This is a genomic window from Paraliobacillus salinarum, assembly GCF_014083865.1.
In the GTDB taxonomy this organism is placed as follows: Bacteria; Bacillota; Bacilli; order Bacillales; family Amphibacillaceae; genus Paraliobacillus; species Paraliobacillus salinarum.
Genome location: NZ_JACEFA010000002.1, coordinates 1 through 57,671 on the forward strand (window position 1 = coordinate 1; position 57,671 = coordinate 57,671).

Sequence of the window (57,671 nt, forward strand, 5' to 3'; positions counted from 1 at the left end):
ATAATTCGCCCATGGAGAACTTTTTTGGTTTACTAAAACAAGAGATGTATTACGGAGAGGCACTGTGCTCGTTTGAAGAATTAAAAAATAAAATTAAGGAACATATCAATTATTATAATAATAAGCGCATAAAGCAAAAATTGGCAGGCATGAGTCCAGTTCAATACCGAATTCACACCAGCCAATTAGCTGCTTAATATAACACTCTAACTTTTTGGGGTCACATCATATTATTCCGGCACTTTTTTTCATAAAATCTTTTCCTATTTATTTCTATTCACCCAATTACCATTTCTATATGCTTTGGTAGTACTTGAATAGTTGATGGTGTTTCACTCTTTCTTTCTCCATCACAATCAATTTTCTGGCTTGGAGTAGTTTCGATTGTAACTCGCTTAGCTTGCAAAGGAATTATCCCCTCCATATTCTGAGTTTGTATGCCAACCTTGGATTGAATCATAGAGAAAAAGGATTGAATAGAAGCTTCCTTAACAATCAATATATCAAATAGTCCATCTTGAATATCTCCGTTAGGAAAAAAAGCTCGAATGCCACCAATATATGTTCCATTTCCGACAATAACCATTACCGCTTCGTCTGTCACTGTCTCAGCTTCTGTCTCCACTTTCACGTTAAACACGTTTGCTTTTCCGATCGATTGAATTGTTTTCAAATAATAAGCTAACCGACCAATATTTTGTTTTGAGTCAGAGTCAACCGTTTCAGACACTTCTGTAATTAAGCCAATGCCCCAAAAATTGAGAAAATAATGATGATCACTTTGCCCAACATCTATCCACTTAGTTTTTTTCACTGAAATCTGATGCGCTGCTTTTAAGGGTTGTTGTACCATACTAATCTCCCTTGAAAAATCATTACTCGTTCCACCTGGGATAATTGCAAATGCCGGTCTTGAATCAAGCGGAGCTAAGGAATTGATTACTTCGTGAACAGTCCCATCTCCACCAGCCGCAATAATTAAGTCTACCGCTTTATACACTTGCCGAACGATTTCAGCGCCATCTCCTGATTTTTTTGTTTGATACATCTTAACTTCTGTAAAAGCCGTTTCTAATATTTCTTTAATTTCTTCTTGTAACTGTGCTAATTTACGATTACCTGATGCTGGATTAAAAATAACAGCAACACGATTCATATAGATTACCTCATTTCCAACACTTTTTTATACACCAACAAATTTAAGTATTGTCTATTGTTTTTTTAAATATAAAGTTTGCTTTATATTTAAACATTCCCTCATCGATCATTAATAAACCATTCGATTATTTCCGGGGAAATAATCGAAAAAACGACAGATATATGAAACAAACAAAAAAACATGTATCGCTATTTCTCACATAGCGATACATGTTAATTCACATCCTTTTACTTAATTGCTCGGGTGTTGTTTCATTTTTTGAAAAAGCTTTTAAACAAAATGAAAAGCGAAAGTCATCAAGTTTTAGTTGATAAGAGTCAAGAACTCCTGGACCACAACTTGCTGATCCTAATCCTTGTTGCTGAAGATCGATATTGTAAGTAATATAATCCTGTTTCACTAAATCATACGTATGTTTTGCTTCTTCTAGTAATTCAGTAGAGTAGTAACTTGCACTAAAATCGAAGACAGGATTTCCAACTGTTATTAGTCCAATACCACCTTCATCCGTGAGGGCTGCCCAACTTACTTCATGTCGATTACCATTCTCTTGAGGTACAACATATTCTGTATGCAATTGATCCACTTTACTTGACCAAACGCCGAAACGATTAGCCAACTTACTATCTGGGTAGGCTTCTCCTGGACCTCTTCCATACCAGTCGACTTGATTCAATGGTGCTTTTAGCTTCCATTGCAAACCGAGTCTTGGCAATGTTTTTGGTCCATTTCCTTGCTTAATTCCTTCAAGACTTATCTGCATTACACCACAACCATCGATACGATACGTAGTTGTCAGATCAATACCCCAATTAAGAATTGGTGGTGCAACACGTGACTTTATGCAAACAGTAACGACATTTTTACTAGGTGATAAATTATACGAAACAGATGTGACTCTTTGTTGCATCTGGTTTAGTCCATACTGTTTCCACTCTTTCTCTTTTTGCGCAGCATCAAATTCTTCTATTCCTAGTTTGTCATTGTCTGTCGGCGCTCTCCAAGTGTTTAATTTAGGTCCCTGCTCTAATAATTCTATTCCTTGATACTTCCATGATTGAAGCATTCCATAGATCGTATTAAAGTTATAGGTAAAGGTTGAACCACTTATTACAAGCTCATGGTTATCTTCTATTATTGATAATGTATGATGCTCTATCGTTTCAACCTTTTTCATTTTTTTAATCTCAACAGGGAGTTTGAACTGAGCCCAAGCAATTTCATGCCCCGCTTTAGCCCATTTTATATCTGTTGCTTGATTAAACTGAATGTTTAACAAGTGTTCTTCACTTAATATTTGATCTTTTAACCATGTAAATGGAAGCTCTATTTCCAAAGTTTCACCTGCTGCTACAGTAGGCATATCAATTACACCACTAGTCTTGATCTCACTACCAGAAACAAGTGACCATGATACAGCCAAGTGATCTAATGTGATAAAATCATAACGATTATGCACTCTGATCATACCTTTTGCTATATCTATTGCTTCAACATAAACAGGTTCAATCACTTTTTTGTATTCCAACAAAGCTGGTGATGGCGTTCGGTCAGGCATAACTAATCCATCAATTACAAAATTACCATCATGAGGCACTTCACCAAAGTCTCCACCATAAGCAAAATACTCTTCACCTTCTTTTGTGTATTGACGAATTCCATGATCTAGCCATTCCCACACAAATCCACCTTGTAGTCTTTTATATTTATAAAATAAATCAAAATACTCTTTAAAACCACCAGGCCCGTTGCCCATCGCATGTGCAAACTCGCATAAAATATGTGGTTGAGTCAGGTCGGTGCGTTTTCCTAGCTGATCCATCAATGCATGCGAGCTGTACATCGTAGAAAACATATCCGCAGCTTCATGAACCCTCGTAGGATTGTTATCCTCTTGATTCATTATAAAACGTGTTTCTCCTTCATAATGAATTAGTCGAGTTGGATCTTTTTGTTTTGACCATTCAGCCATTTTGACGTGATTCTTACCAAAACCAGATTCATTTCCTAATGACCAAATGATGATCGATGGGTGGTTCTTATCTCGCTCTACCATTCTTACCATTCGATCAAGATAAGCATCTTCCCACTCAATATCCTCACTTAGCTGATGAGGATTACCGATAATCTCAAAACCATGGCATTCTAAATCAGCCTCATCAATCACATATAAACCGTATGCATCACACAAATCGTAAAAAGCTGGCGCATTTGGATAATGCGCTGTTCGTACTGCATTGATATTATGTTGCTTCATTAACTCAATATCTTTTTTCATCCAATCTAATGGCACAGCACGCCCTAATTCAGGGTGATGGTCGTGTCGATTTACTCCTTTAAATAAAATCGGTGTTCCATTAATTTGAATCAAACCATCTTTTAATTCTATTTGTCTAAAGCCAACCTTTGTAGGTATGACCTCAATAACCTCACCTTTTTCATTCCTCAACGTCAACACTACACGATACAAGTATGGTGTTTCAGCAGTCCATTTCTCTGGTTTCTCCACTGGTATGCTTGTTTCAATTATCAAACTATCTGATTGCTTACTTTCAAGTAGAACAGTAGATTTAATTCCTTTTAATTCAATATTGTTTGCATCATACAACTGTATACCCAATTGATATGTTGTAGAATGATCTAGTTGCGAATAAATCTCAGCTTGCAATTGTAGTGTAGCATCCCGATACGATTGATCGAATAAAGTCTTTACAAAGAAATCACGAATATGGATTTTAGGCTTACTGACAATATATACATCCCTGAAAATCCCACTTAACCACCACATATCTTGGTCTTCAATATAACTGCCATCTGACCATTGATACACACGAACCGCAATAGAGTTTTTCCCTTCGTTAATAAAAGAAGTGATGTTGAATTCAGAAGTCATGCGACTACCTTGACTATAGCCCACAAATGCTCCATTAATCCAAACTTCAAATGCACTATCGACACCTTCAAAATTAAGGTAAGCTAAATCCTTCATCATTTCGCTTGTTACATAAAAATCTCGTCGATAAGATCCAGTTGGATTTTCAGTTGGCACATGCGGAGGATCTACCGGAAATGGATATTGCACATTAGTATAATGTGGTCTTCCATAACCATGCATTTGCCAGCTTGATGGCACTTGTAAGTCATCCCATCCACTTACATCGTAATCGTTTTCATAAAAAGATTCGGGCGATAATGCTGGACTTTCAGCATAACAAAATTTCCACATTCCATTTAATAATGTAAATCCTTTAGAGAGATCTCTATCAAAATTTAATGCATCTTCTAAATGATTATAGGAAAAGAAATGTGTACGAGCAGCTACCCTATTTCGTTTAAGCATTTTATGATTCTCATAATCTTTAAGTATATTCATGTTAACCTCCTATATAGTAAATTTGGAAAAAGGGACCCCCTAAGGGAATCCCACTTCTATTTTAACGACCTTTTAAATATTCGTGATTCAAATGCTTTAAATATGATTTCTCCATTTACAGTTTGACCTGTTTCCACATCAGTTAAAGGAATGGTTAAATGACCCCTTCTTTCTTCCTCACTGAAATTCTGAAGAAAATAAAATACAATATCGTAAAATAGCCAAGATTCTAGTCTTGGCTATTTCTTTAAACAGATAGTTTACTTTTGTCTTTCACTTTTTCTACTTCTTGATGAATGTATGCCATTTTATCATCTAGTGCTTGAACTGTGTCTGCTGCTTGTTTTAATTCAATTAAAAATTCTTCAGGTATTTCCTGTTCAAATTTATAATATATTTTATGCTCCAGACTTGCCCATGTATCCATTGCAATCGTGCGAATTTGTATTTCAACAGGTACATTTACTGTTCGATTGGCTAAAAATACTGGCACTTGAATAATTAGATGGAAGCTTCGGTATCCGTTCGGTTTCGGGTTCGCGATGTAATCTTTTACCTTTATCACATGAATATCATCCTGTTGGCAAAGCATAGCATGAATTCTATAAATATCAGCGACAAATGAGCACGTAACCCGCACACCAGCAATATCATGAACATAACTCTTTGCATTTTGTATCGTTACATCTAAGCCTTTTCGCTTTAATTTTTTTATAACACTATTAGGTTCTTTTAATCTTGATTTTATATGTTCCATTGGATTATGGTTGTGAATAAACTCGAACTCTTCGCTCAATATATTTAGTTTTGTGTTTATTTCATCCAACGCAAACTTGTATACTAAAAACTCATTTTTCCATTCATGAAATTCCTTTTCAAGTAAATTCATTTCATTCACCCTTCTCATATGGTATATCTACCATGATCTAGTATAGCATGAGCAGGGATTAAATGTTTGGCAGTTTTGTGTAATTCCAGTGAAACATTTTCTTTTCCATTATTCTTTTAATTTACTGTGCTTTAGCTACTTCAAGTGTATCTTGCGTACAAAAAATAACTCCTAACTCGTGGTGTTCTCCTTCATATAGCGCACGTTGCACGAATCTAATTTCCCCACGTTCATCAATAATATCCAACTTACAATATGCTCGATTTAATTGTAAAGCCTCATAAAATCCTTGCTCCGTAGATACATTCGAACCATTTACTTTAACAATTTTCTCTCCCACTTCTAGCCCAATCTCTTCACCAGGCGTACCAGGTATCGTAGCTAAGATTCGAAGTCCATCTTGTTCTGGGCTGAAAAATGGGCGAACTTGACGATCTTTTATTTTAAAACGTATAAAAATCCATTCTCGACCAATTAGTGCTATCACAACACTAATCATTGTTAGTATCGGTAGAAAATATCCTGCAATAGCCGTTCCAATTACAACAAAGCTTAATATTAATAAAGATTGCGATAAGCCATGTAACGCTCTCTTAGGTAACGCTCCTCGTATAACTTGTTCGACTCCAATAATTACCGGAAAAAACATAAGCCCAAATTCTTGACCATCAATTGGGATCACAGGCCACCATGGCACAATTGATATAAGTTCACCTACTGGAAATAATGTCACGATTGGTATAAGAGATGCTTTTTTAAAACGGTGTTGACCAATAAACTTTCCTCGTGTTCCTTGCAGGCGTTCTGGCAATGTCTCATTGTTTCGTACCCTCATTAACAAGAATGATTCATAGATTAACAATATCCCCATAAGGATTGTAAAAGCTACCCACTGATTTGTCGATATTGTCGCATCGATTCGAAAAGGAAGATAATCGATATAGTACGGCGCTAATAAAAGAAGCAAATACGAAAAACCAAATGTATACGCTGCAGACAACCAAGAGAATTTATTAGTAAGTAATAGCAACAGAGTGATTACTGACAGTGCTCCTACCATAATGTAAGAGAAAGATACGCCTAAGCCAACTAATAATAGCGATAGGACCAAACTAAAGAACAGAGACGATTTCCACGTGAATCGAAGCTCATGAAAAACATCAAATATTTTTGAGCCGAACATGTTTCTTTCCTTTTTAATCCGCTTTAACGATGTAAGAAAGACAACAATAATAAAGATATATAAAAGTGGATTGAAAAAAAATCTTCCGAGTCCTTTAGTTATTTCAGTTAACCATATATCCATCTTCATCCACTCGCCTTCTAAATTAATACATACACATACACCACTATATTCGATTTATTTAACACGATTTCCTGCTTATATGACAAGTTAAAACAAATTGATCCACAATGAGTTGTGGATCAACTTAGATTGAATTTTAATCTACTAATGATTGAAGCGCAGCATCTTTTTGAAGATCATCTTCTCCACTACGAATTTTCTCAATCACACTTGTTTGTAGCTTTTCAGCAGTATCACTAGTTAATTCGCCTGATGCTTTTAAGCCATTATCTTTTTGATACTTTATAACGGCTTCTTTTGTTTGTTCACTAAAGTAACCATCTACACGTCCAGGATCATAACCTAATCCTTTCAAAATAACTTGCGCATTTGCAATTGTTTCATCACTATCATTATACTTCAATGTTTCTTCAATTTGTATTGGATTCGCGTAAAAATAGTCTGGCTGCTCTACTTTAATTGTAGGTTCTACTCCTTTTTCATGTATCCAATTTCCATCTGGAGATAACCATTTAAATAGTGTTAACTTAATTGTGCTTCCATCTCCCATTGGAATGGTTTGTTGAACAGTCCCTTTTCCAAAGCTTGTCACTCCAACTACTTCCGCGTTAGCCGCTTCTTTTAATGCAATTGCTAATATTTCAGAAGCGGATGCACTTCCTTCATTAATAAGAACAGAGATTGGGTAGTCTTTTCCTTCTTTAAGGTTTGAGACATGTCGTTCTTTCTTTCCATCTCCATTTTCAATTTGCAAATACGGTTTGTCTTTTGGTACGAAATGCTTCAAAATATCCTCTATTGATGTTAATAAACCACCAGGATTTCCTCTTACATCTATAACAAGTCCTTGAATTCCTTGTTTTTCTAATGACGTTAATTCTTCTTTAAACCGTTCGGCTGTATTTTCAGAGAAAGATGTAATTTCAATTATTCCTTGTTTCTTTCCCTCTACCTCTTTCACGTCACTATAAACTGTCTCTAATGGAATATCGTCTCGAACAAGATCTATAGATAGGGGATTAGATACACCTGGACGATCAATTTCAAGCGTTACAGTCGTCCCTTGTTTACCACGTATTTTTGACACAGCTTCATACAAATCTAAGCCTTCTACACTATTTCCGTCTACTTTTAGAATTTGATCATTCGGTTTTAAACCAGCGCGTTCTGCGGGTGAATCTTTAATCGGTGCAACAATGGTTACTTTACCATCAACCATACTTACTTCTGCACCTATCCCCTCAAACGATGACTCAATTTGTTGATTAAATTCCTCTACTGTTTCTGCATCCATATAAACACTGTAAGGATCTTCTAAAGTATCTAACATTCCTTGAACAGCGCCCTCAATCAATGTATTCTTGTCCACATCTTCCAAATAATTCTCTTGAATTAGACTATATGCTTGCATTACTTTAGATAAACTCGATGAATTACTAGCATCATTAATAATCGCTTCTTTTTCTTCTTCTGACAAATCCGCAAAGTTATTGTTGTCCTGATCTGATTCCTCTACTTGCTCCGGTTCGATCCAAAGCATCGTTAGGTATGTAGTTCCAGCACCGATCAATAATGCTGCAACAATCAACGCTGCGAGGTAACTTTTTTTCATTTGCACGTATTCCACCTCAATTGTCTTTTTTGTCTTTTTATAGTGTATCATATAAATGGCACAAAAAGGCACCACAACGTAACGTGCGATGCCTTTCTTTTTATTATAATATGTTGTTTTTTAAAATTAATGCTTGCTTATGGCAAATAATTCAATGGGTTAATTCCGCCTTTGTAGCTCCATCTACCATTATGCACTTCAAAGTGTAAGTGGCTACCAAATGAATTACCTGTATTACCCATTGCTCCAATTGGTTGCCCTTGGTTTACTGTTTGCATATATGATACACCCAAACTACTCATATGTGCGTAAACAGTAGTTATCTTTAGTGATGGATGATAAATGTATACGACATTACCATAACTGCTTGAGTAGTTTGCACGAGTTACTACACCACTCGCTGCTGCTTTAATTGGTGTGCCTGTACTGTTCGCAATATCAATTCCATAATGGAAACCACCACCATTGAAATCTCTAGGTCCATAACCTGAAGATCTTCTTCCAGTTGTTGGCCAGATCAATGAACCATTGCCTCCACCTGAGCCTGACAAGGAAGAATCATTGCCTCCTGATCCACCAGAAGAACTACCATTACCCGAACTTCCACCATTACTACCATTAGATTGATTGTTTTCCGCTTCAGCTGCAGCTTCCGCTTCCGCCTGTTTCACAGCTTTTTCAATAGCTGCTGCTTGATTTGCTAATGTTTCTTGCTGTTCAGCCAAACTCATTTTATATTCTTCCAAATGGTTGTGTTCTTCTTCTAAATCATCTAATAACTCTTCTTTTTTAGCCATTTGTTTATCCAATTGAGATTGAATAGAATCTAATTCTTGTTTTTGAACAGCTAAATACTCTTTTCTCTCTTCTAAGGATGCTTTATCATCTTTCAATTGTTGTTGCTTCTCTTCTACGGACTCTTTCTTCTTTTGTACATCTTCTTTATCTTTTTTATGTGATTCCATGATACCTTTATCTTGGTCCATAATTTTTGTAACTACTGTAGCACGGTTAATAAAATCTCCAAAACTTTGCGCGCCCATTAAAACAGATAGATAATTAATATCGCCACCATTTTGTTGAATAGAGCGTAAACGGTTTTTTAATAATTCTTCACGTTCTTTAATTTGTTTCTCTAATTCTTTAATCTCTTCCTTGAGTTGTTTTACTTCTTCTTCTGTTTTCTTAATTTCTTGTTCTGTTTCAGCTATCTTGTTATTATTTTTAGAGATTTCTGCTTTTTTGTTATCCAATTTTGCTTGTGTGTCTTCCAATTGAGCAGTGATTCCCTCAATATCATTAGCCATTTCTTCTTGTTGCGCTTCATTTTCAGCAATTTTTTTCTCTGTAGACTTTGCCTTACTTGACGCACTACTCTTATCTTTCTCTACTTCATCTAATCTTTTCTCCAAATCGGCAAGGCTTTCTGCAGTGACAGTTGATAAACTTGATAGTAAAATTCCCATTATGACTGTTAAAATCGTTATGTAAGAAATAACTTTTTTCATAGTTGGAACTCCTCCCCGTTTCAAATGATTTTTTTAGTTTATAACTAGTATGTAAGGGTATAAGTCTTATAGATAAGACTTATACCTTTAAGAATTTACGAACACTCATTACGCTTCCCCAAACACCAATTGCTGCACCAATTAATAAGATTAGTCCTGCTAATTGCCATGCAAATGGGTGGAAGTCTAGTAAAGTCATAAAGCTAAATTGGTCTAATGCGGTTGTACTGTTATCTAAGTAATAGTAGCCTGTTAAAAGGATAATAATTGGTAAGATACTTCCTAATACACCTAATAACAATCCTTCAACAAAGAATGGCCAACGAATGAACCAGTTTGTCGCACCAACTAATTTCATAATTCCAATCTCTTTACTACGCGCCATAATCGTAATTTTTATTGTATTGGAAATTAAGAAAATCGCTGTAAAAACTAATGCAAAGATTAACACCAGCCCTATGTTTCTAGCATACTCGTTAAATTGAAATAGATTTTGTACAACATCTTGTCCATAATTTACTTTTTCCACTTTATCTATTTTTTCTATTTCACCCGCAATTTTCATTGTATCTTGCGGATCAGTTGTTTTTACAATATATGCATTGTTTAGTGGATTGTCTTGTTCATAAAGCTCCCAAGCGCCACCTTCTTCTCCCATACTATCAACTAAGCTTCTCAATTCTTCTTCTTTTGTAGAAAAATCAACTGTGTCAACCTCTGCTATGTCTTTGATCTGTTCACCAACAGCTTCTATCTCCTTATCATCTGCTGTTAGATCTACTAGTACTTTAATTTGAACGTCTTCCTCTAGATTATCTGCCACATGATTTAAGTTAAGCATTAATGCTAGGAAGGCCCCTACTAATAATAGAGTAGTTGTTACCGCACCGATCGATGCGATAGTCATCCAACTATTACGCCATATATTTTTTGATCCTTCACGAAAATGTCGTTTAAATGTTCTAAATTTCATAGCCGTATTCACCTCGATGCTCATCACGCACAATCAAACCATCTTCAATTGCTATAACGCGTTTTTTTATCGTGTTGACAATTTCCTTGCTGTGAGTTGCCATTAAAATTGTTGTTCCTGTTGCATTAATTGATTCTAGCACTCTCATAATTTCCCAAGATGTTTCAGGATCTAAGTTTCCTGTCGGTTCGTCTGCAATTAATAGCTTCGGATGATTAACAATCGCTCGTGCAATAGATACACGTTGCTGTTCCCCACCTGAAAGCTCATCTGGTATGAAGCGCGCTTTATTTTTCAACCCTACTTGGTCTAGCACTTCCATCACGCGTCTTCGAATATTACGTGGTGATTCTTCCAGCACTTCTAATGCAAATGCAATATTTTCATAAACAGTGAATTTAGGTAAAAGTTTGAAATCCTGATAAACTACACCTATATCTCTCCTTAGAAATGGGATATGTTTAGATTTGAGGGTAGTTAGATCTTTATCATTAACCATGATTGATCCTTTTGTAGGTTTTACTTCTTGGAAGATTAATTTTATAAAAGTAGATTTACCTGCGCCACTAGGTCCAACTACATAGACAAATTCTCCCTGGTCAATGTTAACATTAATCCCATTGAGGGCTGTTACACCATTAGCGTAAGTTTTATATATATCTTGCATAACTATCATAATATGATCACCTTTGCTCAAATTAGTATTCTATCTTTTTCAAAAAGTGCTTATTCGATCTTAATCTACAACTTTCATTTACCATATACATTATAACATCTAATTTCATTTTTTTTAGACAAATTTTATTACATTTTTGTTTCAAACTCTGTAAATTTATGGGTTTTACTGCGTATTTTATATAAAGAGGGGTTTTTTAGAAGATAATGTTGCCTTTAGGAGAAAAGTCTTAATTTTCGATTAATAAGTTTTTTGAAAGAATACTTTTTATAAAAAGTGTGATTTCGCTTTATAAAAATGGTTAATCTCCAATTAGATCAAAATTAACGAAGAACTTACATCTTTATAAGATTTTTTCATACAATTCTATTAGGGGTGATGATAATGGCAAGAGTAGCATATACGAGTAAGGACATTGATTTAATCGCTAGGATGATGAGGGCTGAAGCAGAGGGTGAAGGACGCCTTGGGATGCTTATGGTTGGGAATGTCATCATAAATCGAGCAAGAGCTGATTGCCTAGATTTTAAGGACGTTAGGTCCATACGGGATGTTATTTTCCAAGTTCAAGGTGGAAATTATTCATTTGAAGCAGTACAAAAAGGTAATTTATTTTATAATCCAGCAAGAGAAGTAGAGAGAAAATTGGCACGACAAGTTGTTAAGTATTGGAGGGAACATCCTTCTAAGTATGCTCTATGGTATTTTAATCCTTATGCTGCTTGTCCTCCTACATGGTATGGTCAACCTTTAACAGGACAATATAAACAACATTGTTATTATGAACCAATAGCTAATACTTGTGAAAGTGCTTATAGATATTAAAAAGGAACACGCTTGTAATAAATAAAAAAGTAGACACTCTTTTCACATCGAAAAGGGACTACTTTTTTCTATATTGATTATGCTTTTTTAAATCCTTCACCTAATACTTCGCTAGCATTCATAGCAACAACAAATGCGCCTGGGTCGATTCGCTTAACCATCTGTGTTACTTTATTAAATTCATTTTGCGCTACAACACACATAATGATACGTCGGTGCTCGTTCGTATAGCCACCTTCACCATTCCAAACCGTAACCCCTCGATCGACGTCTTGTAATAAAGCATTTTGAACTTGATCAACATATTCCGTTATGATCATTACATTTTTCGATCGATTAAATCCAACTTGAACAAAATCAATCGTACGACTAGTAACAAATAAACCAATTAATGCGTATAACCCTTGCTCAACAGAAAATACGTAAGCAGCAGTTAATACAATCAGCCCGTCAAATAAGGCAACACAAACACCTAATGATAATGGAACAAACTTATGTAATATTTGCGCTGCTAAAGCAATTCCACCGGTCGATCCTTTCCCGCGAAATACGATACCGATCCCAAGTCCAGTACACATTCCACCAAAAATAGAACCTAGTAATGGATCTGCAGTTAGTGGCGCCCAATCTTTTGTAAGAAAAACATAAAACGGCAAAATAATTGTACCAAGTAATGTTTTCGCACCAAATTTTCGACCAAGAATCATTACACCTGCGATAAATAACGGGATATTTAATCCCCATTGTACAAAGGAAGGTTCCCAGTCAAACAAAGCTTTTGTAATCGTACTAATTCCTGAAGCACCACCTGATGCTATTTCATTAGGTAATAAAAATAAATTAAATCCAATTGCAACAAAAAAAGAACCGATTAAAACAAGGGTATATTCTACTGCGAGTATTAGACCTGTTGGAGCAGGTTGTCTTCTATATTTTGCTATCATAACTATACACTCCTACTATTCTTCTGTATCAACCTTAAGGAGTATATCATTATTTGACTCGTTACGACAACCGTGTTTATCACAGTATTGTAATGCAGTGAAAAAGCTTTTACACATTATAAAAACATGCTACCGATCTATATGACCGATAGCACGTTTTAATTAATTTACTAATGAGCGCAAATATGCGTCAATAAATGGATCAAGTTCACCGTCCATTACTGCCTGTGTGTTTCCTGTTTCTTCGTTCGTTCGATGATCTTTAACCATAGAATATGGATGGAAAACATACGAACGAATCTGACTTCCCCAGCCAATTTCTTTTTGTTCGCCCCGTATTTCATCTAACTCTTCACGTTGCTTTTCGATTTCTAATTGATATAGCTTTGCTTTTAACATTTTCATTGCTTGTTCACGGTTTTTTATTTGTGAGCGCTCGGATTGACACGTTACCACAGTATTTGTTGGTAAGTGGGTAATTCGAACAGCTGAATCCGTTGTGTTTACGTGCTGACCACCAGCACCACTCGAACGGTACGTATCAATTTTCAAATCTTCCGTATTGATATCTACATCAATATCATCATCTAATTCTGGCATAACGTCACACGATACAAAGGAGGTATGACGACGTCCTGAAGAATCAAATGGAGAAATTCGCACTAAACGATGTACGCCTTTTTCTGCTTTTAAGTAGCCATATGCATTGTGACCTTTAATCAAAAGGGTTACACTTTTTACACCAGCTTCATCTCCTGGAAGATAGTCTAGAGTTTCTACTTTGAAATTCTTCGACTCAGCCCAGCGCGTGTACATTCTAAGTAGCATGCTTGCCCAATCCTGTGATTCGGTTCCACCTGCTCCTGGATGTAATTCTAATATCGCATTATTTTTATCATAAGGTTCACTGAGCAGCATAAATAGTTCAAATTGGTTCAGCGCTTCAGTTAACTCTTGTACTTCAGGCTCTAGCTCTTCTCGTAGTTCTTGATCGTCCTCTTCTTTCACTAGTTCATAGGATACTTCTAGATTTTCTAACGTTTCTTCGTGTTTATCAAATGTGTGAACTAAATCTTTCAAACCATTCACTTCATTAATAACTTTTTGTGCCGTTTGTTGATCATTCCAGAAATCTGGATCTGTCATTTCTTCTTCTAGTTCAGCAATCCTTGTACGCTTCTCTTCTAAGTCAAAGAGACCCCCTAAAGTCCGCTAATCGGTTAGCCATTTTCTCTAATTCTTGTTTAATCTCTGATAATTCCATTGTTCATTCACCTCAACAGCTGTTATTTTTCATTTGGAAAGACAAGACACTTCTTGTTATAGAAGTGTCTGTTTTCTTAAAATTTATTTACCATGACATTGCTTATATTTTTTTCCACTACCACAAGGGCAAGGATCATTTCTTCCAACATTATCCGCTTTAACAAATGGTTGTTTTTTCTTCTCTTTTTTACTCTCGTCTCCTGAAACAGCTGTGGCATTCTTCGCTACTTCTTGACGTTGTAAATTATCACGAACTTGTGCTTTCATCACATAACGTGCAACCTCTTCGTTAATTGATTCGATCATTGCTTCAAACATGGAGAAGCCTTCCATTTGATACTCACGCAATGGATCATTTTGTCCGTAAGCACGTAGGTGTATACCTTGACGGAGCTGATCCATTTGGTCAATGTGATCCATCCATTTTGTATCTACTGTACGTAAGACAATCACTTTTTCAAACTCACGCATTTGTTCTGGTGTTAAATCTTGTTCTTTTTGATCATACTTCTCACGGACTTTAGTCATAATAAGATCGATGATTTCATCCGGTTCTTTACCCTTCAAATCAGATTCCACCAGATAATTCTCTTCGACTAAGTTCGCGTGGACATATTCAATGATTGCACTTGTATCCCATTTCTCTTGATCATCATCTTGGGTATGCGCATGAATGGTCGTTTCTACAACGGTTTGAATCATCTGTTCAATAATTTCACGTAGATTATCTGAATCAATTACATCGAAACGTTGCTTGTAAATAATCTCACGTTGTTGACGTAATACATCATCATAAGAAAGAATTGTTTTACGTGCATCAAAGTTATTACCTTCCACACGTTTTTGTGCAGATTCTACCGCACGCGAAACTACTTTACTTTCAATTGGTTGGGAATCATCCATACCAAATCGATCCATCATTGCACGCATGTTATCAGAACCAAAACGACGCATTAATTCATCTTCCATGGATAAATAAAACTGTGTCACACCAGGATCTCCTTGACGACCAGAACGACCACGAAGCTGATTATCGATACGACGTGACTCGTGACGCTCCGTACCAATGACAGCTAAACCGCCAAGTTCTTTGACACCTTCCCCAAGTTTAATGTCAGTACCACGACCAGCCATGTTTGTAGCAATTGTCACAGCACCAGGTTGTCCGGCATTTTCAATGATTTCTGCCTCGCGATAGTGATTTTTCGCGTTTAAGACATTATGCTTCACACCAGCTTTTTTGAGTAATTTTGAAATTAACTCAGACGTTTCAACCGCTACCGTACCTACAAGTACAGGCTGCCCAGCTTGGTATCTTTCTTTAATGTCTTCAACAACCGCTTGGAATTTACCATTCATAGATTTGAAAATTAGATCCGCCTTATCATCACGCACAATCGGACGGTTCGTTGGTATAGCTATAACATCCATATTATAAATGTTTCTAAATTCTTCTTCCTCCGTTTTAGCTGTACCCGTCATACCGGCTAGTTTCTCGTACATACGGAAGAAGTTTTGGAACGTGATCGATGCGAGTGTCATACTTTCATTTTGAATTTGCAAGCCTTCTTTTGCTTCAATGGCTTGGTGTAGGCCATCACTGTATCTTCTACCCTTCATTAAACGCCCAGTGAATTGGTCAACAATCACCACTTGAGCTTCTTCAATGACATAATCTGTGTCACGGTGCATTGTTACATGTGCTTTCAATGCCTGATTAATATGGTGGGTTAATGTTACATGATTTAAATCGAACAAGTTTTCAACGCTGAAAAATCGTTCTGCTTTGTTAATACCTTCTTCTGTTAATTGAACGCCTTTTGTTTTTTCATCATACGTATAATCTGTTTCATTTTGTAATGTACGAACAAAGGAATTCGCTTGTTGATATAAACTTGCTGATTTTCTTGCTGATCCAGAAATAATCAATGGTGTTCTCGCTTCATCAATTAAAATCGAGTCCACCTCATCAATGATCGCAAATGGCAATGGACGTTGCACCATTTGTTCTTTATACAGCACCATATTATCACGTAAATAATCGAAACCAAATTCATTATTTGTACCGTACGTAATATCAGCTAAGTATGCATCTCGCTTTTCCTCTTTAGTCATGTCATTACGATTTAAACCAACAGTTATTCCTAAGAATTGATACAGTTTCCCCATTTCCTCTGCATCACGGCTTGCTAAGTATTCGTTTACCGTAATAATGTGTACACCTTTACCTGATATGGCATTTAAATAAGCAGGCATTGTTGAGGCAAGTGTTTTCCCTTCACCAGTTTTCATTTCTGCAATATTACCATCATGCAAAACAACCGCACCTAGTAACTGAACAGAGAAAGGACGCATGTTTAGCACACGCTTTGCACCTTCACGAACAACCGCATAAGCCTCGACAAGTAAGTCATCTAGCTGTTCACCATCTTGGTAACGTTGTTTAAATTCTGCTGTTTTTGCTTTTAAAGCATCGTCAGATAATTTTTCATATTCATTTTCTAATGCTTCTATTTGATCTACAGTTTTTTGAAGTTGATTCAGCTGACGTTGATTTCCATCAAATACTTTTTTTAATAATCCACGCATTTTATAAGCTCCTTATTGATAAAATACATTATTCTTTCATGTTTCTTTTCACGTTTAGACTATCTTTTATCATAACACTAGCATATGGTAAAAACAAGCACAGCGCGTGAATAAACAGTGTCAGTACCAAGAAATTTAATGATGTGGGTTTGAATGTTATTTAGGGAGGTCGCTTGTATATTTTTGTTATGAAATTTATACTAGATGTAAGATAAATAAGAGATGAGGTAGATAAATGCAGGTGTATCGACCAGTGACAAAACCACTAAAATTATTGGAATTAGAAGCACTATTGCCGAGACTGCATCGCGATAGTGAGCACTATGATTATATCGAGGAGTTGTTAAGGAAAGAACATGCTGGCCATCAAGGCGAATTAAACTTAAACTATTTCTTTCATTTAATTGAAATCTCTGAATCTATTTTGCTCAATGGCCTCCGACTCCCCACTTCGAATAATGCCTTCCAACTTGATGCATTATTATTAACTCCAAACGCACACTATCTTATCGAAGCAAAAAACATCAAAGGAACAATTACATTTAATGAAGCAAAGCAATTGATTCGAACAATTGACGGGATTGACGAAGTATTTAAGAATCCACAACTCCAAGTTAACGAACAAGTTATCCACCTGAAAAAATTTCTTCATGAGCATAATTTTCCACAAGTTCCAATTCATCCGATCGTTTGCTTTACACATCCGAAAGCACAACTCCATGTTGATAAAACACATAGCGGTATCGTTACGAGCGAACAACTTCCTAATTTAATAAGGGAACTCTCTCGTCATGCTACCAAGCCCGTTTTGAAGTCTGAGGAGTTGCGAGAATTAGCCCATACTTTGGATAGACATCATACAGATTATCGATTACATTTCACTCAAAAATATCCGTTTGTTAGTGGACACATTCGTAATGGTGTTTGGTGCACAAGTTGTAAAAAAACAATGATGAAGCGCGACCAACGAACCTGGATTTGTAAAGGTTGTGGAGCAAAAGACAAGTTAGCACATAAACAAGCATTAATAGAATACGCGCTCATTTACAAGGATTACATTCGAAATAGTGAAGCACGAGATTTTTTGCGCGTTCAATCCACCTCCACAGTAAAAAGATTATTAACTGGATTAGAGCTTCCCGCAAGTGGGGAAAATAAAGCTAGAGTCTATAGTTTGCGCAAATTATTGCTTGAATGATGAGATTTTGCGGTGTGAGCGCTGATATATTTGATTGAGCGCTGATATATTTGATTGAGCGCTGATATATTTGATTGAGCGCTGATATATTTGATTGAGCGCTGATATATTTGATTGAGCGCTGATATATTTGATTGAGCGCTGATATATTTGATTGAGCGCTGATATATTTGATTGAGCGCTGATATATTTGATTGAGCGCTGATATATTTGATTGAGCGCTGATCATCTCCCAAAACCGGAGATGATCGATTTTTTTCGCAAAAAATCCTCCACCCATTTTATCCATACAAAAGGGTTCCGTACAAGACGGAACCCTACTACTTTATTTTCATGTATTAACTTGGCTCGATTAAGCCATATCTTCCATCACGACGACGGTAGACAACGTTTGTGTCACCAGATTCTGCATTTGTGAACACATAGAATGTATGTCCTAACATATCCATTTGTAAAATTGCTTCCTCTGAATCCATTGGTTTTAAATCAAAACGCTTGGTTCTCACAATTTCAAAATTGTCATCGTCCTCTTCTTCTATTCCGTTTTCACGGATTGCTTCTTTTTCCATTTCCGCAAAGATATGTTTAGGTGCACCTTTTTGGCGTACTTTGCGGTTTACTTTTGTTTTATATTTTCTAATTTGCCTTTCTAATTTATCTACTACTAAATCAATTGCGGCGTATAAATCCGCGTGTTGCTCCTCTGCACGTAGTAATAGATTCGTCATAGGAATTGTGATCTCAATCTGTTGCTCATCATTATAGACACTTAAATTTACATTGACATCTGATGTTGGGGGTGTATCAAAATAACGTTCTAGTTTACCAACCTTTTTCTCGATGTACTGTTTTATTGCCCCTGTAACCTCAACATTTTCGCCTCGAATGTTATATTTCATAAAAGTGTCCTCCTTTCTATATCTATATTTCTATATTACCCTCTCTTATTCCTGCATAAACACACAAAAAAATTGTCGAAATTATAGATATTTGATGTCTATTACATCCTATTCACTAACAATCATAATCATACCAACAGTTTTACCATTTTAATTTAATTAAAAATTCTTTCAAATCAAAATACTTTTTTAAAAAATATCTATCATAAACGAACAATTAACATGTTATAATAAATTAATATGTATTATTTAGCATTTATTGTTATCTAAATATGAACAAATAACCAACTGAAGAAAGGGTGTTTCGATGGACCAACAAAATTATAACCCAACACCTCAAGCTAGTGGAAAAGCAATCGCTTCGCTGGTTTTAGGTATTTTGTCAATCGTTATTCCTTGGATTGGATTTATCTTAGGAATTATTGCGATTGTATTAGCAAATAAAGCATTTAAAGAAATCGCGCAATATCAACTAGCGGGCCGTGGCATGGCAGTTGCAGGACTAACAACTGGTATTGTTGGAACTGCCATTTATGGACTACTGCTTTTATTTTTTATCATTGGAATAGCTGCAATAGACGGTATGTATTATTAAAGGAACGAAACGAGCAAATTCAACCTAGTGTTTGCTCGTCTTTCTTTGCAGTAGAATGTTTTCATTTTCTCAAAAATAAACATCATACATAAAAGGAGAATTATTTTGGAAGAACAACAATTTAAACAAGTACCTCAAACGTGTGGAAAAGCGACCGCTTCAATGGTTTTAGGTATCTTAGCTATTATTATACCTTGGATTGGCTTCATCTTAGGAATTATCGCAATTGTGTTAGCAAATAAAGCATTTAAGGAAATCTCACAGCATCAGCTCGGTGGACGTGGCATGGCTGTAGCGGGGCTAACAACAGGGATTGTTGCCACCACATTTTACGGACTCTTAATCTTATTTGGTATCCTTGGCTTTGCATTTTTCGCGGTGTAAAAAGTAACTCTATCCATGGAATGACGTTAAAGAGTAGAAGCTCTTTCTCGTCATTTTTTAATACTATTATTAAAAGATTCGTAAATGGATAAAATCAATAATATAAAATATATAGTACGAAACGCTTTTGACTGTATACCTGTATACCTGTATAGTTAAGTTATTATGTCATATGGTGGTGATTTTGAAATGGATTTGATATCCCCTATTAAAAACACAAAAAATTTAGGTGAACAAGCATATGAAACGTTACGAGACTCTATTATTACATTAAAATTAGAACCAGGCCAAAATATTTATGAAAATGAAATAGCTACATTATTAGATATTAGTCGCACTCCTATTCGCGATGCTTTTCATTCACTAATTGCTGAACAATTAATTGAAGTACTTCCGCAACGAACGAAAATAGTTTCACGTATTTCCGAGCAAAAAGTTAAGGAAAGTGCGTTTATCCGGATGAGTTTGGAAAGAAGTGCATTTAAATTAGTTGCTAGTAATTGGGATCAATCTAATAAATATCAAAAAGCAGAAAGACAAATTCGACGTATTTTAGATGAACAAGAAGAAGCATTAGAAGCGCAGGATATTGATCAGTTTTTTCAATTGCATGAAGCGTTTCACAACTCGATTCTTCAACTTACAGGTAACGAAACATTGCTTCAATTCATCTCTCGCGTGCGTGGGAACTTAGATCGTTTTAGATACCTGGCAAGAAGGGAATTCGTACTAACCGGCCATTCAGTCGATGAACATAGAGAGCTCTTAACCTTTTTGAAAAATCGTGATGAACAAAAAGTGGAACAGTTAGTTGACCATCATATGGGAGAATTAGATGAAGAATTAGCTGGATTACGCGAAAAATATCCGACTTATTTTACTGATTAAACAAAAGCCTTATCGCTATAACAAGTGATTTCGCACGACTCTTACATAAAATGAACAAAAGCTCTAACTACAAGGTGAATGTAGTTAGAGCTTTTTTATTTTCGTTTGTCAACAAACGAACCATCATAGTTGGTAAGTGAATGATAAGGATTCATGTATTTCTTATTAGAATTTTTTTGTTTTTTCAGAGAACGCATATCTAATTTAATATCGTCGAACAAACCATTCAGTTGTTGATTTATTTTTTTATCCAAAGAAATTAACTTAGCGCCAATTTCCTTTTCTTCAGTAGTATATGGTGGTTTAATTTTTTCAATAAGGCTGTCCCTATTTTCTAATAAGACACTGATTTCATCAATAACATCTTCTCTTTCATCAACAGTTTTATCTAACAGATCAAGTAATTCGTTTGATACTGTGTATAATTGATTCATTCGTTCTGTCATTATACTCTAGCTCCATCTCCATATTTTTGTTGACGAGTTTGTTTTAACACTTCTTTCCAAGAATCACGAAATTCTTCCACAAGACCATATGCTTCTTCTAATTTGGAAATGTCGTTTTTTACATTAGCTTGCATCAAAGAGTAATTAATATAATCATAAATAGGGAGCATTTGCTTTCCAATATCAGTATCTTGATTTAATGTCACCATTAATTCATTAATAATGTTTTGAGCCTTTTGTATATTCACATTTTTCTTTTCGAAATCAGATTCATTTATATTTTTTTTCGCTTGTTTTAAAAATTTTAAACACCCATTATAAAGCATAAGTGTCAGTTCACCAGGAGAAGCTGTGTTGACTGAATTATTTTTATACGCCTCATATTGTTGATAACTCATTACTATCAAAACACTCCCTTATTCTTACATACCGCCAAACTGTTGTGACAAATAAGCCGATTGTTGATTCATTTTTTGTATTGCTTTTTCCATCGCAGTGAATTGTCGCCAGTAACGGTTTTCGACATCAGTTAATCTTTCTTGAAAATCATCCATTCTTGTTTCCATATCTTTTAGTTTTTTACCAAGTGTGTATTGCTCATCTGTCCATGTCGTTTTCCCTGCTCGATTATTAATGTTCTCCATCGTCTGTTTAACTGAACTTTCTAATCGGTTTACTAGGCCTTGATTATTTTCATCTGTATTATAAAACAATTTATAAACCGCATCTGAATCATTTTGTAAAGCTGCACGTAACTTTTCTTCGTCAATAACTAGTTTTCCATTATCTGAATATGATTTTGATGTAGTAATACCGATTGCAGATAAATGGTTTATATCTGCATTTCCTGTATCGACAGTTTGATACCAATCTTGACGCATACCTGTTAATGCCGAGCTTAACATGGAATCACTTTTTAGCATACCACTCTTTGCTTTTTCTTCCCACAGTTCGATTTCACTTTCCGACATATCTTTCTTCTGTTCTTCTGTTAATGGTTTATAATCTCGGTGTCTTTTTTCTGTTACCTTTCCATTTACACTTTCTATCAATTCATTATATTTATTTACGAATTCAGTGATGGAATCGACAGCTTTATCCACATCATTCGTAACAGAAATTCTTGCTTGTCCGCTTGTCACATTATTAAAAGTTAATGTTAGACCGTTAACTGTTGTTGTATTGGTTTTTGATTCTAAATCAATTCCACCGTTATAATTGAACTTTGCGTTTGTGCCGCCTTTTTCACCTGCATTTGTTATATTAAAAATATTAGCAAAAAAGCCACCATCGGAACTAAAATCTATCTCATTTCCACCAACATTAAAGTCACCTGTCGCTTTTGTTTCCATTACTACTTTGTCTGTTTGAACATCATAAAATGCATTTATACCAGTACCATCAGAAATCTTTGTTAAAACATCACTTAATGAATCCGTCGCATCAATTTGAATTTCATGTACCTCTCCTGCCGGATCATTTTGATAAGTCGTAAAACTCAAAGAACTAGGTAGGGTACCCCCTCCTAACTTATCCATCTGCTCTGAGAGGGGGGCCAATGGATCAATCTTATTTGACGGATCAGTTGAAATACCAGTTGAACTAACATTAATAGCATTTGTGGCTAATTGACTAACTTCAATGCTGTATGAACCTGGTGGTGTACCTGAAGATGCTTTTGCAGTGATGGCATCAGATTGTGATGAGATAGCCGATTTAACTTTATAAGAGCTAGCTCTTTTCATACTAGAGAATAATTGATCAAATTGTGAAAATTTAGTGTTTAGTTCTCGGTATGCATCACGTGTCCATTCCGTCCAAATTTTATCTTGCTTCATCTTTTGTAAAGGAATACGTTCTGCCTTCATTAAATCAGCTATTATACTATCGGTATCTATGCCTGATGCAAGACCTCCAATGCGCATTGAATTACTGTTAATACCGTTTACCATATAAATTCACCTATCCCTTATATTTTTTCGTCAACAATAAAGCCCATAAATTCTGCCATAGCTGCATATACATCTAACATTTTTTTAGGTGGAATTTCTTTCACAACCTCATTAGTAGATGTATCAACAACCGTTACGTAATACTCATCAAGCTTGTCATGCAATTCAAATTTTACGGAAGTTCGAGTAGGCTCTAAAAAATCATTTAATGCACCTATCATCCCTTCTATTTGTTTTTTATCCTTACCTTCATCAACTTGCTTTTGAATATTAGTTATTGTAGTATTTTCTTCAACTTTTTTTATACTGCCCACAGTTCTTTCGCTTACAGATGTCGAAAACTCGTTGTGTGGTGACTGTTGCAAAAGCTGGGATCCAGAAAGAATTTTCCCCACACCCATGACTCATGCCAACTCCCTTTAGTTTGTTATTACTTATATCGGCAGTTTCATCACTTTTATTAGACTATTTTATTATTTAAATAAAGAAAAAGCATTACCACAAAGTGATAATGCTCGATCTTAAGCTTTTACATCAATTGAACTACCTAAATGTGGTGAAACAGATTGTTCCATCATTTTAATTAATCCTTCACTTGCAACCTCTGCCTGATCCATTGCTTTATTCGTAACACTTAATGAAACCTGCTGTTGTAAACTAGCTTGACTCATCGCTGTAGATAATGCTGCAATATCCATTGTTAGCCTCCTTTATGATTAAGGAATTATGTTTAGTGTAACATGTCCTTTGTTGAAGATCTATTAGTAAGGGGATGTGTTCTATCCTTTTTGTACGAATTTAAAAACAGATAATCCTTTAGAGGAATCCACTTCTATATGAAAGCTGAGAAAATCTATTTTATAATTTAGTTTTCTATCTACTTTTTTAAAGATGTTTTTTTCGTATGTTAATGCATAAGAAAATAATTCCAGATAATCTGCACCTAATCCATGTGTATTCGTAGTGTATTTTATGTTGTCGATATCTTCTTTTTTCACAAGTATGAAGTCAGTGTTTTTCATACTTTTTATAATTTGTTTCTTTTCTTTGTGATCAACAAGACTATCATCGTTACCTTGAAAAGCAATAATTTGAATGTTTTCAAAATCTTTGCATAAGTAATGTAAATTTAATACCTTTTTGTTTTGAATTACTTCTTTTGCTAGATAACGAAACTCGATAGACAGTATTGAATTCTCAATTTTATGATTTAGAAAACGATTATTATATAAATATGCAGGCTCTATCCAGGCTGAATTATCTATTAAATAAGAAAACAAGTTGGATGCCAATTTATTTGACAAATATAATAGATAGGCTCCGTGCGAGTGCCCGTATCCAATAACTCTATTTGTATCATAAGTCAGATTGTTTTCTTTTAATAAGATATCAACAGCTTCTATGGCATTAATAATATCTATCGCTTGCATGTAACTCATATCATTAAATTCATCTAATGTTTCATCTAATTGAGCTTTAACAGGTAAAACAATGTTTTTGTCGCTTATGATTTCTAAAATACTATTTTTTTCTTTGTTTATTTCATTCCATTCGTTCTGTGTAAAATGCTTTTTAGTTTCTTTTACATTCTTTAAAGAAAAACGCTTTGCTGTTTGCATATACGAATTGCCAAAATAATCACATTGAATAGTTACTAAATTATATTGATCAGCAAAGTTTTTTCTCATTTTCACATAAACCTTTGACTCTAAATGACCTCCAAAACCAGGAACTAGAACCAGTAATCCGGTCTTTTCGTTAACTCCAGATGAAGGAAGACAGAAGTCAACTTTTAAGTTTCTATTTGCTTTTCCTGTATATATATTAGGGTGTGCATGAATTGTTACTGAATGTTGTTCTGCCATATTTGTACCTTTTTCCTTAATAGTTAAAGATGTTGTGTAGATTGACTATCATATTACGTACAATTAGTAATCTTTATATAGAATTTCATTTTCTACATTATTGTTTTCAATATCTTCAATTAATTCTTTCATATGTGGTTCAACCAAACTAATGTGAGATTCAATTTCTAGAAGATACGCTCCAAAGTAATTATCTATCAATGATAACCTTTTATCCATATCTGTCTCTAGTCTGACTTTTTTCGATTGATTAACAAGTTGTTCTGTTTGCACTCGAATCATTGGACCAATAATAGTTATATAATATTTATTTTTCTTTACTTTTTTAAATAGCTTATCAAATTTAACAAGTTTTTTTTCTAGATTATGTGTGTTATTTATCGATATTGCTTTACACTGATCGATAACTTTGTTTGCTTCTATGATTAGTGATTGCAACTCAATTTTTGCTTTATATAAGCTTAATATATTTTTTGAATGATAATTTTGGTGGGTCTTATCTTTGATATAATCCCATTCTGACTCCACAGTATTCTTTTCTAGATAATCTTGGTGAATTAATTTTTCTAAAGGAATAAATGATGCTCCCTTTATTCTTGCTCCACCTTTAGTAGTATTATATACTTTAATATTGTCAACTAAAGAGATATATTGTTCAAGTTGATCTTTCATCCTACTAAAACCTTCATCTGTGAACACTTCTTCTCCATATACATTTTGAGTCGGAATCATTTTGTTAGTAATGGTTTCTGGTGCGTAACTTATTCCATCCGCATACATTTTATTCTTCTCATAAGCTAAATTTTGACCAACAAGTATAATTTGAGAAAAACCTAATTTGGTCAGTAACTGAAAGGTCACTACAGCAATTGATGGTGCATCAAATACAATTTGTATGTCTTTATCTTTGTCTAGTAAAACAGGTGTTACAGTATCTTGATTAGTAATCATATGAAGCATATTCCCCGGATAATTTTCCAAAGTTTCATAACCTACTGTACTTCCAAAAATTAAAGGAACATCTTTTATATTCTTTTCTTTAATGCTTTTAAAAACAATTTGATTTTTTTCTGTTGGATCATAAGTACATGCAGCATCAGGTAATATATCATGCTCTATTAAAGAATTAATTGCTGAACCAACAGAAAATATATATGCTTGTTTATTTTCTTTAATATATTTTAAGTTTTCATACTCATAATTCAAACTAGGTCCTGCTGCAACAATAATAGCCGTTTGATCTTTGAAACAATCGGTATTAACATCCTTTAAAATGTTAGGTGTTCTTAGGACAGCTGGTATATTTTTAATAGCATTAACCGTCCATCTTTGTTGAAATGAAACATTAGTTACTAAACGTCCTTTTTGATTTTTCAATGATGTTACAACTAATTTATATAATTCATGTAGTTCGCCATTGTAGTATCTTTCATAAAATGGAAGCGAAAAAACTTGAATATTATGATTATATATTGTTTGTAGCTCATGAATTTTTTGCTCAAGATTTTTTCTAGTGATAAAACTTAATTTCTTTCTATCAAAGATCTCATCCAATTTTATTGTATTTAACATAGTGTTAAATACATCTAGATCTGGCTCATAAATTGTAAATGAAAAATCCGGGTGTTTCTGCATTAATGATTGCAAATGATAACCTAGACCAAAACCAAATACAATAATATGATCTCTACTTTCTTCACATTCAAAATAATCAACAAGACGATCAGCTTCAGCAGAAGGATCGTATTTACTATGGATATACTTATATTGAGAATCTATTTCAGTTTTTATCGTTGGCAAACCATTTTTTGATTTTTCTATTACACTGATATTTGTATCCCTTGGTGTACTTTTTAATTCATTAAGTAAATCTCGATGTTTAATTCTGAGAAAATTTTTATTTTCAATTAGCATTTCTACGTTCCCCTTCCAAATCAATCGATTTAGTAAAGGTCTCTTTTAAATTTTCTAAAGCCGGAACTAATTCATAGTTTAGAATATCTGCTATTAATATGTTGTCTTTCAACCTTATCCCTTCTTCTAATTGAACAAGTTCTGCTCTTATTGATGTTATAATGATTAGATAATCATTCCAATTTGTTGGTTGGTGTTCTGACTTTTCAATTGACTCTACTAATTGATCAATCCATTGTAAAGCAAACAAAATTTGTTCAAGGTTATCCCAAGCTTGTTCTATTCCACCCTGATAAAATAAATCTACAGTTGCTTTTATTTCAGGTAATGCCCGTGCTAAATAAGACTCTCCAGTAAGGTATGTTTCGTTCATTAATTCTTTCAAGGTGAGGAATACAATCTCCACATTTTCCAACGTGTTTATTTGTTCTACTATCTCATCTTCAAAATCCTCATAGATTTCTTGACCATCTAATATCATATGGCTGAATTTCTTATCCGATTGATCTAATTTCTCTTTAATACATGTATAAATATAATCGATTGCTGAACGCTCGTTTTTCAGTTCCATTGCTTGTTGGTCGATAATTAGTTTCATTATTTATTACCTCATTTTATATGTAATCTGCTCTCTCTATTATATCGACAATTTTATTGTATTTTCAATGCTAATATTTAACTAAACATAAATTAGTAAATTACAGAAAAAGTTAAAACAAGGCCACCTTTAGTAGATGACCTTGCTTTTTTTAAAAATTATTGTAATAACTGTAATACACCCTGTGGTGCTTGGTTAGCTTGTGCCAACATAGATTGAGAAGCTTGTGTAAGAATATTATTCTTAGTGAAAGCCATCATTTCTTTAGCCATGTCAACGTCACGAATACGAGATTCAGCAGCTGTTAGGTTCTCTTGAGAAGCACCTAAGTTGTTAATTGTATGCTCTAAACGGTTTTGAACCGCACCCAATTCAGAACGTTGTGTTGAAACTGCAGTGATAGCTTTATCAATAGCATCTAATCCAGCATCAACATGTCCTCCAGATGTAAAGGTAGAAACATCAATCGTGGATATATCACCAGAGCCTAAATCAGCAGCTTTCATAGATGCAATATTAACTGACAGTTGTTGGCCTGAATTAGCACCAATTTGGAAAGTTAGGTCTGCTGTTCCGCTAGAGAATGAACCATCTATTAATTTCTTTCCATTAAACTCAGTACGATTAGCAATTCCATCGATTTCTTCTACTAAAGCATTGAGTTCATCTTGAATCGAATCTAGATCTTCTTTTTCTTGAGTACCTAAGTTACCAGCTTGTACTGTTAATTCACGCATACGTTGAAGAATTGCGTGTGTTTCAGTTAACGCACCTTCAGCTGTTTGGATTAAAGAAATACCATCTTGAGAGTTCTTTTGAGCCATATCAAGTCCACGGATTTGACCACGCATTTTTTCAGAGATTGCAAGACCTGCTGCGTCATCCCCTGCTTTGTTAATACGAAGACCTGATGATAGTTTTTCTAATGAACCTTGAACTGCATTGTTGTTACCAGATAGTTGACGGTGTGTGTTTAACGCCGCAATATTGTGATTAATTCTCACTTGTAATTCCTCCTTGAGTTTTAATTATATTCCACATCCTTGTGGGTTACCGAATGAACTAAAGCGGCCGTCTCTAGTTTCAACCGGTGTTCAATTATAATATCGGTATCAAAAAAAGATTGTTTAGTATTTTTTAATCTTTTTTTAAAAATTTTAGTAAATCTGTCGATATATCTGCTGCTCGATTGTTCTCTTCTTGAATTTCAATATAAATTTCTTTACGATGAATTTCTATATGTTTCGGAGCGGAAATACCTAGTCTAATTTGATCACCATCTATGCCAACTACTTTTATTTCAATATCTTCTCCAATTTGAATGGCTTCATGTAATTTTCTAGTTAAGACTAACATGTTACCCCTCCCTCTCTTGTTTAGAAGGTTGTAGCGGAGCCTTAATTAAATGTTTTTTTTCATTCGTTATATACTGTTTTGCAAGATTATTTACATGATTAATAATAATTGGCGCTTGTAAATTTATCGTACTTTGTTCAAATGGTTCTTTTAAAGAAACAATAGATACTACTTTTACCTGTTCAGGCGATTTTATTTCCAATGCTTCTATTATATGATTATCTAAATCAAACGCATAATCATGATAAATCTGGTAAGGATTTATTACGATAAACCCCAAAGCACTTGTTGTTATCGATTGTAGCACTTGAAAAACAGAATTTCCCGGTAATTCGAGCAATACAAATTTCTTTTCATTCACAAAACCTGGAATGCCCTGCGGAAAGGTTAATATGTTATCATTCTCTATATCTATTTGACCATGATATTTTGTTTGTATATTCATTACCGTCAATTCTCCTTTTTAAATGAGCATTTCAAAATTCATTCCTTGAAATTTAAGATTTTCAAAATCAATTTCTAGGCTAGCTTCTTGACGAATTCCCGTATTAACAGATCCGCGCTGATACTGTATAACAGGCTTGTTAGGTGTATGATTAATAATCGGCTTATTAATTTGAACATTTATATTAACTTCTGATGGCTGATAATTTGTTTTTACAGAGAAAACGGAAGGAATCCAGCCAACATTAAATTGTTTTTGTTTATCATTTCCATTTTCAATCGCTTGACTTGGTATCGGATTTGAATTATTTTCAATCTTCATTAATTGTTCACCTTGGCGTGTTCTTCGAGCAATTCCTTGCATGACCTTTTGATAACCTTCTCTGGCTGCATCTTTATTCATTTCTTCTGGGCTTCTTATATTCATGTCATACCAAGCTTGAGATTGATCGATGGTTAGCTTAGAAGGCGACGTTTGTATATCAACTTCTGCCTTTGGCTGTCGAATTTCTTGTGTTGCCTTTGGCTGTTCAATTGTTCGCTTTGCAGTATTTGTTTGAATTGAAATTAACGCAGGCTGTGACTGTATTCTAATTTGTGGTATATCCATAAATATCACCCTTTCGCTCCTACTAGAATTAATAAAAAGGCTTGTCACAAACTAGTGACAAGTCTTTTCATTATCTTAAAAAGTCTAATAGCGTTGGCTGAATTACACGAGACCCAGCACTAAGTGCAGCTCTATGAATACTTTCTTGCGTAGTCAAATTAAGAATTACTTTTTCAATATCTGCGTCTTCGTTATCCGACATCATACTTTTTGCTGAAATTTCTTGACCACTCAGCCGATCTTCAATTAATTCCACACGGTTCATTCGGGCACCAATATTTGCTCTTTCATTTACCACATTTTCTGAGTGTTTATCAATCATTCCAATATAATCATCTAAATCTTCATCAGGAACTCCTGAGCGTAAAGCATCAGAAAATGCTTCAATATCTTTAAATAGATCTGCACTGAACACATTATTTGGATTACTATTCACCTGCAATTTAGTACCAGTTGAAACTTCAATAGTTACTTCCGTTGATTCCGGCAGTAAATCAGCAACCGAATTCACAGTGCCATCAGGGTTTACAGTTACAGGAGGATTCATGTTACCTGTCCCATCATCCGTACCTGTTGTCTTTGTCCCATTAAAAATATATTTATTATTTACTTTCGTATTTGCGATTTCAACCAAATGAGCTTTTAATTGATCTATTTCTTCGGCAATATTCTCTCTTTGCCCTTCTTCATAGGTTCCATTACTTGCTTGAACAGATAGTTCTCTCATTCTTTGTAAAATTTCATTTGCTTCATTTAGAGAGTCATCTGAATTATCTAACCAATTATTCACTTCACCCATATTACGTTGAAATTGTTTAATATCGGAAACTTGAGAGCGATAATTGATTCCCTTCATTGCTACTACTGGATCTTGTGATGGTCTGCTAATCTTTTTCCCTGTTGACAATTGATCCATATACTTATCAAGGCTACTGTAGCTATTGCTTAAATTACGCAACATATTATTAGTTAGCATACTTTGGGTTACGCGCATTTACTTTACCTCCCTACTAATCCCATATTATTAATTATTCGATCAAGCATTTCATCAACTGCCGTCATTCCTCGAGCTGCTGCATTATAAGCATGTTGAAATCGAATCAAATTAGTCATTTCTTCATCTAATGAGACAGCACTTACGGATGCTCTGTTTTCTTGAACTTGTTGCTGAAGAACTGCAGCATTTGAAAGCATTCGATTTGCTTCTTGTGTTTTGACACCCATATCACCAATGAGTGATTGGTAAAAACCCCTTGTGGATTTATTTTCACCTAAACCAATATCCTTTTGGTTTAATACATCTGACAAGTTAGTGGCATTTGAACCATCACCAGCATCACCATTTATACTCGCAGCAATCAAATCTGGATCGTCTATAATGCCTTGATTAACTGTTATAGAACCTGCAGGAGAGTCCGGATCATATTCAAAGAAAGCTAACCCGCTATCCCCGTTTAAATCAATCCCATTTTGATGTGCTGTATTAAATGCGTCAGCAAATGCTTTTGCCATGTCATCTATATCGCTTATCATTTCATTATAATAACCTGTAACATCTCCATTGCCATCACCGTCAACATCTTCGCCTATATACCCATTCATCTCCATCAAGCCTTTTAATTCACCTTGTGAATCGAAGTCAGCTGCAGCAATATCAATGGTTGACGCCGCTGCATCATCTGGATTAAAAAAGCTAAATGTTTCAACATTGTCATCTCCATCGTATATTATCTCTAAGTGGTTTACGGTACCTGTTTTACCATCAACGAGTGTCACATCTTGTCCAACACCATTTAAAGTAATGGTCGCTACACCCTCAGCAATTGGACTTGGTTGACCACTACTTTTATCATACGTAACAGAGATATTAGCAATCGATGAAAGTTGATCAATTAAACGATCGCGTTCATCATATAGATCGTTGGGCACATGACCATGTGGCTCAATCCCTTTAATTTCATCATTGACATCATTAATTTGGGTAAGAATTGAATTAATGTCTTTTGTTGTTACATCAAGTTGATTCTTTAAATCCCCACGCACTTTTTGCAAAGAACTATTGAGATAATTAAATGTATCTGCTAATGCTAATCCTCTTTGTGTTACTACAGAACGGGTTCCGGAGTCCTCTGGATGGTCCGCTAAATCTTGTAAAGAACCATAAAATTGGTCCATTACTGCATTTAAACCTTCTTCCGACGGCTCATTCATAAGATCTTCCATTTGTTTTAAAGCCGCTGCTCGTTGATTATAATAACCAACCTTTCCATGCTCATTTCTAAATTGCACATCTAAAAAACTATCACGGACACGTTGGATTGATCCAGCTTGTACACCGCTACCTATGTTTGACTTTACGCCTTCTGTATAGCGCGAACCAGTAAGTGTTGACACTTGTTCAAAGTTAACACGCTGTCTCGTATATCCTTCTGTATTCGCATTAGAAATGTTATGTGATGTTGTATAGAGAGCAGTTTGCTGCGAATTTAATGCACGCATCGCTACTTCTAATCCATGAAATGTAGATACCATTAATAATTTCCTCCTCAGGCCTTTGAATCAAACACAGAGCGTTTATTCGTCTGTTGCTTTTCACCATAATTGAATGTATCAATCGTTGGTGCGATCATATCCATTGATAACTGAACAAATTGTAGTGATTGTTGTGTAAGTTGTTGGTTTAATTGCTCTTGCTGCTTTAATTTAACTAGGGTTTCCGTTAGCGTTGTTGTTATTTGTTCTAATGTTTGTCCTGCTTCCGTATCCTGCAAATGATCCAGCATTGCTGTTACAGTGACCGCGTCTTCTGCCAACCCGTTTGCTTGCGCCCATTTTGTTGTCTGTTCGACTCGGTTTTGCTCGGTTTCATTTATTGCTTTCATATGCTTTTTTTCTTTTTTCATAAGCTCTTGTAGTTGGTTTATATCATTGCTCTTTAATACTTCTGTTTTCTGAGCGGATAGCGCGTATAAACTTTGGTGTAACTGTAATAATTGTTCTAATGAACGTTGAATTGCTTGGAGCGTCATTACCAATGCTCCCCTCTCATTGTAGAAAATATTGATATGCTTAGTTAGTGTTTTACCTTATATTCGCTTCGGAAATACATAAAGAATAATGGGTCAATTTAAAACTGAACCCATTATCCTTTGCTCCAAAAGCTAAGCATTTTTCTTGCTGTTTCTTTTGAATCTACCTGATACGTTCCATTTTCAACCGCTTGTTTAATCTCACTCACACGTACTTCACGTTGAGATTGAACTTTGTCACCTTGTTGCATTTTCTTGGCTTGATCTGAAATCTGAAGTTTATCTGACTGTGGTTGTTTACTCACTGTTTCTGCTTGTTTGTTAAACTGCTTCTGATAAGGGTTGAAATTGGAATGATTTGTTCCATGAATTTTCACAATCATTCACCCGCCTTTGTCTAATCTATCTATGAAAAATATATTTTTAGTTTCTTCTATATTTATATCGTCATGCTTTTAAAAAAGTTAAATTTTATTTATCTGATCGGTCAATCGCATAATATGTTCGTGCTTTAGCCCGTTCTGCCTCTTCATTACGAGCTTGTACTTGATCTATTTTTTCTTGATATGCTAAGTCGTTTGCAATTTCTTGTGAGCAATCGGAACATAGTTTACCATCTTGAATCATTGCGCCACATTTCTCGCATGGATAGGCTAAATTCGGAAATTGGGATGCGCGTAGTCGTCTTTCTTTAACAAACTTCAAGATTAGCTCTTCCTCTACTCCAGTACCTTCAACAATTTGTTGCACGGTAGCTTGTCGATTCACCCGCTTACGCATAAAATTATAGACAATTTGAAACTTTTTCTCTTCTTGTTTTAAACAGTCTGGACATACATCGCTCGTTGTCCGCACAAATAATTTATCACAGTTTTTACAATTATCTAATTCTCCCATGAATGCAACCACCTTTGCTCTTCAATACGCTTACATTATATCATATATATCGGTATAATTTGTTTTATATAAATAGTAAGATCGTAGGAATTTTTTTATCTTGCTAACGTATAGGACGAGACCTCTGGACATCCTGATTGTATTAGTATCTCGGCCGCTTGCTGGAGTGTTGTACCTGTTGTGTAAATATCATCAATTAAAAGTACTGGTTTATTTGTAGATTTGAAAAGCTGAAAAGGATTAGATGCTTCCAATCGCTCTTTTCGTGATCGCTTAGATTGTTTTTCTCCGTGTACACGTTTTAGTAACTCGCATGTAGGCAGTGGTAATAATTGCGCAATTGCCTCAGCTTGATTAAAAGCACGTTCCTGTAATCGTTGCGGACTTAAAGGTATTGGTACAGCAATCGTGTCGGCATTCAAATCAGAGAAGTACGTTTTAAATCCTTCTTGAACAGGCGCACGAAATGCTTCAATTAAGCAATAGTCTCCGCGGTACTTCCACTTTGTAATCATTGGTTGCAATTGTTCGTTATATTGAAAAACCGATCTGTTTTTTGTTAGAAATTGTTGGCTAGTCTCTCGTCGCCTATTACAATCTTGACATCGATTCGATTCTTTTTTTGCCCCATCTTTGTACTGTCTTCCACAATCGATACAATCGGCACGTTCAATCCACCTCAATTCCCCCTGGCATGAATGACATAATGGCGCTAATTTTTCAGGGTACAAAAAGGTCGACCAAGTAACGTTTGGATAAATTTTTTTATTGCACCAAACACATTCCATCACAGTTTCCTCGCTTTCTGATTCATTTGTGAAATCATTCGTTTTGCATCAATCATTGCATTTGTTTTTCCATCATGGATAAAAATCACATCGCCTGTTGGATCATCCGCACTTCTGCCTGCCCTCCCTGCTATTTGTACTAAAGCAGCTTGATCAAACACATCATGGCCCGCATCGAGGACGACAACATCAACAGATGGGAACGTAACCCCTCTTTCTAAAATTGTTGTTGAAAATAAAATAAAAAGTTGCTTGTTACGAAATTGTTGAATTTTTTCTTCACGTTCAGAATCATCAGCATGAACCGCTGCTATATTTTGACCTGGTAATTGTTTTTGCAATGTTTGAGATAGTTGATTCGAATGGTCAACAGTTGGAACGAAAATTAATAACTGTCTATTTGCTTGCGTTCTATTGTGATACCAATTCCAAAAGGTTTTTGGTAGTCCATAGTTCTCAAGGGTGTTTTTTAAGTTAAGGGAAATGATGAATTGTGGCTCTGGTAGAGGTTGTCCATGATAACGAATAGGTACAAAAACAGTCGGGAGTTTACCGTTGTCTGACCTAAGCTTTAACTCTTTTCTTGGTGTTGCAGTGAGATAAATGAATGCTGCCTGTTTCGTTGCAGCGCGTTTCGTCACGTATGGCAGTAATGGATCAGCATGGTACGGGAAGGCATCTATTTCATCAATAATCATGACGTCAAAAGCATCAGCAAAACGGATCAGCTGATGTGTAGTAGCAAGTGTTAGCTGTGACGGTGCGTCTCTTTTTTCAGCGCCACCATACAATGCGGTAATTGTGATATGAGGGAATGCTTGTTGAAACCGCGGGAATAACTCTCTAACAACATCTGCTCTTGGAGTTGCGAGGCAGATTCGCTTGCCAGCTATGATTGCTTTCGTTATAGCCGGAAAAAGCATTTCTGTTTTACCAGCTCCACAAACTGCCCAACAAAGTAGCTCTTCTTTTGCTTGATCGATGGTTTGACAAATTCGGTCTGCCGCAAGTTGTTGTGCGCCAGTTAACTTACCTTCCCACGCACAGATTTCGTTTGGAATGGAGTATGTTGGTTTAGGGCCAGTCCAATAATACAATTCTTCACATTGTAATACCCGCCCCATTTCAATACAGTTCCTACAATAGATATGTGTTGAATTACATCTCGCACAAGGTATTTCACCGAATAGGGAAGTTTGAGTGTTCCCGCAACGTCTACAATGATTTGGATTTGTTGTAATGGAAGGAATCGTTTGAATGAATTGTTCTTGCTGAAGCGTTTCGAGTTGATGAGATTTAAGTGGGAGTTCTTCTCGGAGAAACAGCTTTCCTGATAAAGTGTGGCTCAGCGAAGGGATGTCAAAGCGGTCTTGCGCAAGATCTGACAGAGATTTATCTGATGAAGGTAAATAAGAAAAATCATCCTTCTTTTTACGAAATGAAAATAACAATGCACAACACACTCCTTATAAAATGGGACAAAAGGGTCTGACCCCAATGTCCCATTATTTGATATACCAAACGAGGCCGATTGCGCCTTCGCCTAGGTGGGTGCCTATGACTGCACCGAAGTAGCTTGTTGTAATTTCAACATTTTTATATGTGGATTCAAGTTCTTGTTTGATCGCCTCTGCTTCTTGTGGACGATTCGCGTGTATGACTGAAGCGCGTATTGCTTTTCCTGTTTTGGCATCTTCATCAAATAAGGAAACAATCCGCTTTACCGCTTTCTTTTGTGTGCGAATCTTTTCAAATGGTACAATTATTTTGTCAACAAAATGTAGCACTGGCTTCACTTGAAGTACACTTCCCAATAAAGCTTGCGCGCCATTAAGACGTCCGCCGCGATGTAGGTGAGTGAGGTCATCAACAACAAAATAACCACGCATCGTTTGCTTGATCTCTTGTAATCGTTGCATAATTGTAGTTGCATCTGATCCTGCTTGTGCCATTTCTGCCGCTTCTAACACATAAAAACCTTGGGCCATACAACTAATTTCTGAATCAAATGGATATACCGTAATTCCTTCTACCATATTACTAGCGGCAACTAAAGCTTGATATGTACCACTAATTCCACTTGAGAGGTGAATAGAAATGACTGCATCATAATCTTTTGCTAGCTTTTCTAATCGGTCTGTAATATATCCAATGGAGGGCTGAGAGGTTTTGGGTAGATCTTTTGCTTTTCTCACTAAAGGGTAAAACGCTTCTGCTGTTAAGTCAATTTCTTCTTCATAAGAAACATCATCAATTAACACGTTAAGTGGAAGCATCTCAATATTAAACTGGGCTCGAATATCGGCAGGTATGTAAGCCGTACTATCTGTCATTACAACTACGCTCATAATTGTTATCGTACCTTTCTTCACCATCTATTAAAAACAATATTAAAATCTATGATTACATATTCTTTTCTATTCTAACCAAAAATGAAACAAAATCATAGTACTAAATAGAAGAAAGCATAAATTAAACATACGTCGTCTATATTTAGAAAATAAATACAGTTTGATTATCGCTTAGATAAAGCAATAATCAAACTGTAAGCTTAAAATTAATTGGTTTTAAATACCACTTCCACCCAACCGTTTCGAATGGCAGTTACAACTGCTTGTGTACGGTCATTTACATTCATTTTCTGTAAAATATTACTCACATGGTTTTTAACTGTTTTTTCACTAATAAATAACGCTTCAGAAACACCGCGGTTACTTTTTCCATCTGCTAGCAACTGTAGCACTTCACATTCTCTACGTGTTAATAGATGTAATGGTTTACGGTATTCGATTTGCTCAATTTTTCCAGATTGTGAATCGCTTAAACGCCTAAACTCTTTGACTAGGTTGTGTGTAACCTTTGGATGTAAGTATGATCCACCTTCACTTACAATTTTGATTGCTTCAATTAATGTATCTGAATCCATTTCTTTTAATAAGTATCCTTGAGCACCTGATTTCAATGCATGTGTGACATAATTCTCATCGTCATGAATAGATAAAATGATAACTTTTAATTCTGGGTATTTATCAATTAATCCTTTCGTTGCTTCCACGCCGTTAATATGTGGCATATTAATGTCCATTAAAACAACATCAGGATTATAAGCTTCAACTAAAGAGATTACTTCATCTCCGTCGTTGCCCTCCGCAACAACTTGGAAATCATCTTCAAATTCCAAGATTCGCCTGACTCCTTCACGGAATAGAATGTGGTCATCGATCAGTACGATTTTTTTGGCCATTTTTGTTCCTCCCATATCATCCTCTATTTTTTCTTTTTCATTTTTCTTTATTAAACTATAAAATGCTTTTTTATGGAATTAACATATCTAAGTTAATCAAGTGTTTTCGCAAGTGACATAGTACATTTGTTAATTATACATGATTATTGTCGATTTGTTGTACAACTTTTTATTCATTTAACGGAATTTGAACCAGTATTTTTGTACCTTCTCCTTCCTTAGAATGAATCGAAAGTTCTCCATCTAGCATTTCCACTCTTTCTTTCATCCCGACTAATCCAAAAGAGTTCTGCTTCTTCTCATTAATATCGAAGCCTTTGCCGTCGTCTTGAATTACCGCTATCACATTTGTTGTATGAATCTTCAGCTTCACCTCAATGTTTTGTGCCGCTGCGTGCTTCACAGCATTTTGTACTGCTTCTTGTACTAAACGAAAGAGAGCAACTTCATATTTTGACGGAAGACGATCTGTCCTACCTTTACAAGTAAAATCGATTGACATTCGATTATAGTCAGCCATATTATCAACATATTTTCTTATTGTCGGTATTAATCCAAGGTCATCTAATGCCATCGGTCTTAGATCATAAATAATTCTTCTCACTTCATAAAGGGAAGAGCGAACTAAGCTACGCATGCTTTTCATTTCTTTTAATGCCTCTGTTCTACCATACTCTTTAAATGTTTTATCAACAATTTCTGAACGAAGTAAAATATTCGCTAGCATTTGTGCCGGCCCGTCGTGTATTTCTCTAGATAACCTGCGACGTTCTTGCTCTTGCGCTTCAATAATTCGCAACCCAAATGCTTGTTTTTCATTGGCATCTTGGATAATCTCTCCAACTTGCCTGAAATCTTCATTCAAATAATTTAATACAACTGACACTTTACTTACGAGACCATTTGCTTTTTCAATCGTTTGATCTAGTTTTTTCAAACGCCGCTCAACATCATCTCTTTGCTGGCGTAATGTTTTTTCTTTCTCGCGCATCATTTTCAGTTCACTCTGCAGCTGGTGCGCTTGTTCATACGTCTCTTTTATTTCGACTTCATTAAATCTATCAAAGTAATTACTTACCTCTGCCAAGCGTTGTCTGGAAAGCTTAACTTTAACCTCTAATTGTTCCGATTCATCTATATTCTGATTGACGCTTTGTTTCAATAAACTTAATTGTTCAGTGAGTGTTTGGTACTCTTCGCGTGATTCCTCGCTAATCGAATATATGTCATCTTTACTATTCTCTACAGCTTCTACCATTTCATTAATAATTCGATCTAAATCATTCTCTGTTCTCATTTTATCCCACCTAAATATATCTATTCGATCAACCTGTTTTTTTGTGTCGGTGTGTTAGTAAAAATGTAGATCGTTTGTATTAGAATTAAAACAAAATTAATATTTTTTCTTTTCCTTTTTTATCATAGCATATTTATCTATGGATTGCCGTTTTTAACTGCTATCTATATAATAAGGATAAAGGTGGTTATTTTATGTTAGAACAGTATTATACTGTAAATACAAATGGTTCGGATGAACAAGTTATACAGAAATCAAGATTTATTGGCTATGTGCGTCGAGTGGAAACAGAAGATCAAGCACAAGCTTTTATTCAAGAAATAAAGAAAAAACATCATGACGCCACACATAATTGCTCTGCTTATATGATCGGGGAACACAATCAGATTCAAAAAGCAAATGATGATGGAGAGCCTAGTGGTACAGCTGGTGTTCCAATTTTAGAGGTTTTAAAGAAAAAAGACCTAAAAGATACCGCGGTAGTAATTACACGTTATTTCGGCGGCATCAAGCTAGGTGCAGGTGGATTAATTCGTGCGTATTCTAGCACTACATCTTTAGCACTAAATACAACTGGAATTGTTAAACGTAAACGTATGCAAAAATTAAAAATCACTGTCACCTATCCATTGCTTGGAAAAGTCGAGAATGAACTTAGAAATGCAGATTATTCCATCGAAACAATTGATTATTTAGAACAAGTAACTTTTCATGTCTTAGTAAGTTTAGCAAACGTATCTAAATTTCAAGACTGGATCATTGATATCACAAATAATCAAGTCGTTATTCATTTAGACGGAGAAACATATATTGAATTACCAGAACAAAAGAAAGAGGAACATTCATGATAAACAAAAATTCCAAAATTCCGATCTATTATCAGTTAGAAAACTTAATCCGCACACAAATTGAACAAAGAGAATTACTTCCAGGTGATGCGCTCCCTTCAGAAAGGATGTACGCGGAGACGTATGATATTAGTCGGATGACAGTTAGACAAGCCATTAATAATTTAGCTATCGAAGGATTAATTACGCGTCAAAAAGGTAAAGGAACTTTTGTCGCTGAGAAAAAGTTTCAACAAGCCTTGCAGGGTCTAACAGGTTTTAGTGAGGATATGTTTGCCAGAGGATTACAGCCTTCAAACCGAATCATCCATTTGGAAGAGATTGAAGCAACCCCAATGATAGCAGCAAAACTAATGATTAGTGTAGGGGAACCTGTGCTAGTAAGTGAACGTTTGCGCCTCGCTGATCAAGCACCTATCTCATTAGAGACTATTTATACCCCAACAAAAATTGTAGACAAAGAAACATTTTCAAATATTAAAATCTCTTTCTATCAATATATTGAACAACAATTAGGTTATGAAATTGCACATGCAGCACAAGAAATTGAATCAAGTTTGGCTACTCCCTACGAACAGAAACACCTCAAATTAAAAAAGGGAGATCCCGTATTATACATGAGAAGGACAACCTTTTTATCAAATGGTAAACCGTTTGAATATGTAACCTCTGCCTATCGTGCAGATAAATATATTTTCACTTTACAAATGCCACGAAACTCAGATTAATTTTTTGAAACTAGTAGAATAACAAAGGGGGGATAGTCATGAGGCGAATTGCAATTCTTGTTATGCTTGCCGGAGTAATCTTTTTAACTATCGGTAGTTATCAAATATACCAAACGAAAACAGCTGAAAAAGAGAGCTTAAAAGAAGTAAACGAATTACTAAGTAATAGAGAAGAACATGCGGTAAAGAATCCGCTCGAGTTTAAACCAAGTCCTAATGAAAAAGTTGGGAAATTACAGATTCCAAGTATTGATGCTGAACTAGCTATCGTTGAAGGAACAGATCCGGATGATTTAGCTGAGGGTGTCGGTCACTATAGTGGATCTGCATATCCTGAACAAAATGATCAAATCGTTCTTTCAGGCCATCGTGATACAGTTTTTCGATCTTTAGGAGAAGTTAAACTGGGAGATACGTTTACCATCCAACTTCCTCATGGTGACTACACGTATGAAATGGTTGATTCAAAGATAGTAGACGCAGACGATACTTCTATTATTAAATCAACTGCACCAGATGAAGAACTTGTTATTTCTACCTGTTACCCATTTTCTTATGTTGGTAACGCTCCTGACCGATACATTATTTATGCAAAACCAATTCAAACTGACTAGTAGGAGGACGAATGTGTGAGACGTTTTTTATTACTAGGTGGATTATTCTTCTTTCTTATCGGGCTCGTTGCTTGTTCGACTGAAGAAGAAACAGCAGAAGATCGACTTCAAACCTATATCAAACATTGGGAAAAAGAAAATTTTACAGAAATGTACGGAATGATTAGTAATAAAGAAGAGTTCAAACCGGAAGAATTTGTTGACCGCTATAAGAAAATTTACGAAGACATCCAAGTAAAAGACTTATCTATAGCATATCAATTGCCTGAATCGTCAGAGGAAGAGGAACCAAGCACTTTCCCACTCAAAGTTAGTATGAACACGGTCGCTGGTGAAGTGAATTTTGAAACAGACATAAGTTTATCTGAAAAGACAGTTGAAGAAGAAACAAAATGGTATGTCAATTGGGACCCAGGATTTATTTTTCCAGAATTAAAGAACGGTGCAGATGTTGGAATTGAGACTACCCAACCAGCGCGTGGAGAAATCTATGATCGAAACAATAATGGTCTTGCAATCAATGCAACCATCTATTCCATTGGCGTACAGCCCGGCTTATTTGAGAATAAAGAAAAGGAAATTAAACAAATTGCAGATTTACTAGAAATTAATGAAGAAACGATTAATCAGGCTTTAGCAGCAAGTTGGGTTAGTGAAAATACATTTGTTCCACTAAAAGATATGCCAACAACGATAGACGAATCATTTAAAGAGTCGTTATTTGCAATTCCTGCAGTAGTCAAAAAAGACAAAATCGGACGAACTTATCCTTATAAAGAGTCTGCTGCTCATCTAGTAGGTTATATCGGTCAAATTACCGCTGAAGAATTAGAAGAACAAGAAAACGGCACTTATACACAGAATGATCAAATAGGCAAACGCGGTTTAGAGCAATTATTTGAACCGAGATTAAAAGGACAAACTGGAGTTACTATTGTTGCAAAGTCAGAGAATGAACAATCTACAGTCATTGCTGAAAAATCGGTACAAGACGGAGAAGATATTACGATTACCATTGATGCAAATTTACAAGATTTGATTTACAACAGTTATGGAGATGACGCTGGCACCGCAGCAGCTATTCACCCTAAAACTGGAGAGACATTGGCATTAGTGTCTAGCCCTGCCTTCGATCCAAACGAATTAACTTATGGGATGAGTCAATCCAAATGGGAACAAACTCAAAATGATCCACAATCACCTTTAACAAACCGATTTGCATCAACCTATTCACCAGGATCGGCAATCAAACCGATTACAGGAGCCATTGGATTGAAGAACGGAACTATAACACCAGGAGAAGGAATTGAAATTAACGGGAAAACATGGTCAAAGGATAATTGGGGAAATTACGCCGTTCGACGTGTATCCACTTCTTCAGGTCCTGTTGATTTAACTGATGCATTAATTCGCTCAGATAATATTTATTTTGCTAAAAAGGCAGTTGAAATGGGAAGTGACGCTTTTATTAGTGGGCTTAAACGTTTTGGTTTTAGTGATAAATTACCATTCGACTATCCGATTCAAACTAGCACGGTTTCTTCCGATGGTACCATCGATAAGGAGATTTTGTTAGCTGATTCTGGATATGGTCAAGGTCAATTACAAATCAGTTCGCTTCATTTAGCCACTACTTTCACAACATTTTTAAACGGCGGGAATATGATTCAGCCAACACTGGAGCTTGATCAAGAAGATTCTGTCGTTTGGCAAAAAGAATTACTCTCAAGTGATCAAACGCAAGTCATAAAGGATGCATTGCGCCAAGTAGTAGTAGCTTCTAACGGTACAGCACCTGAAGCAAACATCACAGGCGTCAAATTATCTGGAAAAACAGGCACAGCTGAATTAAAAACATCTCAAGAAGATACAAAAGGACAAGAAAACGGTTGGTTTGTTGCTTATCCTGAAGATGAATCGTTAATTATTTCGATGATGATTGAACATGTGGAAGACAAAGGCGGTAGCCACTATACCGTTGAAAAACTAACAAGAATCTTTGATCATTTATATTAAATCACTCGTGTCAGGGATAAATTCCTGGCACGTTTTTTCTGTTCTACTTCAAATAATGTTGGCAAAGTTTTTTCTTTACCAACGTCCAAATTAAAAAGCTAACAAAATCAATTGATCTTGTTAGCTTACATGCTATTAAGTTGTGTGGAATACTTCATAAACTCGCTTATATCTTTTTTATCTAGTGCTTGATCAATTAGCCGCTTCATATTTTTCTTTTCCAATGACACAATTACCTCGTTTATTTCATTGTAAGAGAATGGATTCACTACTTCATTAACATACGGATCAACAATCTCTTTTAAACGCTTACGAAACGACGGTATTTCAAGTAAATGATCTAAAGTAATGCTTTTAAAGTTTTTTTCATTTTGAAAGATAAAAAATTCATTTTGATTAATGACTTGTAATGTTTTTCGATTTATTTCTATTTTTCGTGCTTCTAACGGTACAAACTGGTATACTTTTCCTTCAAATTCTAATGAGAAATATTGATATGCTAATACTATCCGTATTCGATCTGATTCTTCCTTTACGTAATAAGGTTGAAACATATGGACTGAAAACATATACCGACTCCCCTTTATTAATAAACATGACAGGTAATCCGCCTTCAACGTATAATAACAGGCTATACCTGTTAAAATGCTTATCGATTACTATTATAATATTAGTGGTTCATTAAGATTGGAACCTGAAATGGTAACGTTATCTTATTATTTTTTACAAAAATATCATTTTCACAAGCAAGCAAGACAACGATTTACTTTTATCTATCCATCACGCTTGCACGTATTATATCATCCTTTTTTATTTTTGCAAACGTTTACATTTTGAACTTTTATTATTATTTTCACTTTTAAAAAACAAAATATTGTTTCACAGTATTGTCATTCTCGTTTCAAGTTAGCTATACTAAGGAAAGGAAATATTTATTATTGAAGGTGACTAGATTGAAGAAAGCTCACAAAAAATTAATCGGTAGTAGAGTTGTAAAAACAGGTGTCGCTGTTTTCTTAACCTCACTCATTTGTCAGTGGCTCAATTGGCCAGCGGTTTTTGCGGTAATTACTGCTATTGTGACTATTGAACCGACAGTCAATGACTCAATTAAAAAAGGAATGATTCGATTCCCTGCCTCAGCAATTGGTTCTGCGTATGCTGTTTTTTTTATTTCTTTATTCGGGAATTCTCCGCTCACTTATACGGCAGCAGCTATTTTTACTATTATCACGTGCTTTAAGTTGAAATTACACGCCGGACTTCTTGTAGCTACCCTAACTTCCGTTGCAATGATTGAAGTCATTCACGACCATTACCTTATTGCATTCTTTATTCGTTTAGGAACAACCTCTATCGGCTTACTTGTTTCAACAGCGGTAAACATGTTTGTTCTACCACCGAATTATACGTCACGTATTCTAACAAATATCGATGTGATGATGTCTAATACTGGTGAAGAACTAAAAGCGATTGCAAAAGACATTCTATTCCAAACAAAAGATTGTGCCCAAAGAGTGCGCGTTCAAGAAACATTTGCTCAATTAAAAAAGAAATTAGATATTACCGATCAGCTGCTAAACTATCAACAGTCTGAAGCGAGATACCATCGATTATCACTTGAACGCAAACAAGAGTTAGTAGATGAAGAAGAAAAACTAGCTGTGTTACGTTTAATTCATTATCATATCGGTAACTTAATTAATACACCTTTTGATCAAATTACATGGACAAATGAACAATGTAACCAAATTGTAAACACAGTACAAGCATTAGCAGACACAATGGAAAATCCCGATTCGTTCCGTATCCGACAGCATCGGCAATACATAAAAAATCTGATGAAACAATTTTGGCAATGTAAACAAGAAGAACAGTTAATTAATAAGGAAGACCCTGCTGTTTTCTTTAACCCAGAAATTATTATTTTATATGAATTATTATCGATTTATCATCTTGTCGAACAACTTTTGGGTGCAGATGCTGAACTTACAGAACAAGGCTAGTCTCCCAGTGTGGATGACTAGCCTTGTTTGTTAAATATTCATTTCTATTTCTGCTTTTTCTTTTAATTCCTTTATTCGTTGATTCAGTTTATTCTGTAGTTGCTGATTAGCAAGCTGTGCTTTAATATTTTCTTTTACTTCCTCCAGTTTCGGAAGATCATCACTTTGTTTTTTTAACTCTTTATAATAAGATTCCACTTCTTGATCCGATACTTCTATTTTACCAAAAGACTCTTTCACGTATTGTTTCTGTTCTAATTGCAATGCTACCTGATCACGAAAAGTCTCTTCCGTGTAATTTAGTTTTTTGAGCTCTTTCTCGAATTGCTTCTCAGAATCAAACTGTGATTTTGCATCGTTAATATAATCATCAATTTCTTGTTTTGAAACAACAATACCTTGATTTTCGACATCCTGTGATAAAACTTCTTGACTAACAAGTGCGTTCAAGGCTTTTTCTTTAATAAGCTCTTGATCCTTTACGTCTTGCCCTTGTTCATATAATAATGTTTTCGTTTGAGAATAAACGGTATTATATCTATCTCCTGTTACTTCCTTACCGTTGATAACCGCTACTACCATGCCTTCTTCTATTTTTTCATCATCTGATACCGTAACCTCTTCTGCTTGTGTATCACTAGAATTATTCGCTGTACCTTCCTGTTCATCATCGTTATCACCACAAGCAACAAGCACAGTAAATAGAAGAATAATAAGAATCATGCTTACTAATTTTTTGAACATTCGTTTGTACACCCCAATTGTTTGATTATTCCCATATTGAAACATTATTTTAATGATAATGCAACTATTCATATTATCCTAAGAATAGCGCACCGAACACTAGCGCAGCTAATATAACAAAAGCTGGATGAATGCGCAGGCGCTCCATCAAAATAAAGCTAATTAATCCAATACTAGACATTGTTAGAAACCCACTATCGGCGGAAGCTGTTTGGAAAAATTGAAAAGCCATTACCCCTAATAAAGTGGCAATCGTTGGCCGAATAAACATTGTCAACCGCTTTACTTTTGGTGAATCTTTATATTTCATTAATAAACGCAGTAACAAGATCATTAATAGTAAAGATGGCACCACTGTAGCAAAAACAGCAATCAAGCTACCTATTACACCCGCTTGCTGAAAACCGATAAATCCTGCCATTTTTGTTGCGATTGGTCCAGGTAACGCGTTTGCCATTGCTAACATCTCACTAAATTCATTTATGGTCATCCACTCAAATCGATCTACCACTTCTTGTTCAACAAGCGGGATAGAAGCTGGCCCTCCACCATAACCGAGCACACCTGGGATGAAAAATGCAATAAATAATTGCCAGTAGGTAATCATGATGATCCCCCCTGTTTCTTACTGTCAGGTTTGAAGATTGCAACAATAAATAAGCCTACGATCATAATAGCAGGATGAATACCTAAAAACGCTGTAACAACAAGAGATACAATCGCAAGCACAATCATCCAAAACCAACCTAAATCAGCTTTAGCTTTTTTCAAGAAATCATATGTAAGTACCGCTAACATTACGCCAACAACCGGAACTACCGCCTCTGTCATACCATTGACCCATCGAGCATCACTAGCGGAAGTTAAAAAAGTCAATAAAATAACCATTAGAAATATGGTAGGTACAATAGTTGCAAGAACAGCCGTTAACATTCCCAATACACCAGCAACGCGATAACCAATATATCCTGCCATTTTCGTTGCAATTGGGCCTGGTAACGCATTTGCTAATGCAAGAATATTACCGAATTCTTCATTATCCATCCATTTGTATTTACTAACTACTTCTTTTTGTACGAGTGGAATAGAGGAAGGACCACCACCATACCCAAGTATACCAACACGAAAAAAAGCTAAACATAAGTGCCATTGATTCATTTTTTGTCTTTCCTTTCTTAATTTAAGCAAATCTAACGATCTATTTTTAATCAGCTTTCCTAAAATACCTAGCTATAATAAAACAGTGTAACAATTTAAGAGAAGAAAAGTAAGCTATTCAGCTGGTTTGATTCTTTTTTTGATAAAAAAAATAAATAAAGCTTCCCATTTGTGTGGAAGCCTTATTTATTCATCTATATCATGTTGTTAACTTAGTTTGGGTAATACACGGGTTTCTTTCGCCATTTCTGAGTGACAAAGTGGGCAAGTTGGTTCTGTTTCAAAAGAATAATCCTCTCGCATCCACCCTGAACAAGAATCACTTACACAAGACCAAACCATTGTATCAACTTCTTCAACTGGTTCTTTCTTTTTATTATTGTAAGCCATAAAGACATCCCCTTTCTTGGGTATTACATTTCATTATAACGCTTTTCATCACAAAAGACAAAGGGGCTTATCTACTGCCAAAATAACACGTTGACACATGTAAATATTGATTTCTAAATTGGTTATTTCAGTTTATTTTTCTACCCAATCAGGCACATCGATCTTACACAATATCTCCAACTCTTTTTCTCTATCTAGTAAATAAGAACTTAACTCTTTTAATTCAGCGTCAACAATTGCTGGATGCGTCATAATTTCAACAGAATCAACATCTAAAGCTTTTAATTGATCAAAAATTTCTTCTGATACACCATCTTGATAAAAATCAACCCAAAGTTGTTCTGCATATAGTAGATGCTTTTCATCTTTTAATGTTTCTGCGTATCTAACTGGTACTTGATAATCAGCAGCTAATTTAACAACTAAGTCCTTTAATGCTGGTAAACCATGCACGTGGTGATGACTGTCAATATGGTTTAATGTAAGTCCAGTCGCAAGAAACGCATCTAACTGCGCACGCCACTCCTTCTCAATTTGTTCTAGTTCATTATCGTCTAGGCTAGTTGTTGTATTTTTGAATTTGAATTTACCATCTGCATCAATAAGCGCAGGGACTTGATCTGAAACTGGTTTTCCGTATGTAAGCACTAGATGAATTCCAACTTTTAATGAAGGTGTTTTTTTCGCTTGTTCAATTGCATAATTTACTGCTTTTCCATTCATCATTAATGTTGCTGAGTTAACTACGCCATCAACATGAGCTTTAATAATCCCATTTGTTACACCTGTTGTTAATCCATAATCGTCTGCATTAAAAATTACTTTCATCGTATTTCCCTCCATTTTTTAGTTGTTTGAAGAATAATGACGCTCAATCTTAAAGTTTGTTTTATCACCCCTGAAATAAGATTTGGAGAATTCTATCACTCTTCCATTTTTATCCTCGGCAACTGTTTCTATATAAAAACAGGGAAGACCAATTTCACATTCTAAGTAATTACTCGTATCTTTATCTGTTAAAACAATTTCAAGTAATTCCGTTGTCTTTGCTATTTCAACTTGATAGTGTTCTTGTAAAGACCGATATAACGATCTCTCCACATCTTTTTTTGATATAGCAGGAGCTACTTCCCACGGAATATAAGCAATTTCATATTGAATAATTTCATTGTTCGCTTTCCTAATTCTTTTTATTTTTTGGATAGGATCATTTTCTTCTAAATTGAACACACGCTTCCTATTCCCTGTTGCAGGAACAACATCCATACTTTTTAACGTGATTTCTCCCTTTTTCCCTTGTGATTTCAATTGTTCATCATAACCATATGTTGTAGCGGATAAGGTTTGGTGCACTTTTGGTTCAGCTACAAAACTACCTTTTCCTCTTTGTCTAACTAAATAACCTTCCATCGTAAGTTGGTTTAGTGCACTCCTAACCGTTGTTCTGCTCACTTGGAATTCGTCACATAATTCATTCTCAGTTGGGAACTTATCTCCTACTTTGTAAACGCTTGATTTTATTCGTTCTACAAGCTCTTCTTTTATATAAGCGTGTAGAGATTGTTTTTTCTTCATCTTATACACCTTCTTAATTTAAACTGTATTTTTTATTATCGTATTGTATTAATTATAACAAATTTCAGCCAAATGTTATAACAATATTTGAAAATTTTTTTAATTCTATAAATGTAATGACAATAACGTCACAATTTAGTCAACAACATTATATATCTAACAAACTACTCTAGCATGGTATATGCTTATTTAGTTCTATTAATTTCATCCTTCCCTATTAATTATCCTAGTTTTTTTAATTACTTTGTGTTTACAACTTTTTAAATGTATGATACTTTTTAAATAAAGTATTAGACAATTAAATAATTTGAAGGAGTGATTAGATGAAATTAGTAATTGTTGGCGGTGGATCCAGTTATACACCTGAGATAATCGAAGGGATTATAACACGTCATCATTCGCTTCCAATCAACAACATTGTTTTAGTAGATATAGAAGCAGGTAAAGAAAAGCTTGAAATTGTAGGTAGTCTAGCACAACGAATGATTAAAAAAGCTAATGTTCCAATCGAATTATCTTGGACACTTAACCGAAGAGAAGCGTTAGAAGGTGCAGACTTTGTTTCTACTCAAATTCGAGTAGGCGGACTTGATGCAAGAGCAAAAGATGAAAGAATTCCTTTAAGCCACGGCTTTATCGGACAAGAAACAAACGGTGCAGGTGGTATATTCAAAGCATTCCGTACCATTCCAGTTCTAATGGAGCTTGCTCAAGAAGTTCACGAAATTTGTCCAAAAGCTTGGTTAATTAACTTCACTAACCCAGCTGGTATCGTAACAGAAGCATTATTAAATCATTCACCACACAAGAAAGTAATTGGTGTGTGTAACATTCCATTCAACATGCGTCATTCGATTGCTGAAATTATGGATGTTAAGCCAGAAGATGTTCAAATCGAATTCATCGGTTTAAACCACTTCGTATTCGGACGCAAAGTTTGGATCAATGGTGTCGACCGTATTGATGAAATTTTAGAAAAGTTAAGTTCAAAAGAAGTAGATTACTCACCAGCTAACATTGTTAACTTAGGTTGGTCAGAAACATTTATCAAGTCGTTCCGATTATTGCCAAACCCATATCATCAATATTATTTCCAGACAAAGCAAACGCTTGAGAAAGATATTGAAGCATTTAATAAAAATGGAACGCGTGCTGAAGTCGTTCAAGCACTTGAAGGCACTTTGTTTGAAACGTATAAGAACCCAGATCTAGCAGATAAACCTGTTGAATTAGAAAAAAGAGGTGGCGCATACTACAGTGACGTTGCTTGTAGCTTAATGGATTCTCTATATAACAATAGACAAAACGTTATGACGGTTAATACGTTGAATAACGGAGCGATTTCTGATTTACCTGATAATGTGGCGATTGAAGTGAATTGCTTAATCAATAAAGATGGTCCATTACCTATTTCAATTGGTAAATTACCTAGCTCAATTAAAGGTTATGTGTCCAACATGAAAGCGTTTGAACAGCAAGTTATCAAAGCAAGTCTATCAGGCGACTATCATGATGCTTACCTTAGCTTCATGATGAACCCATTAATTCAAGATGAGCAAGCTGCTGAAAGTATGTTAAATGATTTACTTGAAGCGCATAAAGAACACTTGCCACAGTTTTTCAAAAATTAATTAATTAAATAGTCTTCGCTTTCTTATCCACCTAAATCTTTTAACAAAGGAGGCTAACGATTAGGCGAAGACTATTTTTAAATATAGCAACAAGTTTGCTAGTTTAATAGGTGGATGGAAACAATGTACTAACAGAAGGGGTAGACAACAGATATATATAATGATTTGGAGGGTTTTTTAAAATGGATAACAGATTTGTACAAAGATTTATTGAAATTGCTGGACGTATTGGTGCCCAGAGACACTTAGTAGCGGTCAGAGATGGTTTTGTCGCAATTATGCCATTAATTATTATAGGTTCACTTGCCGTTTTACTCAATAATTTCCCCGCATTTGGTCCTGTGGATTTAGTCGGTTTCTTAAATAGTATTTTTGGTGAAGGTAACTGGCAAAATGTTGGTGGAACTGTATGGAATGGTTCCTTTGCTGTAATCGGTTTATTGATTGCGTTTTCAGTAGCGTATAATCTTGCTAAATCATATGATCTAGATGGACTAGCAGCCGGCTTAATTTCTATCGCATCATTCATTATGCTCGTTCCCGTAACAGAGGATTGGGGATTAAACTTCGCATGGTTAGGTGCACAAGGATTATTCGTAGCGCTTATTGTTTCGCTTATTACAACCGAGTTATTTCGACTATTAGTTAAAAGTAATATCACGATTAAAATGCCTGATGGGGTTCCTGAAGGTGTTCAACGATCATTCCAAGCTTTAATACCAACTGCGTTAATCTTACTACTAGTAGGTATTTTCCAAGCACTTATGACAGTTGTTGCAGAGATTAGTGTATTTGAAGTTATTTTCAATGTAATTCAAGCGCCACTTCAAGGAATAGGAAACACATTACCTGCAGCAATCGTTGTATCATTCTTAAATCACTTACTATGGTTCTTTGGTTTACACGGTACGAATATTATTGGATCAGTTATTGAGCCGATTTATCTACCACTAATTGAAGAAAACTTAGCTCTATTCCAACAAGGCGTATCAGCATTCGAAGTACCATATACAGTAACTAAACCTTTCCTAGATTCCTTTGTATTCATGGGTGGATCCGGAACAACAATTGCTTTAATTATTGCAATCTTTATTGTAGTCAGAGGAAAGCAAAAGCATCCATATAAAGAAATTGCTAAATTATCAACACCTGCAGGAATATTCAATATTAACGAGCCAGTAATCTTTGGTTTGCCGATTGTATTAAACCCAATAATGCTGATTCCGTTCATATTAATTCCTGTTACATTAACAATTGTTTCTTTCTTTGCATTGGACCTTGGCCTTGTACCAAAAACAGTTGCCATTGTACCTTGGACAACTCCACCAATCCTAAGTGGATATCTTGTTACTGGTGGCGATGTGAGAGGTATTATACTACAATTATTTAATATTGCATTAGCTGTTGTTATGTACATCCCATTTGTTATTGCGGGAATGAGAACGCTAAATAAGCAAAATGAAGGATAATCATTGATGAGTCAAAAAGAAGAATTACAACAAATCTCTTTTTCTATTATCTTACATGCTGGTAATGCACGATCATTATCGATGGAAGCAATAGAATTAGCGAAAGAAAAGAAGTTCGATGAAGCTGTACAGAAAGTCGAAGCGGCTAGTCAAGAATTCTCCGAAGCACACCGTTATCAATCAGAACTTTTACAAAAAGAAAGTGATGATGATGGACAAGATATTAGTGTCATTTTGATTCACGCCCAAGACCACTTAATGTCATCGATGGTAGTAAGAGATATGGCGAATGTGATTATTGAACTTTACAGAGAAATAAAGGGAGAATAATTAATAACTTCATGTGAATATTTTTTGCAGATGTGGTTGCCTCCCACCTTACATGATTTGCACAACCACATTAATTAGGTGCTTTATTGTTCACATCACTGTTGTAGTATCTTTTAAAAAACTTTAGTCCGTAGAGTAATTTAATTGCTCTACGGTTTTTTCATTTAATTTTTCAACCCTTCACGAACATGATCTGGTTATATGGTTCTGTAAGGAAAGGTGACCTATTCCTAGATCAAGCATTATCATTAATTGATCTAAATTACTTTTAAAAGTGATTAACTTATTCTATACATCAAGTACGACTCCAAATTTAGAGAGCAATTAATTTTTCTTCACCTAGACACCATGCTAAACTGAATATAATCTATCTTATAGGGAGGCGTTCAAGTGGATAAATACAAGCACTACACACAACAAGCGATTGATTTAGCAATTGAAAATGTAGAGAAATCTGGCGGAGAGCCTTTTGCAACGATTATTGTCGATGAAAACGGAGCAGTTGTTGGTACAGGCGTAAATAATTCTCATAAAAAATACGATCCTACCTCTCATGCTGAGGTTGAAGCAATTAGAGATGCATGCGAGAACCTACAAACTTCAACATTGGAAAACTGCACCTTATATACAAGCTGTGAGCCTTGTCCGATGTGTTTTGGTGCAATCTATTGGTCCAAATTGAAAGAAGTATATTTTGCAGCCGATCATCAACTAGCAGCTGCGGGTGGATTTGATGACACATTTATTAATCGCGAACTTCAGACAGGTCACACACAAAGAGAGATCCCCTTTTACGCAGTCGATCACAATGAAAAAAATAAGCCTTTTGAAAAATATAATATGTTGAAATAAGTTCTATCTAATGATGCGCGCATGACGGTTGCTAAATTTCGTGCGCGCACCATTTTTTGTAATTGCATTTGTTAACTCTCCACTATTTCAATTGGCAAACCATCTGGGTCTTTTAAAAAAGTAAACCTAGCATTTGTAGTTGGATCAACGCGAATGGGTTCCACATCAATTCCTTTCGTAGTTAACTGCTCGATTACATGATCCAAATTCCGTACAGAAAAAGCGATATGCCTTAACCCTTGTGCCTCTGGTCCGGATAATCTCTCCGGAGCATTTGGAAAAGAAAATAATTCAACAAGATATGTTTCGTCTAACGCCAAATCAAGTTTGTGTGAATCTCTTTCCTCTCGATAAGTCTCTCTAATAATGTCAAATCCCAATTTATCAACATAAAACCTTTTTGATTTTTGGTAATCAGAACAAATGATGGCAATATGATGGATTGATTCAAACATAAATTTTTCCTCCAAAACAGTATATTTCATCGCTATCATAACATAAATCGACAAACAATCCGGGCAATTTAGGTCTTTTTACTCATGCATGTTCCATTAATGTGTTTTATAATGAAAACGGTTACAATTTTGGTAATGAATATTCTTGTAAGAAATCAGTTTTTTTACATAGAATATCGAATTTTCAAATTAGATTGTCCCCCTATTTTGGCATCCACTTATTCGTTGGATGCTCTTTTTTTTGTGTAATTATCTTACTATACGTTACACTAGTGTTATAAATTTTTAGATAAATAATAAAATACGACTAATGAAAGTGAGATGATTCCTAGATGCAATACAGACGCATTGGCACAACAGATCTTGACGTTTCAGTGATTGGGTTGGGTACATGGCAATTTGGTGGAGAATGGGGTAAAGATTTCAGTCAAAAAGAAGTAGATGCAATTTTAAATGAAGCAAATGCACAAGGGATTAATTTCATTGATACAGCTGAATGTTACGGTGATCATTTGTCTGAACGATTTATTGGTGATTATTTAAAAAGAAATAACAGACAAGATTGGCTTCTCGCTACAAAGTTCGGCCATCATTTTCATCATGCATTTGAACGAACAAGACATTGGGATCCGGACGATGTGTTAAAACAGCTCGATCAGTCATTAAAATCTTTAAAAACGGATTATATCGACCTTTACCAAGCGCATTCCTGTACGGATGTAGAATTCAACAATGATGCACTTTGGACTATGTTAGATAAGCAGAAGCAAGCAGGTAAAATACGCAATATCGGCATTTCTTTACGAACAAATGATGAGCCTTACCAAGTAGAAGCGGCACGGGAAGTCGGCGTCGATGCAATTCAAATCGTCTACAATCGATTAGATCGCGCACCAGAATCTGAAGTTTTTCCAATTGCGGAAAAAGAACAATTGGGTGTTTTGGCTCGTGTGCCATTGGCCAGTGGTTATTTGAGCGGGAAATATAAACCAGGCGCACAGTTTGATCCAACAGATGTACGCTCACGCCGTGATAAAGAAGAGCAATTAAGTAAATTAAAAGAAGTGGAAAAAATTATGGAAACGGAAGTGCCTGAAAATACGTCGATGGCAACTTGGGCTTTAGCATGGTGCTTACAACATCCAGCCGTCACTACTGTTATTCCTGGCTGTAAAAACCCAGAACAAGTAATTAGTAACGCAGCAGCAGCCAACTTATCATCTGTATCTCCTAATCATCCACAATACGTATCTAAATAATTTTTTGAAAATGCAGCAATGCTTATGAAGCACTGCTGCATTTTCTTGTTTACTTGTTTAATTTTGACCAATCAAATGGAATTGTATTATTTTTGTTCGCATACTTCCATAAATCATTCACACTTGTCATTTCATTTTTAGATTCAACTTGCTGAAATTGTTCTCTCTCATTTTTTTCATTCATCGGGCATCCTCCTTTTCACTTGTAGCATATGCAAAAATCGGATTACCATTTAATATTTTTTGAATGAGTGCTGATATTTTGTTTGAGCGCCGATATATTTCCTTGAGCGCCGATATATTTCCTTGAGCGCCGATATATTTCCTTGAGCGCCGATATATTTCCTTGAGCGCCGATATATTTCCTTGAGCGCCGATATATTTCCTTGAGCGCCGATATATTTCCTTGAGCGCCGATATATTTCCTTGAGCGCCGATATATTTCCTTGAGCGCCGATATATTTCCTTGAGCGCCGATCATCTCCCAAAACCGGAGATGATCATTTTTTCACAAAAAAATCCCACCCTTTTCTCCACTAATAAAAAATACCTGCATCCTTGTTATATTGCACCACGACAGGTGGTTATGCAACATATAAAAGATACAGGCAAATACTTGCGAAGGGATGCAGCTCGCTTGCTACATATTCTATAATATACAAAAATGTAAACGTTATCAATAGTTATTTTGAATTTGTCTTCAATTATTTTACTTTTCAAATGAGGCCAATTCAGATACACTTATTAGATATACTGTTATCAAGCGAATTTCTTATATGTTATTTTTTTTTGAGTTTACAAAATGGTGAGTAAAATTAAAAATACAAACTTTTCAGTTAATTTCACTGAAGAAACATGTTAGAATAGATACGTGTCTTTAAACAGATAAAACATTGATCAACGGGGGATCTATTTTAAAACAAAAAGATACAGTATTTTGAAATAACATTCTTTGAAAGGAAGTGAACGATATGGAATTTAGTATGATAGAACATGGAACAGTATCTCTGCACCGCGATGTAGAGTACCTGAATGAAATATTAGATCGTGTATTATTTCATGAAGGTGGTCAAGAGTTACTAGAGAAAGTTAACAAAATCCGTACGTTAACTACATCATTAAGAGATTCACAAGATTCACAAACTTATTTGCAAATCAAACAAGAAATTGATCAATTAGAATCCCCTCTTAGAGAAAATGTCATCCGCGCCTTCTCTGTGAACCTACAATTATTTAATATCGCTGAACAAACTTACCGAGGAAGAAGACGTAGAGAATATCAAGCACAAGACGATACAATTATTCAGCCTGGGTCATTAGAGGATGGTGTAAAACGTTTATTTGACGCTAACATCTCACCAGAAAGAATTGAGGAATTACTAGAACAGCTTTCTTTGGAATTAGTCATAACAGCACACCCTACTGAAGCCACAAGAAGAACTATGCTACGTATTCACCAGCGTATTGCAGACTTATTAAAAGCTTGGGATCATGCCTACACAAGATATTCTAAAAAAGTAATTCAAGAAACAATTGAAAATGAAATAACTATTTTGTGGCAGTCATCTGAGATTCGCGAGAAAAAACCATCTGTAATGAAAGAAGTATCTAATGGGTTATATTTCTTTGACAAAGTTTTATTTGACGTGTTGCCTCGATTACACCAAGACTTAGAGGATCTGCTTTTTGAAAAATATAATAAACGTTGGCACGTCCCTTCTTTTCTTCGTTTTGGTTCTTGGATTGGTGGCGACCGTGACGGTAACCCAAACGTAACTGCTAAAACGACCTTACAAACGTTGAAAGAGCATCGATCACTTGTACTTAATAAATATAAAGAATCGCTTGATAAACTGAAAGAATTATTGAGCCAATCGACGAAAAAAATCAAAGTTAGTGATGAAATTCTTCAATCAATTCAAAAAGATCGTGAAGAATTAAATTATAACGGCTGGCATAAAGAAGATGAAGTATATCGCGTGAAGCTTGGCTTAATGCTGAAGCGAATTGAATATACCGAAATAGATGATCCGCGTGCGTATATTGACGCACACGAATTACTTGATGACTTA

Annotated in this window: 61 protein-coding genes (1 of these 61 running past the window's edge); 17 read left to right on the top strand and 44 right to left on the bottom strand. The window is 35.2% G+C overall.

Features of this window, described 5'->3' with window-relative positions:
* Positions 1-197: IS3 family transposase (locus tag HP569_RS02820; protein ID WP_182199027.1), on the top strand; the 197-nt coding region annotated here is incomplete at its 5' end.
* Positions 198-277: 80 nt separating this feature from the next.
* Here HP569_RS02820 and HP569_RS02825 read toward each other — a convergent pair.
* The 8 genes from HP569_RS02825 to ftsE all read right to left on the bottom strand — a co-directional run bounded on the left by HP569_RS02825 (position 278) and on the right by ftsE (position 11,496).
* Entirely contained in the window at positions 278-1,156 is an 879-nt protein-coding gene (locus HP569_RS02825; protein WP_182199639.1) for a diacylglycerol/lipid kinase family protein, read from the bottom strand.
* A 220-nt stretch (positions 1,157-1,376) separates the two neighbouring features.
* Positions 1,377-4,532 (bottom strand): beta-galactosidase, LacZ type, encoded by a 3,156-nt coding sequence (lacZ, locus tag HP569_RS02830; protein WP_182199640.1) that lies wholly within the window; start codon positions 4,530-4,532, stop codon positions 1,377-1,379.
* A 247-nt stretch (positions 4,533-4,779) separates the two neighbouring features.
* Positions 4,780-5,421: a GTP pyrophosphokinase gene (locus HP569_RS02835; RefSeq protein WP_182199641.1), complete on the bottom strand. Its 642-nt coding sequence runs from the start codon at positions 5,419-5,421 to the stop codon at positions 4,780-4,782.
* 121 nt (positions 5,422-5,542) lie between these two features.
* The gene (locus tag HP569_RS02840) at positions 5,543-6,733 is read right to left on the bottom strand and encodes a PDZ domain-containing protein (protein ID WP_182199642.1); all 1,191 of its coding nucleotides are present in this window, start codon (positions 6,731-6,733) and stop codon (positions 5,543-5,545) included.
* 130 nt (positions 6,734-6,863) lie between these two features.
* A complete protein-coding gene (locus tag HP569_RS02845) occupies positions 6,864-8,339 on the bottom strand; it encodes a S41 family peptidase (RefSeq protein WP_182199643.1) in 1,476 nt (491 codons plus the stop codon).
* Between the two features lie 137 nt (positions 8,340-8,476).
* Positions 8,477-9,847, bottom strand: a complete 1,371-nt coding sequence (locus tag HP569_RS02850) for a murein hydrolase activator EnvC family protein (protein WP_182199644.1) — start codon at positions 9,845-9,847, stop codon at positions 8,477-8,479.
* A gap of 79 nt (positions 9,848-9,926) precedes the next feature.
* Positions 9,927-10,820, bottom strand: a complete 894-nt coding sequence (gene ftsX, locus HP569_RS02855; RefSeq protein ID WP_182199645.1) for a permease-like cell division protein FtsX — start codon at positions 10,818-10,820, stop codon at positions 9,927-9,929.
* Entirely contained in the window at positions 10,810-11,496 is a 687-nt protein-coding gene (gene ftsE / locus HP569_RS02860; protein ID WP_182199646.1) for a cell division ATP-binding protein FtsE, read from the bottom strand. The genes ftsX and ftsE overlap by 11 nt, the downstream gene beginning before the upstream one ends.
* Before the next feature lie 384 nt (positions 11,497-11,880).
* Here ftsE and HP569_RS02865 point away from each other — a divergent pair, with 384 nt between their 5' ends.
* A complete protein-coding gene (locus HP569_RS02865) occupies positions 11,881-12,321 on the top strand; it encodes a cell wall hydrolase (RefSeq protein WP_182199647.1) in 441 nt (146 codons plus the stop codon).
* Between the two features lie 77 nt (positions 12,322-12,398).
* On the opposite strand, the gene HP569_RS02870 is transcribed toward HP569_RS02865, so the two are convergent.
* From HP569_RS02870 to secA, 3 genes are all read right to left on the bottom strand, one after another.
* Positions 12,399-13,265 (bottom strand): YitT family protein, encoded by an 867-nt coding sequence (locus HP569_RS02870; protein ID WP_182199648.1) that lies wholly within the window; start codon positions 13,263-13,265, stop codon positions 12,399-12,401.
* A 162-nt stretch (positions 13,266-13,427) separates the two neighbouring features.
* A protein-coding gene (prfB, locus tag HP569_RS02875) for a peptide chain release factor 2 (RefSeq protein WP_182199649.1) occupies positions 13,428-14,529 on the bottom strand; the annotation gives its coding sequence in 2 pieces (ribosomal slippage) (positions 13,428-14,456 and positions 14,458-14,529; 1,101 coding nt in all).
* Between the two features lie 83 nt (positions 14,530-14,612).
* A complete protein-coding gene (secA, locus tag HP569_RS02880) occupies positions 14,613-17,120 on the bottom strand; it encodes a preprotein translocase subunit SecA (protein WP_182199650.1) in 2,508 nt (835 codons plus the stop codon).
* Between the two features lie 253 nt (positions 17,121-17,373).
* Between secA and HP569_RS02885 the strand changes: the two genes are divergently transcribed.
* Positions 17,374-18,318, top strand: a complete 945-nt coding sequence (locus HP569_RS02885) for a nuclease-related domain-containing protein (RefSeq protein WP_182199651.1) — start codon at positions 17,374-17,376, stop codon at positions 18,316-18,318.
* A gap of 338 nt (positions 18,319-18,656) precedes the next feature.
* On the opposite strand, the gene hpf is transcribed toward HP569_RS02885, so the two are convergent.
* Positions 18,657-19,217, bottom strand: coding sequence for a ribosome hibernation-promoting factor, HPF/YfiA family (hpf, locus tag HP569_RS02890; protein WP_182199652.1), 561 nt, complete (start codon positions 19,215-19,217; stop codon positions 18,657-18,659).
* Positions 19,218-19,524: 307 nt separating this feature from the next.
* On the opposite strand from hpf, the gene HP569_RS02895 reads away from it, so the two are divergent.
* The 3 genes from HP569_RS02895 to HP569_RS02905 all read left to right on the top strand — a co-directional run bounded on the left by HP569_RS02895 (position 19,525) and on the right by HP569_RS02905 (position 21,084).
* On the top strand, positions 19,525-19,812 hold the full coding sequence (locus tag HP569_RS02895) for a DUF4190 domain-containing protein (protein ID WP_182199653.1): 288 nt from the start codon (positions 19,525-19,527) through the stop codon (positions 19,810-19,812).
* A 105-nt stretch (positions 19,813-19,917) separates the two neighbouring features.
* On the top strand, positions 19,918-20,196 hold the full coding sequence (locus tag HP569_RS02900) for a DUF4190 domain-containing protein (RefSeq protein ID WP_246366899.1): 279 nt from the start codon (positions 19,918-19,920) through the stop codon (positions 20,194-20,196).
* A gap of 189 nt (positions 20,197-20,385) precedes the next feature.
* Positions 20,386-21,084: a GntR family transcriptional regulator gene (locus HP569_RS02905; protein ID WP_182199654.1), complete on the top strand. Its 699-nt coding sequence runs from the start codon at positions 20,386-20,388 to the stop codon at positions 21,082-21,084.
* A 95-nt stretch (positions 21,085-21,179) separates the two neighbouring features.
* Here the strand turns inward: HP569_RS02905 and fliT are convergent, their stop codons facing one another.
* The 22 genes from fliT to HP569_RS03015 all read right to left on the bottom strand — a co-directional run bounded on the left by fliT (position 21,180) and on the right by HP569_RS03015 (position 39,524).
* Complete coding sequence (gene fliT, locus HP569_RS02910) at positions 21,180-21,530, bottom strand: flagellar protein FliT (RefSeq protein ID WP_182199655.1); 351 nt, start codon at positions 21,528-21,530, stop codon at positions 21,180-21,182.
* On the bottom strand, positions 21,530-21,928 hold the full coding sequence (gene fliS / locus HP569_RS02915) for a flagellar export chaperone FliS (RefSeq protein ID WP_182199656.1): 399 nt from the start codon (positions 21,926-21,928) through the stop codon (positions 21,530-21,532). Before fliS ends, fliT begins: the two co-directional genes overlap by 1 nt.
* A 24-nt stretch (positions 21,929-21,952) precedes the next feature.
* Positions 21,953-23,482 (bottom strand): flagellar hook-associated protein 2, encoded by a 1,530-nt coding sequence (locus HP569_RS02920; RefSeq protein WP_246366900.1) that lies wholly within the window; start codon positions 23,480-23,482, stop codon positions 21,953-21,955.
* A 17-nt stretch (positions 23,483-23,499) separates the two neighbouring features.
* The gene (flaG, locus tag HP569_RS02925; protein ID WP_182199657.1) at positions 23,500-23,883 is read right to left on the bottom strand and encodes a flagellar protein FlaG; all 384 of its coding nucleotides are present in this window, start codon (positions 23,881-23,883) and stop codon (positions 23,500-23,502) included.
* Positions 23,884-24,003: 120 nt separating this feature from the next.
* Positions 24,004-24,180 carry a YjfB family protein gene (locus tag HP569_RS02930; protein WP_182199658.1) on the bottom strand — a complete coding sequence of 59 codons (177 nt, stop codon included), beginning with the start codon at positions 24,178-24,180 and terminating at the stop codon, positions 24,004-24,006.
* An 81-nt stretch (positions 24,181-24,261) separates the two neighbouring features.
* Positions 24,262-25,347 (bottom strand): DUF2920 family protein, encoded by a 1,086-nt coding sequence (locus tag HP569_RS02935; RefSeq protein ID WP_182199659.1) that lies wholly within the window; start codon positions 25,345-25,347, stop codon positions 24,262-24,264.
* Between the two features lie 63 nt (positions 25,348-25,410).
* Positions 25,411-27,261, bottom strand: coding sequence for a motility associated factor glycosyltransferase family protein (locus HP569_RS02940; RefSeq protein ID WP_182199660.1), 1,851 nt, complete (start codon positions 27,259-27,261; stop codon positions 25,411-25,413).
* Complete coding sequence (locus HP569_RS02945) at positions 27,251-27,859, bottom strand: hypothetical protein (RefSeq protein ID WP_182199661.1); 609 nt, start codon at positions 27,857-27,859, stop codon at positions 27,251-27,253. Before HP569_RS02945 ends, HP569_RS02940 begins: the two co-directional genes overlap by 11 nt.
* 158 nt (positions 27,860-28,017) lie before the next feature.
* Positions 28,018-28,863 carry a flagellin Hag gene (gene hag / locus HP569_RS02950; RefSeq protein ID WP_182199662.1) on the bottom strand — a complete coding sequence of 282 codons (846 nt, stop codon included), beginning with the start codon at positions 28,861-28,863 and terminating at the stop codon, positions 28,018-28,020.
* 133 nt (positions 28,864-28,996) lie between these two features.
* Positions 28,997-29,215 (bottom strand): carbon storage regulator CsrA, encoded by a 219-nt coding sequence (csrA, locus tag HP569_RS02955; protein WP_182199663.1) that lies wholly within the window; start codon positions 29,213-29,215, stop codon positions 28,997-28,999.
* Position 29,216: 1 nt separating this feature from the next.
* Positions 29,217-29,660, bottom strand: a complete 444-nt coding sequence (gene fliW / locus HP569_RS02960; protein ID WP_182199664.1) for a flagellar assembly protein FliW — start codon at positions 29,658-29,660, stop codon at positions 29,217-29,219.
* 18 nt (positions 29,661-29,678) lie between these two features.
* On the bottom strand, positions 29,679-30,269 hold the full coding sequence (locus HP569_RS02965; RefSeq protein ID WP_182199665.1) for a DUF6470 family protein: 591 nt from the start codon (positions 30,267-30,269) through the stop codon (positions 29,679-29,681).
* A gap of 70 nt (positions 30,270-30,339) precedes the next feature.
* Positions 30,340-31,263 carry a flagellar hook-associated protein FlgL gene (gene flgL / locus HP569_RS02970; protein ID WP_182199666.1) on the bottom strand — a complete coding sequence of 308 codons (924 nt, stop codon included), beginning with the start codon at positions 31,261-31,263 and terminating at the stop codon, positions 30,340-30,342.
* A 5-nt stretch (positions 31,264-31,268) separates the two neighbouring features.
* On the bottom strand, positions 31,269-32,801 hold the full coding sequence (flgK, locus tag HP569_RS02975) for a flagellar hook-associated protein FlgK (protein WP_182199667.1): 1,533 nt from the start codon (positions 32,799-32,801) through the stop codon (positions 31,269-31,271).
* 14 nt (positions 32,802-32,815) lie between these two features.
* Complete coding sequence (locus HP569_RS02980; protein ID WP_182199668.1) at positions 32,816-33,298, bottom strand: flagellar protein FlgN; 483 nt, start codon at positions 33,296-33,298, stop codon at positions 32,816-32,818.
* A gap of 113 nt (positions 33,299-33,411) precedes the next feature.
* Positions 33,412-33,681, bottom strand: coding sequence for a flagellar biosynthesis anti-sigma factor FlgM (flgM, locus tag HP569_RS02985; protein WP_246366901.1), 270 nt, complete (start codon positions 33,679-33,681; stop codon positions 33,412-33,414).
* A gap of 88 nt (positions 33,682-33,769) precedes the next feature.
* On the bottom strand, positions 33,770-34,195 hold the full coding sequence (locus HP569_RS02990) for a TIGR03826 family flagellar region protein (RefSeq protein WP_182199669.1): 426 nt from the start codon (positions 34,193-34,195) through the stop codon (positions 33,770-33,772).
* 95 nt (positions 34,196-34,290) lie between these two features.
* Positions 34,291-34,878 carry a ComF family protein gene (locus HP569_RS02995; RefSeq protein ID WP_182199670.1) on the bottom strand — a complete coding sequence of 196 codons (588 nt, stop codon included), beginning with the start codon at positions 34,876-34,878 and terminating at the stop codon, positions 34,291-34,293.
* A gap of 104 nt (positions 34,879-34,982) precedes the next feature.
* Positions 34,983-36,434 carry an ATP-dependent helicase ComFA gene (locus HP569_RS03000; protein WP_246366902.1) on the bottom strand — a complete coding sequence of 484 codons (1,452 nt, stop codon included), beginning with the start codon at positions 36,432-36,434 and terminating at the stop codon, positions 34,983-34,985.
* A gap of 54 nt (positions 36,435-36,488) precedes the next feature.
* A complete protein-coding gene (locus tag HP569_RS03005) occupies positions 36,489-37,331 on the bottom strand; it encodes a DegV family protein (RefSeq protein ID WP_182199868.1) in 843 nt (280 codons plus the stop codon).
* 209 nt (positions 37,332-37,540) lie between these two features.
* On the bottom strand, positions 37,541-38,227 hold the full coding sequence (locus HP569_RS03010; protein ID WP_182199671.1) for a response regulator: 687 nt from the start codon (positions 38,225-38,227) through the stop codon (positions 37,541-37,543).
* Between the two features lie 169 nt (positions 38,228-38,396).
* Positions 38,397-39,524, bottom strand: coding sequence for a sensor histidine kinase (locus HP569_RS03015; RefSeq protein ID WP_182199672.1), 1,128 nt, complete (start codon positions 39,522-39,524; stop codon positions 38,397-38,399).
* Between the two features lie 194 nt (positions 39,525-39,718).
* Between HP569_RS03015 and HP569_RS03020 the strand changes: the two genes are divergently transcribed.
* From HP569_RS03020 to HP569_RS03035, 4 genes are read left to right on the top strand one after another with little or no spacing between them, the layout of a single operon-like run.
* Positions 39,719-40,372, top strand: a complete 654-nt coding sequence (locus HP569_RS03020) for a YigZ family protein (RefSeq protein ID WP_182199673.1) — start codon at positions 39,719-39,721, stop codon at positions 40,370-40,372.
* Positions 40,369-41,100: a GntR family transcriptional regulator gene (locus HP569_RS03025; protein WP_182199674.1), complete on the top strand. Its 732-nt coding sequence runs from the start codon at positions 40,369-40,371 to the stop codon at positions 41,098-41,100. Before HP569_RS03020 ends, HP569_RS03025 begins: the two co-directional genes overlap by 4 nt.
* A gap of 38 nt (positions 41,101-41,138) precedes the next feature.
* Positions 41,139-41,714 carry a class D sortase gene (locus HP569_RS03030; RefSeq protein WP_182199675.1) on the top strand — a complete coding sequence of 192 codons (576 nt, stop codon included), beginning with the start codon at positions 41,139-41,141 and terminating at the stop codon, positions 41,712-41,714.
* A gap of 15 nt (positions 41,715-41,729) precedes the next feature.
* Positions 41,730-43,730, top strand: coding sequence for a penicillin-binding transpeptidase domain-containing protein (locus HP569_RS03035; RefSeq protein ID WP_182199676.1), 2,001 nt, complete (start codon positions 41,730-41,732; stop codon positions 43,728-43,730).
* 125 nt (positions 43,731-43,855) lie between these two features.
* Here the strand turns inward: HP569_RS03035 and HP569_RS03040 are convergent, their stop codons facing one another.
* Complete coding sequence (locus tag HP569_RS03040; RefSeq protein WP_182199677.1) at positions 43,856-44,299, bottom strand: IDEAL domain-containing protein; 444 nt, start codon at positions 44,297-44,299, stop codon at positions 43,856-43,858.
* A 384-nt stretch (positions 44,300-44,683) separates the two neighbouring features.
* Here HP569_RS03040 and HP569_RS03045 point away from each other — a divergent pair, with 384 nt between their 5' ends.
* On the top strand, positions 44,684-45,736 hold the full coding sequence (locus HP569_RS03045; RefSeq protein WP_182199678.1) for an aromatic acid exporter family protein: 1,053 nt from the start codon (positions 44,684-44,686) through the stop codon (positions 45,734-45,736).
* Positions 45,737-45,766: 30 nt separating this feature from the next.
* On the opposite strand, the gene HP569_RS03050 is transcribed toward HP569_RS03045, so the two are convergent.
* The 6 genes from HP569_RS03050 to HP569_RS03075 all read right to left on the bottom strand — a co-directional run bounded on the left by HP569_RS03050 (position 45,767) and on the right by HP569_RS03075 (position 49,603).
* Positions 45,767-46,480 (bottom strand): SurA N-terminal domain-containing protein, encoded by a 714-nt coding sequence (locus HP569_RS03050; RefSeq protein WP_182199679.1) that lies wholly within the window; start codon positions 46,478-46,480, stop codon positions 45,767-45,769.
* Positions 46,481-46,553: 73 nt separating this feature from the next.
* Positions 46,554-47,084 carry a chromate transporter gene (locus HP569_RS03055; RefSeq protein ID WP_182199869.1) on the bottom strand — a complete coding sequence of 177 codons (531 nt, stop codon included), beginning with the start codon at positions 47,082-47,084 and terminating at the stop codon, positions 46,554-46,556.
* Entirely contained in the window at positions 47,084-47,638 is a 555-nt protein-coding gene (locus tag HP569_RS03060; protein WP_182199680.1) for a chromate transporter, read from the bottom strand. The genes HP569_RS03055 and HP569_RS03060 overlap by 1 nt, the downstream gene beginning before the upstream one ends.
* A 207-nt stretch (positions 47,639-47,845) precedes the next feature.
* Positions 47,846-48,028, bottom strand: a complete 183-nt coding sequence (locus HP569_RS03065; RefSeq protein WP_182199681.1) for a cold-shock protein — start codon at positions 48,026-48,028, stop codon at positions 47,846-47,848.
* A 132-nt stretch (positions 48,029-48,160) separates the two neighbouring features.
* Positions 48,161-48,856 (bottom strand): chitin disaccharide deacetylase, encoded by a 696-nt coding sequence (gene chbG, locus HP569_RS03070; protein ID WP_182199682.1) that lies wholly within the window; start codon positions 48,854-48,856, stop codon positions 48,161-48,163.
* Between the two features lie 18 nt (positions 48,857-48,874).
* Positions 48,875-49,603 (bottom strand): GntR family transcriptional regulator, encoded by a 729-nt coding sequence (locus HP569_RS03075; RefSeq protein ID WP_182199683.1) that lies wholly within the window; start codon positions 49,601-49,603, stop codon positions 48,875-48,877.
* A gap of 323 nt (positions 49,604-49,926) precedes the next feature.
* Between HP569_RS03075 and HP569_RS03080 the strand changes: the two genes are divergently transcribed.
* The 4 genes from HP569_RS03080 to HP569_RS03095 all read left to right on the top strand — a co-directional run bounded on the left by HP569_RS03080 (position 49,927) and on the right by HP569_RS03095 (position 53,885).
* Positions 49,927-51,234, top strand: coding sequence for a 6-phospho-beta-glucosidase (locus HP569_RS03080; RefSeq protein WP_182199684.1), 1,308 nt, complete (start codon positions 49,927-49,929; stop codon positions 51,232-51,234).
* A 182-nt stretch (positions 51,235-51,416) separates the two neighbouring features.
* Positions 51,417-52,703, top strand: a complete 1,287-nt coding sequence (locus HP569_RS03085) for a PTS sugar transporter subunit IIC (protein WP_182199685.1) — start codon at positions 51,417-51,419, stop codon at positions 52,701-52,703.
* Positions 52,704-52,709: 6 nt separating this feature from the next.
* The gene (locus HP569_RS03090) at positions 52,710-53,033 is read left to right on the top strand and encodes a PTS lactose/cellobiose transporter subunit IIA (protein WP_182199686.1); all 324 of its coding nucleotides are present in this window, start codon (positions 52,710-52,712) and stop codon (positions 53,031-53,033) included.
* A 390-nt stretch (positions 53,034-53,423) separates the two neighbouring features.
* Positions 53,424-53,885 carry a nucleoside deaminase gene (locus HP569_RS03095; RefSeq protein ID WP_182199687.1) on the top strand — a complete coding sequence of 154 codons (462 nt, stop codon included), beginning with the start codon at positions 53,424-53,426 and terminating at the stop codon, positions 53,883-53,885.
* Positions 53,886-53,956: 71 nt separating this feature from the next.
* On the opposite strand, the gene gloA2 is transcribed toward HP569_RS03095, so the two are convergent.
* Complete coding sequence (gene gloA2 / locus HP569_RS03100; RefSeq protein ID WP_182199688.1) at positions 53,957-54,340, bottom strand: SMU1112c/YaeR family gloxylase I-like metalloprotein; 384 nt, start codon at positions 54,338-54,340, stop codon at positions 53,957-53,959.
* 332 nt (positions 54,341-54,672) lie between these two features.
* Here gloA2 and HP569_RS03105 point away from each other — a divergent pair, with 332 nt between their 5' ends.
* Positions 54,673-55,599, top strand: a complete 927-nt coding sequence (locus HP569_RS03105) for an aldo/keto reductase (protein ID WP_182199689.1) — start codon at positions 54,673-54,675, stop codon at positions 55,597-55,599.
* A 49-nt stretch (positions 55,600-55,648) separates the two neighbouring features.
* Here HP569_RS03105 and HP569_RS14500 read toward each other — a convergent pair whose 3' ends face one another.
* Together HP569_RS14500 and HP569_RS03110 are read right to left on the bottom strand one after the other, a co-directional pair.
* Complete coding sequence (locus HP569_RS14500; RefSeq protein WP_281366388.1) at positions 55,649-55,783, bottom strand: hypothetical protein; 135 nt, start codon at positions 55,781-55,783, stop codon at positions 55,649-55,651.
* A gap of 49 nt (positions 55,784-55,832) precedes the next feature.
* Positions 55,833-56,087 (bottom strand): hypothetical protein, encoded by a 255-nt coding sequence (locus tag HP569_RS03110; protein WP_182199690.1) that lies wholly within the window; start codon positions 56,085-56,087, stop codon positions 55,833-55,835.
* Positions 56,088-56,570: 483 nt separating this feature from the next.
* Here HP569_RS03110 and ppc point away from each other — a divergent pair, with 483 nt between their 5' ends.
* Positions 56,571-57,671, top strand: the 5' portion of a protein-coding gene (gene ppc / locus HP569_RS03115) for a phosphoenolpyruvate carboxylase (RefSeq protein ID WP_182199691.1). It continues 1,665 nt past the right edge of the window; the window shows 1,101 of its 2,766 coding nt (coding positions 1-1,101); its start codon is at positions 56,571-56,573; its stop codon lies beyond the right edge, outside the window.

Bases quoted from the DNA above. Each gene is read 5' to 3' on its own strand.
- HP569_RS02870 (WP_182199648.1), bottom strand. From the start codon at position 13,265: ATGATAGCAAAATATAGAAGACAACCTGCTCCAACAGGTCTAATACTC.
- HP569_RS02895 (WP_182199653.1), top strand. From the start codon at position 19,525: ATGGACCAACAAAATTATAACCCAACACCTCAAGCTAGTGGAAAAGCA.
- HP569_RS03065 (WP_182199681.1), bottom strand. From the start codon at position 48,028: ATGGCTTACAATAATAAAAAGAAAGAACCAGTTGAAGAAGTTGATACA.
- HP569_RS02935 (WP_182199659.1), bottom strand. From the start codon at position 25,347: ATGGCAGAACAACATTCAGTAACAATTCATGCACACCCTAATATATAT.
- secA (WP_182199650.1), bottom strand. From the start codon at position 17,120: ATGCGTGGATTATTAAAAAAAGTATTTGATGGAAATCAACGTCAGCTG.
- HP569_RS02920 (WP_246366900.1), bottom strand. From the start codon at position 23,482: ATGGTAAACGGTATTAACAGTAATTCAATGCGCATTGGAGGTCTTGCA.
- lacZ (WP_182199640.1), bottom strand. From the start codon at position 4,532: ATGAATATACTTAAAGATTATGAGAATCATAAAATGCTTAAACGAAAT.
- flgK (WP_182199667.1), bottom strand. From the start codon at position 32,801: ATGGTATCTACATTTCATGGATTAGAAGTAGCGATGCGTGCATTAAAT.
- HP569_RS02945 (WP_182199661.1), bottom strand. From the start codon at position 27,859: ATGAAACTAATTATCGACCAACAAGCAATGGAACTGAAAAACGAGCGT.
- HP569_RS02980 (WP_182199668.1), bottom strand. From the start codon at position 33,298: ATGACGCTCCAAGCAATTCAACGTTCATTAGAACAATTATTACAGTTA.
- HP569_RS02865 (WP_182199647.1), top strand. From the start codon at position 11,881: ATGGCAAGAGTAGCATATACGAGTAAGGACATTGATTTAATCGCTAGG.
- HP569_RS03090 (WP_182199686.1), top strand. From the start codon at position 52,710: ATGAGTCAAAAAGAAGAATTACAACAAATCTCTTTTTCTATTATCTTA.
- HP569_RS02990 (WP_182199669.1), bottom strand. From the start codon at position 34,195: ATGGGAGAATTAGATAATTGTAAAAACTGTGATAAATTATTTGTGCGG.
- ftsE (WP_182199646.1), bottom strand. From the start codon at position 11,496: ATGATAGTTATGCAAGATATATATAAAACTTACGCTAATGGTGTAACA.
- gloA2 (WP_182199688.1), bottom strand. From the start codon at position 54,340: ATGTTTGAATCAATCCATCATATTGCCATCATTTGTTCTGATTACCAA.
- fliT (WP_182199655.1), bottom strand. From the start codon at position 21,530: ATGACAGAACGAATGAATCAATTATACACAGTATCAAACGAATTACTT.
- HP569_RS02850 (WP_182199644.1), bottom strand. From the start codon at position 9,847: ATGAAAAAAGTTATTTCTTACATAACGATTTTAACAGTCATAATGGGA.
- fliS (WP_182199656.1), bottom strand. From the start codon at position 21,928: ATGAGTTATCAACAATATGAGGCGTATAAAAATAATTCAGTCAACACA.
- HP569_RS02965 (WP_182199665.1), bottom strand. From the start codon at position 30,269: ATGGATATACCACAAATTAGAATACAGTCACAGCCTGCGTTAATTTCA.
- chbG (WP_182199682.1), bottom strand. From the start codon at position 48,856: ATGAAAGTAATTTTTAATGCAGACGATTATGGATTAACAACAGGTGTA.
- HP569_RS02905 (WP_182199654.1), top strand. From the start codon at position 20,386: ATGGATTTGATATCCCCTATTAAAAACACAAAAAATTTAGGTGAACAA.
- HP569_RS03080 (WP_182199684.1), top strand. From the start codon at position 49,927: ATGAAATTAGTAATTGTTGGCGGTGGATCCAGTTATACACCTGAGATA.
- HP569_RS02930 (WP_182199658.1), bottom strand. From the start codon at position 24,180: ATGGATATTGCAGCATTATCTACAGCGATGAGTCAAGCTAGTTTACAA.
- flgM (WP_246366901.1), bottom strand. From the start codon at position 33,681: ATGATTGTGAAAATTCATGGAACAAATCATTCCAATTTCAACCCTTAT.
- HP569_RS02845 (WP_182199643.1), bottom strand. From the start codon at position 8,339: ATGAAAAAAAGTTACCTCGCAGCGTTGATTGTTGCAGCATTATTGATC.
- HP569_RS02940 (WP_182199660.1), bottom strand. From the start codon at position 27,261: ATGCTAATTGAAAATAAAAATTTTCTCAGAATTAAACATCGAGATTTA.
- HP569_RS03085 (WP_182199685.1), top strand. From the start codon at position 51,417: ATGGATAACAGATTTGTACAAAGATTTATTGAAATTGCTGGACGTATT.
- HP569_RS03060 (WP_182199680.1), bottom strand. From the start codon at position 47,638: ATGAATCAATGGCACTTATGTTTAGCTTTTTTTCGTGTTGGTATACTT.
- HP569_RS03010 (WP_182199671.1), bottom strand. From the start codon at position 38,227: ATGGCCAAAAAAATCGTACTGATCGATGACCACATTCTATTCCGTGAA.
- csrA (WP_182199663.1), bottom strand. From the start codon at position 29,215: ATGTTAGTCTTAACTAGAAAATTACATGAAGCCATTCAAATTGGAGAA.
- HP569_RS03030 (WP_182199675.1), top strand. From the start codon at position 41,139: ATGAGGCGAATTGCAATTCTTGTTATGCTTGCCGGAGTAATCTTTTTA.
- ftsX (WP_182199645.1), bottom strand. From the start codon at position 10,820: ATGAAATTTAGAACATTTAAACGACATTTTCGTGAAGGATCAAAAAAT.
- HP569_RS02840 (WP_182199642.1), bottom strand. From the start codon at position 6,733: ATGAAGATGGATATATGGTTAACTGAAATAACTAAAGGACTCGGAAGA.
- HP569_RS03075 (WP_182199683.1), bottom strand. From the start codon at position 49,603: ATGAAGAAAAAACAATCTCTACACGCTTATATAAAAGAAGAGCTTGTA.
- HP569_RS03040 (WP_182199677.1), bottom strand. From the start codon at position 44,299: ATGTTTTCAGTCCATATGTTTCAACCTTATTACGTAAAGGAAGAATCA.
- HP569_RS03105 (WP_182199689.1), top strand. From the start codon at position 54,673: ATGCAATACAGACGCATTGGCACAACAGATCTTGACGTTTCAGTGATT.
- flgL (WP_182199666.1), bottom strand. From the start codon at position 31,263: ATGCGCGTAACCCAAAGTATGCTAACTAATAATATGTTGCGTAATTTA.
- HP569_RS03005 (WP_182199868.1), bottom strand. From the start codon at position 37,331: ATGAGCGTAGTTGTAATGACAGATAGTACGGCTTACATACCTGCCGAT.
- HP569_RS03050 (WP_182199679.1), bottom strand. From the start codon at position 46,480: ATGTTCAAAAAATTAGTAAGCATGATTCTTATTATTCTTCTATTTACT.
- HP569_RS03025 (WP_182199674.1), top strand. From the start codon at position 40,369: ATGATAAACAAAAATTCCAAAATTCCGATCTATTATCAGTTAGAAAAC.
- HP569_RS14500 (WP_281366388.1), bottom strand. From the start codon at position 55,783: ATGAATGAAAAAAATGAGAGAGAACAATTTCAGCAAGTTGAATCTAAA.
- HP569_RS03020 (WP_182199673.1), top strand. From the start codon at position 39,719: ATGTTAGAACAGTATTATACTGTAAATACAAATGGTTCGGATGAACAA.
- flaG (WP_182199657.1), bottom strand. From the start codon at position 23,883: ATGGGTGTGGGGAAAATTCTTTCTGGATCCCAGCTTTTGCAACAGTCA.
- hpf (WP_182199652.1), bottom strand. From the start codon at position 19,217: ATGAAATATAACATTCGAGGCGAAAATGTTGAGGTTACAGGGGCAATA.
- HP569_RS02825 (WP_182199639.1), bottom strand. From the start codon at position 1,156: ATGAATCGTGTTGCTGTTATTTTTAATCCAGCATCAGGTAATCGTAAA.
- fliW (WP_182199664.1), bottom strand. From the start codon at position 29,660: ATGAATATACAAACAAAATATCATGGTCAAATAGATATAGAGAATGAT.
- HP569_RS02835 (WP_182199641.1), bottom strand. From the start codon at position 5,421: ATGAATTTACTTGAAAAGGAATTTCATGAATGGAAAAATGAGTTTTTA.
- HP569_RS03015 (WP_182199672.1), bottom strand. From the start codon at position 39,524: ATGAGAACAGAGAATGATTTAGATCGAATTATTAATGAAATGGTAGAA.